Genomic DNA, 57671 nt, shown 5'->3' on the forward strand with positions numbered 1-57671 from the left:
TTCATTGATCTTGTAGCGTTCTTCAGCTGTTAGCGTACCCTTTTGAATGGACAGGTTGTAAATTTCGCCATAGTTGAACATGTTCTCCGGGATGGTCATTTTGATACCCAGTGCCGGATCGGGCACTTTATGAAGCGGGCGAGGTACGATGTGCTTGGGCTTGTCCGAAAGTAGCCGTTCGGTTACCGGTAAAGCGGGCTTATCGTCGGCTTGCAAGCGCATGCTGTCTTGTTGCGAGAGTCCTAGGGTGTCGTCGAAATAGCGTAACCAAGTTTTTTCGGCGATGCTTCGGATGCGTTCGCAATCGCGGGGATGCATCGATTCGCTACCCATATTGCTGTTGGCGAGAAAGGCAAAGTCGCTCATCAATTCGGCTTTTTCTTGTTCGAACTGTTGATTGGCTTCCTGGGCCTTCCCGCCGCTCAGCAGCGTTTCGAGTCGCCGGATGTTGGCGTCGCGCAATAATACTTCGAATCGCATGCGGATTTCATGTATGCGGTTATACAGCATGTCCAATTTGGTGGCTTTTTCAATCACATACTCGGGCGTGGTGACTTTGCCGCAATCATGCAGCCAGGCACCTACTCTAAATTCCAGCCATTGGTCTTCGGAGTCAAAATTAAAATGTGCCAGAGGGCCCTGGCTTTGCTTGCAGGCGGCTTCGGCCAGCATCATGGCCAATTCCGGTACCCGCACGCAATGGTGGCCTGTATGCGGGCTTTTGGTGTCGATGGCGGATGCTAAAACCTGAATGATGCTTTCTGTGGTGGCTTTTTGGCCTTCAATCAGTTGTATATTATCCAGTGCGACCGCGGATTGAGCTGCCAAGGCTTCTACCAGTTCGACAATGTCTTCGGGAAAGGGAATGACGGCTCCGGTTTCGGGGTCCAATGCATTGATAAACTGCAGAATCCCGATTACCTGGCCGTTGCGCGGGGCCATGGGTACGGTTAATAGCGAGACGGTCCGATAACCCGTTTTTGCATCAAAGGCTTGGGTACCGCTGCAGTCGAAGCGGGTTTCTTCGTAAGCATTATTGATAATGACGGTTTTATTATGGTTGGCCGCATAGGTTGAGGCATACCGATCGTTGATTGTTCCGGAGATGGGATCATACAGTTCAATTTCCTCAAATGGCAGCGCATCATCACGTGTGCGGATCGCGAAGCGTAACGATTTATTTTGGGTGACCAGAAAAATGGTGCCGCCGTCGCAATGCAGGAGTTTTTGGCCCTCGTGGAGGATGTGCGCCAGTAACCGGTCGCGGCTTTTTTCCTGCGACATCATTAAGCCGCTGTCGATCAGCGTGTTCAATTTAGCGGTTCTGATCCGGACTTGATGTTCAAGCTGATCCTGCGCGGCTAGATGGTCTTTGAAGCAGTGCCGAAAAGTCAGTGCGTTTCTGGTTTTTAACAGCACGTCATTGGTGGCCATGGGTTTTGTTATGAAGTCGGTAGCGCCCATCTCCAGGGCTGCGTTGCGTCTGTTTTCCGATGCCGGGTCGGCTAAAATCAGGATGGGTAGTTCGGGTAACAAAAAATGCTGTCGCACTAGCGGCAAAACTTTGTCAATATCCAGTCCTTCGGCATCAATGTCCAAAAACAATATGTCAAAATTACCCCTTAATAATTCTGGCATGATTTGGTCTGCGTCAGTCAGCAGGTAGGTGTCGCAGCGGCTGGTGCAGGCTTCAATGCCGCGCTGCAAATCCGGCCCGGCAATCCCATTACTAAACAGCAAGGCCAGATTGTGAGCTTGTGGTATGGCTATATTGGTTAGGGGTTCGGCGTTCACGATGGCTATTTGTGCTGGATCAGTAGGGTGATTAAGAGAGGGCCGAGCTTTTCAAACTACCTTGACACCGGTTTAACTAAAAGGTTTTGGATGTTTTCGCCCGTTATCCGCAATGTATGACTATTATTTAGTCTTGTCTAGTGATTGAGTTAAATTGTCGGCGACCTGAACCAATTAATTGCGAATAAGTATAGACGGTCGGGAATATTATTAATACAGAGCAATCCATGCCTTTGGGAGGGGAAATGATAAAGATATGTATCACAATGCTGGCATTGGCTTTAAGCCTATTGTCGGTGGATGTTTGGGCTGAGAGTGATGTGTTGGGATTTGTGAAAATTGTGGAAGGCGAAGCCAGCATCACGGCCGAGCAGGGCACCGTTCCTGCTCGGCCAGGGCTGCCGGTGTACATGGGGAATTTACTGAAAACGGCTGAGAATGGGCGATTGGGGGTGACTTTTAAAGACAATACGATCATGTCGTTGGGGCCCGATACCGAGCTTCGTATTGATGAATATCTGTTTGCGCCGGCCCAAAGCGAGTTGAAATTGGCGGCAAGTTTGCTTAAAGGCACCTTGCACTATATCTCCGGCGTGATTGCCAAGCTTAAGCCGGAAGCCGTATCGGTAAAAACGCCGGCCGGTATTATCGGCGTTAGAGGCACACGCTTTTTGGCTAAGGCGGAGGCGGAATAATGTTGAAAACTAAAAATAGTACACTCGCTTGTTCGCCTGCTCGGGCGATTTTACTGTTGCTTGCCTTGGGGTTAAGCGGCTGTTCTCAATCCTATGTGGTTTTGTTGGCGGAAGACGACGGCAGCCTCGGCAAGGTAGAGGTTACCACCCCGCAAGGAACCACCCTGTTGGAAAATAACCGGGATGCCGTGAATCTAGAGGGCGAAGCCGGGAAAACTTTTCTGGTCAGCGAACAGCAGATCAAGGAAGACTTCGGCGCCGCAATAGCGGCCAGTCCGGAAAAACCGCGGTCATTTTATTTGTACTTTGAAGGCGGCACGGCCACATTGACGGCGGAATCCATGGCCGATATTCCTGAAATCATTGCCGAGATCAAGCGGCGTCCGGCGGCTGATATTTCAATTATCGGCCATACCGACACGATAGGCGATGAACAAACCAATGCCAGTTTGAGTCTGGAAAGGGCTAAATCGGTAGCGGCGATATTTACGGAGGTTATGCCGGATGCCGGCAAAGTCACGGTGGATTCGCACGGGGAAAAGAATTTGTTGATAGCAACCCCGGATAATACCGATGAACCCAAAAACCGCCGGGTTGAGGTCACTGTCAGGTGATCAAGCTGGATCGGTAACCGGCAACACTGGTATTGCCGGTTACCGGTGTTTATTTAATTGACCTTGATCAATTCCACATCGAAGATCAACGCGGCGTTGGGGCCGATGTCACGGCCGGCGCCGCGTTCGCCATAGGCCAGCTTAGACGGTATGAAGAAGCGGTATTTCGCACCTTCTTTCATTAATTGCAGGCCTTCGGTCCAGCCGGCAATGACCCGGTTAAGCGGGAAGGTGGCCGGTGCGCCGCGTCCATAGGAGCTGTCGAACTCCTTGCCGTCTATGGTGGTGCCTTTGTAATGCACGGTGACATTGTCGGTGGCTTTGGGCGCTGCGCCCGTGCCTTCGGTGAAGACAAAATATTGCAGCCCGCTGGCGGTGGTCACGATGCCGGCATTTTGAGCGTTATCCGCCAGGAATTTTTCGCCGGCGGCTTTGTTTTCGGCGGGAGGGGTGGCATTGGCCATAGAGAACATAATAAATCCTGTAATAAATGCGATTAAAGTAGCTATGATGCGGTTTCTTAAAGATTTCAAGGGTTGCTCCTGGTAATAAATTATTATTCAACGGGGTTACAAGCCATAACCTGTTTCGCCGTATCAGGACATAGCTAGAGTTATTCCGAGCTGAGGGTTTGGTTACCGGCGATTAGTTACCGGAATAGTTTATCAGTTTTCGCTGTCCAGCTCTTGTCTGCAAGTGGCCAATTGTGCGTCGTATTGCCAGGCGCGCTGATGGACTTTTTGGGCGACATTCATCAACCAACGTTTGTTTTTATAATGTTGCCGGCGGTAACCGGTATGGCCTTCGTGGTAAGCCAGGTAAAGATGTTGTGCGTCGGTGTAAGGAATGCCCAATTTTTTGTTACTAATCGCACAGTACCAAGCCACGAAATCGCAGCTATCGGCGAAATCTTCCCGATCGGCCCAGCGGTTGCCTGTTTGGTGCTGATAGTCTGACCAAGTACCATCCTGGGCCTGCGGGTAGCCGAAGGCGCTGCTGGAGCGAAACCAGGGTATAAAGCCCAATAGCGTGGGCCGGGGCGGTTCGGCATCGGCGATAAAGCTGGATTCTTGAAAAATGATGGACATCTGCACCGCGATCGGCACTCCCCAGCGACGTGAAGCAGTCAGGCTGGCCTGGTACCAATCGTCTTTTTCCCGGAAAATCTGGCAAACGTTTTGTGTGTTTTTGGGGGGAGTGGTTGCACAGGCCGATAAAAGGACTAAGATTATGATCAATAATGAATTTAGTTTCATTCCATCCGTCCTCCTGGTTAACATAAACGTGAAGTGAATGACATGATAAATACGATACAGTTGGAAGAGAATAGGGCCTACCGTAAAAATCTTACCAGCAATGGCTTAATTTATCTCGGTTTTGAAGAGCATCCCATCAAGGTCATCAATCTGTCGTTGACGGGATTTCTGGCGGAATTAAGCGATAAACACGCCGAGCACCGGATAAAAGACATTTTTCATAGTTTACAAGTTTCGCCGCGCGTGGACATCTATTTGCCGAATATGCGGGTAGCTGGAGAAGCGGAAGTGGTGCGGGTCGAAGCGGTTGATGATGGGCTATTGATAGGCATTGAGTTTCGGGAGCTGTCGTACGACATCGACAATTTGCTTTACAACCGCCGAGCGTATCGTAAAAACATCAGCACGTTGGGAGAAATTGTCATCGACGGTAACAGCCATGTTTTTACCACCCAAAATGTGTCGGTAGACGGTTTGATGGTGCGTGTTGCCCGGGTACTTGACGTCGAAGTCGGCAGTCGCTCGGCTTTTAGCTTCAAAGAGTTGCAACTGGAGGGCGAAGCCGAAGTGATTTGGGTGGAATTGGATGAACACTCCAGTTTGCTGGGGCTGAAATATGTGCACCTCGAGCGGGAGATGTTTCCCGGCGTACCTCGTTTTGTTCGAGATCAGGCGTTATCCGCCTGACAGGCGTGCTCTGTTCCGGTTTAGCCACAAGTCACCCGCCAGCCCATGGGCCGCAGTCTGGTTGTCCGCCCGGCCTAATAATTTCAAAGCGACGGCTGTCGTGCCTATCACGGTCGCCTCGGCAAATTCATCTTCCCACTGGCCTTGCCACAAGCTTGCCAATTGTTGCGGATCCAGCTGGTCGGCTTTCATGTGGCGCCGGGCAAATAGCGCAGGCCAGAGCTCATCGATCAGTTCGCCGTTGCCGACGCTCTGCACCAGGCAGTCGACGTCAGGATTCCGTTCCGTTTCACCGCCTTCGCCTTTTAACACAGCCATATTGCGTTCGCCCAATAACAACGCAGCCTTTTGATGTACTTGCCGGTAGCTGGGGTGAAAAATACCTTGGATGCTGTGGCTGGCCTGCATCGGGTTCAGTAAGCGCACCAAAGTGTGTACCGGCGAGCGCAAGCCCATTACCGGACGCAGATTGACCATATCGTAGAGCATGGGGCAAATATGTTGCAGCGACAGATAGCTAAAGTTGCTTGTCGACAGTTGCTGTTCGGCTTCCGCCATAGAATGCGCCGCCGGTACGCCTAAAGTTTCCAAAACCTTTTCGGTATATAGCCTGCCCTGGGTATGGCCGCCGGCGCCGTGCATGAATACCTTGATGCCATTTTCCGCCAGTAAAAATGTTGACAGCAAAAACCAAGGCAAATGACGGCGTTTGCCTGCATAAGACGACCAATCTAAATCGACCGGTATCGAGGGGCTGTGCGGAAAACTTTCTTTCGCTGCCGACACAAAGCCCGCCAATTCTTCGCAAGTCTCTTCCTTGACGCGCATCAGCATTAAAAATGCGCCCAGCTGAATCGGCTGTACTTGGTCGGCCAGAATCATTTTCATGGCCCGATAGGCCTCATCTTGAGTGAGAGGCCGAGAGCCTTTTTTGCCCTTACCCAAAATTTTGATAAATTCGGCGAATGGATGTTCCGGTTCGGTTAGGCTCATGACAAGGACAGTGGGAAGTAGTGATCGATTAACAAAGCGGCAAATATCAGCATTAGATAAACTATCGAATAACCGAAGGTGCGCATGGCGGTTTTATTGTCTTTTTTTCGCATCATTTGCACGGCGTAATACAGAAATCCCAGTCCCAGCAGCACCGCGGAAATTAAATAAATCAACCCGCTCATGCCGGTCAGATAAGGCAGCAGGGTGGTGATCAGCAGCAAAATGGTATACAGCAGGATTTGCAGGCGGGTAAATTCCACCCCATGTGTAACCGGCAGCATTGGAATGGACACTTTGGCGTATTCCTCGCGGCGGGCAATGGCCAGCGCCCAAAAATGCGGGGGTGTCCAAACGAAAATGATTAATACCAGCAACAGGGCGTGGTGATGGATTTCCCCGGTAATGGCCGTCCAGCCCAGCAAAGGCGGTGCGGCGCCGGCAATGCCGCCGATGACGATGTTTTGCGGGGTCATTTTTTTTAAGTACACTGTGTAAATCACCGCATAACCAATCAGCGACAGAAAAGTCAAAAATGCGGTCAGGGCATTGACTTTAATAATCAGCACAGCCATGGCAATCGAACCGATGATACCGGCGAATAGTAGTACATTTTGCGAATTCAAGTCGCCGGTCGGCAAGGGGCGGTTTTTGGTGCGGGCCATTTGACCGTCGGCGATTTGGTCGATGAAATGATTGATGGCGGCCGCGGAAGAGGCTGCCAGGCCGATACCCAACGTGCCGTAAAAAAAATTGCCGAACGGCGGCCAGCCGGGAACAGCCAGCAACATACCCACGATGGCGGTAAACACGATTAACGCAACCACCCTGGGTTTACAGAGTTCCAGATAGTGCCGCCAGGATAATACGCTGCTTTTGTCTGTCATTCGGGTCCGAATAGTTTATATGCCATTAAAGCTATAGAATAACAGTGAACCTTTGAATATTGAAATCGTCACAGGCGCTCGTCTTTTCTATCAATGAGGGAGTTATGAAATTGGAATTGTTGAAACCCGGTATCGCAGCAGCGATGTTGCTTTACCCAGCTTGGCAGGCCTTTGCGGAAGACGGCAAAGTGCATGAACAAGTTTTGGATAATGGTCTGAAAATACTGGTAAAAGAAGACCATAGGGCACCCGTGGTGGTGTCGCAAGTGTGGTACAAGGTCGGCGGCAGTTACGAACCCGGCGGTATCACCGGCATTTCGCACATGCTGGAGCACATGATGTTCAAGGGCACTCAACAATATCCGGCCGGCGAATTTTCCCGCATCATCGCCGAAAATGGCGGCCAGGAAAACGCCTTTACCGGCAGCGATTACACCGCCTATTTTCAGACCCTGGAAAAATCGCGTCTGGAAATCAGCTTTAAGCTGGAAGCGGACCGGATGCGCAATCTGGATTTAAAAGCCGAAGAATTGGAAAAGGAGCTGCAAGTAGTCACGGAAGAACGTCGCATGCGTACCGAAGACAAACCCCGCGCCAAAGCCCAGGAACAATTCAATGCGGTCGCCTTTACCAATAGCCCGTATCAAAATCCGGTGATCGGCTGGCCGTCCGATATCGCCAATTACAAAGTCGAAGACCTTAAAGCCTGGTATCAAAAATGGTACGCCCCCAATAACACCACCTTGGTGGTGGTTGGCGATGTGGATGCTGGGCAAACCATCGAATTGGCCAAACAATATTTTGCCGGCTTAAAACCCAGTGATATCCAGCCTATCAAGCCGCAGGACGAAACGCCGCAGAAAGGCGCACGTAAACTCACTGTTAAAGCGCCGGCCAAATTGCCTTATCTGATGATGGGCTACAAAGTGCCGGTATTGAACACGGCCAAGCCGGAATCGGAAGCCTATGCGCTGGAAGTGCTGGCCGGCATTCTGGACGGCGGTAACGGAGCCCGTTTGTCGACACGCCTGATTCGCGGCCAGCAAATCGCTGTTTCCGCCGGAGCGGGTTACGACATGAACTCGCGTTTGGCGGATATGTTTTTGCTGGAAGCCACGCCGGCGGAAGGCAAAAGTGTGTTTGACCTGGAATACGCCTTGAAGGACGAGGTCTATAAACTGCAAAGCGAATTGGTGAGTAAAGAGGAATTGCAACGCATCAAGGCGCAAGTGTTGGCCAACGACATTTACCAAAAGGATTCAAATTTTAATCAAGCGCTGCAATTGGGCTTGCTGGAGACGGTAGGCATAGGCTGGCAAAAAGCCGATGAGTATGTGCGGAAAATTAACCAGGTCACGGCCGAGCAAGTGCGCGAAGTGGCGCGTAAGTATCTGATCGAGGACAGTCTGACCGTGGCTTATCTGGACCCGCAACCCATCACCGAAGCTCCCAAACCCGCAAAACTGACTGGAGGTCACCATGCGTTTTAATCTGATCGGCTTGTTTTTGCTGATATTAAGCCAGGCAAGCTGGGCAAATGTCGCCATTCAACATTGGCGGACCAGCCATGGAACCAGGGTCTATTTTGTGCAGACACCCAGTTTGCCGATGGTGGATATACGGGTGGCGTTCGACGGCGGCAGTGCCCGTGACGAGGCTCAATTCGGTTTGGCTGCCTTGACCTCGGCCATGCTGGATACCGGTGCCGGCGAGTGGAATGCCGACGATATTGCCAACCGTTTCGATTCGGTAGGGGCCGTTTTTTCCACGGGTGTCTCGGAAGACATGGCCTGGCTGTCTCTGCGCAGTCTGACGGAGAAAGCCTTGTTCGATAAGGCTTTTGGTACCTTTCAAGCGATTTTAAATACGCCGGCATTTAATGAAGACGATTTTCAACGCGAAAAGAATCGTACTTTGGCGGGCTTGAAGCATAGGGAGGAATCGCCCGGCGCCCTGGCCGGCATCGCTTTCAACAAAGCTTTGTACCACGATCATCCTTATGCGCATCCCGAAGAAGGTCTGGTGGAAACCGTAGCCGGTTTCGAAGTCGACGATTTGAAAGCGTTTTATAAAAAATATTACGTTTCGGCTAACGCCATGGTAGTGATTGTGGGCGATTTACAGAAGTCGCGGGCCGAGCAGATCGCGGAAAAATTAATTGCCGGCTTGCCCGTGGGCGAAAAACCCGCCCAAATTCCGCCGGTGGTAATACCCACCCAGGCCACCACCCAGCGCATAGCGTTTCCGTCCAGCCAAACCCATGTATTATCGGGCATGCCGGGCACGCATCGTAAAGATCCCGACTATTTTGCCTTGTATGTGGGCAATCATATTTTGGGCGGCGGTAGCTTGGTATCCAGATTGTTCGATGAGGTGCGGGAAAAGCGCGGATTGGCGTATAGCGCATCCAGCCAGTTCATGCCCTTATATCGAGAAGGTCCATTCGTCATGAGCTTGCAAACCCGCAACGATCAAACCGATCAAGCGATAAAAGTCATGGATGAAACGTTAAACGATTTCATCAAAAATGGTCCTACCGAAGCGGAGCTGGTAGCGGCCAAGAAAAACATCACCGGCGGCTTTGCCTTGCGTACCGATAACAATGCCAAATTGACCGATTACGTCACCATGATCGGCTTTTATCAGCAGCCTTTGGATTATCTGGACCAGTTTCCGGCCAAGGTGGATGCTGTCAGCGTTGCGGATATCAAGGATGCCTTCCAGCGCAGAATCAAGCCGGAATGGTTGCAAACCGTCACGGTCGGCGGCGCGGGTTCCCTACCCGCCGCCGCACTTCCACCCTCCCTGGCGGTCGGCGGCAAATAAAGCATGAGTAACAAGCTGCGCATTATCGGCGGCGAATGGCGTAGCCGGCTGATCGCCTTCGACGATGCGCCGGGGTTGCGGCCGACACCGGCGAGGATTAGGGAAACGCTGTTCAACTGGCTGCAAGCCGATGTCGCCAACAGCCGCTGCCTGGATTTATTTGCCGGCAGCGGCGCTTTGGGCTTCGAAGCGGCCTCTCGGGGCGCCAAGCAGGTGGTGCAGGTAGAAAATAACCCCCAAACCTGCCGGAAACTGAAAGAAAATTGCGCGGCATTGGCAACCGAGCGGATCGAGGTTGTGCAAGTCGATGTCTTGCAGTTTATGGAACTGGGAAACGCGGCCTTTGATTTGATTTTTCTGGATCCGCCGTTTGGGCAGGACTTGGTTAAGCCTATTTGCCGGCGATTGACCGAGGTAGGTTTGCTGGCGGAATTCGGAAAAATTTATATCGAAACCGAACGCAATTTGGCCCTGAATGATCTACCCGACCATTGGCAGTGCTTGAAGTACAAGCAGGCTGGAGAGGTGGCTTATAGTCTTTATCAAAGTCGATAAACTCTAAAAAGTGGCTGTTTGGCGGATTTTTGCCTGCTTTTATTGCTGGGATGCTTTAGAATCCGTCCTCCCAAAATAATACTATCGTCATGCAAATTACCGCAATTTATCCGGGGACATTCGACCCGATTACCAATGGCCATCTCGATCTGATTCATAGGGCCTCCATGCTCTATGAAAAAGTCATTGTGGCCGTGGCTGAAAGCCGCGGCAAGCAGCCGTTGTTTACGTTGCAGGAGCGCGTGGAGCTCATTGAAGGCGTGGTTAGCGAGTTTTCCAATATACAGGTGATAGGCTTTAATAATCTGTTAGTGGAATGCGCCAAGCAGCATCGAGCCAGCGTCATCCTGCGCGGCTTGCGGGCGGTCTCGGATTTTGAATACGAATTTCAAATGGCGGGCATGAATCGCAGATTGGCGCCGGATATCGAAACCGTTTTTTTAACGCCCGCCGAACAATATGAATTTATTTCATCCAGCATGATCCGAGAAATTGCCCGATTAAACGGCGATGTGTCGAGTTTTGTGTCGGATTCGGTTAAAGACCGGTTAACCAACAAATTTAAAACGGAGTAGCCCATGGCCCTGATTATTAGCGATGAATGCATCAATTGCGATGTGTGCGAACCGGAATGCCCAAATGGTGCCATTTCTCAAGGTGACGATATTTATGTGATTAATCCGTCGCTTTGCACCGAGTGTGTCGGGCATCACGACAAACCGCAGTGCATGGAAGTGTGCCCAGTCGATTGCATCAGTAAAGATCCTGTGCACGTTGAAGACCAAGCCGATTTATATCAAAAGTATTTGACGCTGATCGACTAGGCGGCGTCGATGCCGGGTGTTTTGATATACCCGGTATCAGTATGCTGGCAATGCGTTACAATTGCAGCGTTTTCATTCGACAACGTGTTCCCACCTGTTCTTCAATCCCAACCAGCGAGTCCGTCATGCCAGAGAATATTTCTAATAATGCCCTAATCCTTGCCCTGCTGTCTTTAAACGGTGAAATTGCAATTCAGAACGACTATCTGGAGTCCGGAGAAATTCCCGAGGAAGAAGTCGAAAACGAGCGGGAGGTGCTGGAAGATCTTGAGCAAGCCTTTATGGAATTTGTGGATGTTTACAAAGCCCGGGCCCGCAATGATCAGTCTTTACCCAGCCTGGAAGAATTGTTGGCGGGCGAAGAGTAAGCGTTAACGATAGGCTGGTACGACCTCGAATTCCCAGGCTTTCGAGGCGTCGAATCACAAATCGCTAGGCGCAGTTCCTATCAGTTTATGTAAGCCGGCCGTTGTCGGCTTTGTTTTTTGATCGGCTCAATTCCGATCCATTACTCATGCGCGATGAAATACAAAGACTTAAGAGACTTTATTCGGCAACTTGAAAAGCAAGGAGAACTGAAGCGTATCAGCGTGGAAGTGGATCCTTATCTGGAGATGACGGTGATTTGCGATCGGGTGCTGAAGCAAGGGGGGCCTGCCTTGTTGTTTGAAAATCCTAAAGGCTCCAATATTGCCGTGTTGGGCAATTTATTCGGCACGCCCAAACGGGTGGCCATGGGCATGGGGGCCAAGGACGTAGGCGAATTGCGCGGCATTGGCGAATTGCTGGCTTATCTGAAGGAGCCGGACCCTCCCAAAGGGTTCAAGGATGCCATGGACAAACTGCCGGCGTTCAAACAGGTGCTGAACATGGCGCCTAAAATGGTCAATTCGCCGCCTTGTCAGGAAGTCATCCGTATCGGCGATGAGGTCGATTTGAGTGTTTATCCGATTCAGACTTGCTGGCCGGAAGATGCTGCGCCGCTGATTACCTGGCCGCTGGTAATTACCAAGGGTCCCAATAAAGATCGACAAAATCTGGGCATTTACCGGCAACAAGTCATAGGCAAAAACAAACTCATCATGCGCTGGCTGGCGCATCGCGGCGGCGCGTTGGATTTCAGGGAATGGCAGGAAAAGTATCCGGGTAAACCGTTTCCGGTGGCAGTGGCGCTGGGCGCCGATCCGGCCACGATACTGGCTGCGGTGACGCCGGTGCCGGACGCCTTGTCCGAATACGCCTTTGCCGGTCTGTTACGCGGCAGCAAGACCGAAGTCGCCAAGTGTTTGAGTAACGATTTGCAGGTACCGGCCAGTGCGGAGATTGTACTGGAGGGCTTAATTTATCCCGGCGAAACCGCGCCGGAAGGCCCGTATGGCGATCACACCGGCTATTACAACGAGGTGGACGAGTTCCCGGTGTTCACGGTGGAACGCATCACCCAGCGGCAGGTACCGATTTACCACAGCACTTACACAGGCCGCCCGCCCGATGAACCGGCTATTTTAGGCGTGGCCCTGAACGAAGTGTTCGTGCCCATTCTGCAGAAACAGTTTCCGGAAATCGTCGACTTTTATTTGCCGCCTGAAGGCTGCTCCTACCGGATGGCCGTCATCAGCATGAAGAAACAATATGCCGGACACGCCAAGCGGGTGATGCTGGGTACCTGGTCGTATTTGCGGCAGTTTATGTACACCAAATTCGTCATCGTGGTGGACGATGACGTGGATGTGCGTAATTGGCAGGACGTGATCTGGGCCATTACCACCCGCATGGATCCGGCCCGGGATTTGACCATATTGGAAAATACCCCGATCGATTACCTGGATTTTGCGTCGCCGGTATCCGGATTAGGCTGCAAGGTCGGCTTCGATGCCACCAACAAATGGCCGGGCGAAACCAACCGCGAATGGGGCAGGCCCATTGTGATGCGGGACGATGTGCTGAAAAAAGTCGACGTCATGTGGGATACGCTTTTCAATTAACGGCATTCGTAAAGAAAGGATCGTCGGCTTGAGCGGGTCGTTTTATTCAATGGCGGCAATTTGAACTTTCTAGGTCAACTTGCGTAGCCTGGATGAAGCATAGCGCAATCCGGGATTTGATGACCTTCATTTTCCCGGATTCCATTTCATTGCATCCGGGCTACGCTGGCTGCAACGAAGAAAACGGGCTCGGATAAAATTAGCTCGCGTAGCCACGATTAGCGTGAGCGTAATCGTGGGAATGTTAAGCTTTTCTTGGCGGTGAGTATTTTTCCCTCGGTTACGCTTTGCTAACCGAGGCTACGAAGGCGTCTTATAAATACGTTAAACCAGTCTAGTAGGGTACGCACCGCGTACCTAGAGCTTTTAACGCCATGATGACCTTTAATGGTACGCGATGCGTACCCTACATCTGTTCCGGCACCATTCAAAAAGTTCTATAGCCAAGCGACTTTGCCTTTGCCGCCCCACAGCGCCGAAATTTTTCAGTATTCGGCGTTAAGCTTGCGCCGAGCCTGGTTCGGCTTGGTCTTCCAATTGCGTGAGCACTTCCTTGGATGCCAGCTCCAGTCCGCGTTTGAAATATTGGCAGGCTTTATCTTTGTCATCCTTCATAAACATTACTTCACCCAGCAGTTGGCAAACCCCTACCGACGCTTCCAGATTCAGGCTTTTCAATAAATATTGTTCGGCTTTTTCCATTTGACCGACTTTTTGCGCCAGCTTGCCCAGTGTTTTTAACAAGGTCGGGTCGTTTGGATACACTGCCAGCCATTGCTCGCCGGTTTGCAGCTGTCTGGGGAGGTTATCGGATTCGATATTGGAGTACAGTTCAAGTAAGGTGGCATCCCAGTGCTTGCCGAGTTGCTTGATGATACTTTCTTCTGTACGGCTACCGGCACCGGCTGCAATCATCGCGGCGAAATAAATGTTGGCTATGCCCGGCAGGGATTTAATATGGTCGGGTATCTGCTCCCAGCTGGCTTGAATGCTGGCTTCATCATTTTGTGCGGCGGCTTTTTTCAGCTGGCTGCTATAGGCTTTGGTTTGCAGCAGTTTTACTTCGGTTTCCATCAATACCTTGTTTTGCTGCAGCGAGGGTAATAGCTTGCTCAAGCCTTCCCAGTCGCCGATATGTTGGTAGGCCTGATGCATCATTTTTAATACCCGGCCATGGCCGGGGTTGATGGACTGCAGCTTGCTCAAGGTTTCAATGGCTTGCTCGAATTGCTGCTCGGACATGTGTAATTCAGCCTGGGTCAGGCCGACAGTCATATTGTTGTCCGACGATTGTTCGGCGGCTTTCTGCAAATATTCGTCGCGTTTATCCAGCGCGCCGCGAGATTGGGCCGCGCGGGCCGCGGTCAGATAATGCAGCAACGGCGCACCGCTGTTGGCGGCGTGTTTGATCAAGACTTTTTCGGCGCTTTCCCAATTGCCGTCCGCGGCATCGAACAGGCCGGCGATCAGGGCATCATGCGAGCGGTTGAATTTGATATTGCGGCGGCGTTTGGATATTTGTCCCGGCAGGCGCAATAAAACCCCGGCCAAGCGAAAAAAATTGTACAGCACAAAAAAACCGATCACTAGCGCGACGGTAAATACCGTCAACGAGGTTTCCAGCGACCAGTGTCCGAAGCCGATTAATACATAGCCGGGATCGTTGTATTGAGCCAGCCAAGTATGCAGGGCAAAGGCGACGGCTACCGCACAGAGGAGGGAAGCAATAAAATAAAGTAGGTTTCTCATATCGCCGTCCGCTTATTGCTGGCCGGTAGCCGGCTGTTCGTTGCCGGCCGGGGCGGGTGATGGAGTTGCGGGCGGGTCGGCAAGCACTGCTTTATCGGTTTCCAGCCGCAGTTTGCCGATGTCCTTGAGTAGTTTCAAGGAGCCGCTGACGTCGGGATATTGACTATGCAGTTGTACGCCGGACAGTTTATTCAGCTCAGCGACGAATTGTTCGGTTTGCAGATTTTCCGCAAAGTTTTTTTGCAACCATTCCTTGGCGTTTTCGATACTGCTGGTAAACAAGGTGTCGTTTTGCTGTACCAAGGCAATTTCAATCATTTCCAGGCGGACTTTCAATTGCTGCTTGATGAAATGGGCTTCCTCGGGAGACAAAACCGCGTTGACCGGATGTTCGGTATGCCGCAACACTACATAGCCTTCCAGTTGTTTGGCCACCTTGTCCAGAATCTCATGGCCGTGTTCGGAAAGGTCCTGCGGGGCGGCGGCTTTTTCAGGTTCCTTGCCGGCATGCGGCAGGAATACCGACAATTCCTCGACAGCGGACTGCAAATGTTGGATGCCGGCATAAATGCCGACGATGTCAGGCTCTTGCACATTATTCAGCAGCGCAATTTCTTTGGCGATTTGTTCGCGGACTTTAAAGACGGATGCATCGCCGCTTTCCCGTAAACGTTGGTCGGCGGCTTCCAGCGCCTCGCGGGTGGTGGAGACATCGCCCACCAAATGCAAACGCTGGTTCGCAACGCTCAATAAATATTCGGCATCGGCTAGCAGCCAGTCGCCTCGGGTCTTTCCCAGCTGACGCTGCAACACCACAATCGAGGTTTCCAATTCTTTGCGGGCTGTGTTCAGATGCTCTTCGTGCAGTTTGGAAAAGTCGGCCAGCGTTTGGGTAAAGTGGTTGTCCTTGCCGGTCATTTCGGCATTGAGGTTGGCTATTTGCGATTGTACGCCGGAAAGTTGTTGCTGCAGGCCGTTCAGTTCTTTGTCGATTTCGATCAGTTTAAGACTGTCCTGACTGTTTTCCGTATCCTGTGTGGCGCGTAGTTGCTGCATGAAGTAAAAACCGGCGGCAGCCAAGGCGATTACCAAAATTATGGCGGTGATTCCTATCCACAACCCGGCATGAGATTTTTTTACCACCACTGCAGGGGCTTGCTTTTCTTGTTGTTCAATTACTTCGGCCACTGTTTTCCCCGTTCAATAACGTCGTCAATGTCTCTAAAATTGCTGCATCCGTTGGTTGCAGGCTGACTGTAATCTGTTCAAAACCCAGTTCAAGCGCTAATTGCCTGATTCTGTCGCTCACCACCAGCAAAGGCTGTTTTCGCAGCAGATTCGCCGCTGCAGGGTCTAGCATTGCCAATAGATTTTGTAGCGCTTCGCCACTGGTAATGGTGATAGCGCTCAACTGTTGATTCCGCAACGACCGAATCAGTTCCTCGCTGTTAATATCCGGACGGCAACGACGATAGACTTCCAGATATGCCACTTCCGCGCCACGGCCACGTAAAGTTTGTTCCAACTTTTCCCGGCCGCCCACGCCTCGCACAATGAAGATGTGCTGGCCGGCAACCCGTTGCATGGCCTGTTGAGCTAACAGGCCTTCGCTGCTAAATTCCGTTTCCGGCACGCAAGCTACTTGCAGACCGGCTTTTTGCAAGGCGGCCGCGGTTGCATGACCGACCGCGGCAAATTTTACAGCCCGAGATTCCACCATTTTGCCACCGAACGCCTTGAGTGCAAAATCCACCGCATTACAGCTGGTAAAAATCAACCAATCACCTGCCAGGGCTTTTTCAATTAACCCGGCATCGATGCCGACCGGCTGAATCTCTATGGTTGGAAATCGTAAAGCCCGTCCATCCGCTTGAGTGATTAATCGACACAGTGCGTCGGCCTGGGCGGCGGGCCGCGTTACTAATACCGTCGCGCCGCGCAGGCCGGATGTCATTGATACAACTCGCGCAATATTTTATCCGCGCCTTGGGCCAATAATGCATCGGCAATAGCGATACCCAATCGTTCCGCTTCAGCCAGGGGGCTTTCCGCTTCGGCACGATACAACACGCTGCCGTCCGGATGGCCGACCAGTCCGCGCATAAACAGTTTATCGGCTCGTATTTCGGCAAAACCGGCAATCGGCACTTGGCAGCCGCCGTTCAAGCGGCCGTTCATGGCCCGTTCGGCGCTGACGCGTATGCTGGTGGCTTCGTCGTGCAATACCTTTAAATAATCATGAATGCCGGTATCGTTGATACGGCATTCGATGCCGATCGCGCCCTGGCCCATGGCCGGCAGACTTTCTTCCGGGCTTAAGCGGGCGGTAATACGTTCGCCCATCCCTAGTCGTTTCAAGCCGGCGGAGGCTAGGATAATCGCGTCGTACTCGCCGGCATCCAGCTTGGCCAGCCGGGTGTTGACGTTGCCGCGTAAGCTCAAAATTTCCGCTTGCGGATATCTGGCTTTGATTTGGCATTGACGGCGTAAGCTGGAGGTGCCGATGCGGGCATTGGCCGGTAAATCAGCCAAGCTGTGGTAGCGGTTGGAGACGAAGGCATCACTCGGGTCTTCTCTGTCCATGATGACGGCTAAATGCAGTCCGTTTGGAAATTCCACCGGTACGTCCTTCATGGAATGGACGGCAATATCCGCCGTGCCTTCCAGCATGCCTTGCTCTAGTTCCTTGACGAATAAGCCTTTGCCGCCGACTTTGGCCAACGGCGCATCCAATATCTTGTCGCCGCGGGTGACCATTTTTATCAGTTCGGTTTTTAAACCGGGGAATGCCTGTGCCAATCTTGCCGCGACATGTTCCGCCTGCCATAGCGCTAGCGGGCTTTGCCGGGTGGCGATACGAATTGTTTTATCTGCCAAAGTAGTTCCTGCCGATAGTGACGATGGGTAATCCGTGATTGAACATCGTCGCGATTTATAATTATGTAATGTGCCTATTGTAATCCGATTCGAAGCGGAAATTCTTCAGAACTTAATTCTATAAAATGTATGAGTGCCTGAACACTTAACCCATCGTTAGTCGGTGAAGCGGTTGGTTTCGGATTTGGTTAGGCGCGGATATCACTCAACCATCGGCAGGTTTATTTACACAGCGGAACCCGCAAAAGACTTTGATCCGCCATTGCGGGGCAGGCGGTTCGATGTTTCCAGGCAACCAGAAATTTCGGTAAGTGCTTGACCGTACTGTAAAGCTAATGCTATTTTTGTGACGCAGTCGAAACTTTTTAGTCGTTTGATTCCTTGAATTTTGGAGGGGAATATGAATTTTGCCGCCCGTCAGACTCCTGTTTTTCTATTCTGCCGATATTTGCAGCAAATGCTGACCCTGTCGTGTTTGGTAATACCTCTCGGCTTATTTTCCAACAATACTCAGGCCGTGGAATTCAGCTCCGGAGCATTAACTTTTGCTACAACAACGCCGCAAAGTATCTGGAGCGAAGGCGATGCATTTTTGTTCAACTACAATAAATTTATAGGTGTCGACACCGGCTCGCGAAGTTTGACGGTTAATCCCGGTAAATTTTCCCAGAACGGTTATAGCGTCGATCCTTATTTTTTGTTCTCGAATGATTTACGCACGGGCATCAACGTGGGGGCAAAAGTCGACGGCGGCTCGGTTAACGCCGCGCTAAACTATAGCGCCAGCTTTTCAGCCCCGGATACGATTGTTAAAGGTCAGCAATTTAACCTGCTCGGCAATGCCAATCTGTTGAACACTTCGACATTCAATACCCAAAGCCCCAATGCTTCGGCCTGGATCGACGGCGTCCTGGATTATTATTCCGGCGCTTACGCCCGTTTCGATGTGGTTCAGCCCAGTATATTAGCAGACCACGATTACCGGATGGGCAACAAAGGTTATACGGACAATAACACGACTAATGCCCCCTATAAAACCTTGGTGAATATCAATTACACACCGGAAATTGCCTCATTCAACCGCGACAATTCGGGTGTTTTCCGGGTCTTGGGTATCGACCAGGGCCTTGAGTACAATGTGGGTGCAACCACTATCAGCGTAGGGCCGGACTGGAGCGTAAACGCCAACGGTGTGGTAAGTGGCGGTGCGTTGCACGGTTCCGATACCGGTACCCTATTGACGGCTGAGATGGATGTTGATCAACTGATATTGGCCGGAAATCCCGCATTAGGTACTGGCGTGGGTTTCGATTGGGGGATTGTGGATTTCGACATGGGCTATGAATTGATCGACATTACTGCCGGTCTGCAAATGGGCCTGCAGCAAGACTTTTCATTACAATCGAATTTGATGGTGGATTTGATTTTTTCCGACTGGGTCGATCTGGAAGGTATTGGGCTAACCCAATCATTTTCGGGCCTGTTGAGCAATTTACCCGCCATTACCCTATTGTCCGATCTGGTCGAAGTCACGCCTACCTACTGGGTCGATGCCACATTGGCTAACGATTCGAAATTGGTTTTCGATGCCATATTCGGTGTGGATATGCTGGATTTTTACATTAGCGCCAATTACGATTTCGGGGTTGCCTCCGGCGGTTACGACAGGCCAAGTAATCCGGCCTATACGAATGATCAATCACTACCGCTGTTTGATATTGGGATTTTCAACAATCAATTCGCCTTGAACGGGTTTGAGAAAGTTCAGGGTAACACTTTCTCGCTGGCCGCCGTGCCGCTACCCACTGCGTTTTGGATGATGCTTAGCGGCTGCGCGGCAATGGCTGGGATATCGAAACGCCGACGGGTTTCATGAGCTTGCGGCAATAAGCCAGGTGGCGTGCGCCGAATGAGTCTGTGAAGCTTTCGACGCGAGCTAGCGAATTTCAAATTCCGAGAATACTTGGTCCGCGTCATGATCGGAGACCATGACTTCGCTCACTTTAGCCAACAACGGGCCTTTATGGCACCATGCCACCAGTTGCTGGAGGTCCGCGTGCTCGCCACGGGCGATGATTTCCACATCGCCGTTGGCAAGATTTCGCGCGTAGCCGTTTAAATTAAGTTTAACCGCCTGCTTTTGGGTATAGGCCCGAAAGTACACGCCCTGTACCCGGCCCTTGACGATGATATGCAAACATTCGCTCATCGGCTGATTCTCCAACAATAATGAATTTTTGGGTCGCGGGCGAAATCCTCGGGGATAGTCGCGGCGCTAATATCCTCGATATTCAGACCGGCCAACGATACAGCATCCATTTTAAAGCGGCGGAAATTAGTGGAAAAGTACAATATGCCGCCGGGTGCCAGTATGGCGGCGGCATTTTTTAACAGTTGTACGTGGTCGTTTTGCACATCGAAGGCGTCGTCCATTTTCTTGGAATTGGAAAACGTCGGCGGATCCAGAAAAATTAAATCGAACTGAGCGGCCGGTTTGGCGACGGCCTGTTCAGCCAGCCAGGTCAGGCAATTGGCGCGTACCAGCTTATGGTCGCCGCGTATGCCGTTTAAGTCGAAATTGCGCTTGGCCCAATCCAGATAGGTATTGGACATATCCACCGTGACGCTGGAAGCTGCGCCGCCCATGGCCGCGAGCACGCTGGCGCTGCCGGTATAGGCAAACAGATTCAAAAACCGCTTGCCCTGGGCTTGTTGTTGAATCAGCATGCGTATTGGCCGGTGATCCAGAAACAGGCCGGTATCCAGATAATCCTCGAAATTCACCCAGAATTTGCATCCGCCTTCTTCAATCACATGAAAGCGGCCTGAGTCGCCCTGTTTTTCGTATTGATCGGTGTTTTTTTGCTTGCGGCGGATTTTTAAGAATACCTGTTCTTTAGGAATCCCCAGCACTTTGGGTATTTCCACCATCGCCCCGGCCAGCCGTTGATTGGCTTTGGCGGGATCGATGGTTTTCGGCGACTCGTATTCCTGCACGTTGACCCAGGTTTGTTCGCCCTGATAGACATCCACCGCTACCGCATATTCGGGTAAATCGGCGTCATACACACGGTAGCAATGAATCTGGTTTTGCTTTACCCACTTGTTTAGCTTTTTCAGATTCTTGCGCAGGCGGTTGCCGAACATTTCGGCTTGAGTATCGACTTGTTCGGCTTGGGTGCGGCGGCCGATTTGTTCGATGCGCTCTTGCTGGGATTTGGCTTTCGGCTCGAAAAAGCTTTTTTCTTCGATGTTGAAGCGCAGCAATTTACACTCCAACGCGCCATTAAATAAGGTGATGGGTTTTTGCGAACGCAGGCCCAGTCTAAAGCCCAGCTCCGGATTGCTGATGATCATGGTCGCCTGCCAGCCGCCGAAGCGGCTTTTCAGCACCTCGCCAAACCGCCGATATAACTCAGCCGTTTCGGCCTCTTCGCCCAGCCGTTCGCCATAAGGCGGATTGCAGGCAATCAAGCCTTTCGGCCAGCTTTCCGCTGCCGCTGCATCGGCTATGTCACGTTTTTCAATATGAATTTTGCCTTGTAAACCGGCATTTTCCACGTGTTGCAAGGCGGTCGCCACGGTATGTCTGTCCTGATCGAAGCCGACTATGACAGGCAGGGTTTTTAAACCCATATCGCGGCGCTGGTTTGCGTCGGCCAGCAGGTTTTGCCACAGTTCGGCATCGTGCTTCTTCCAGCCCAGAAAGCCATAGTAATCCCTAAGCAAACCGGGGGCATAATCGGCGGCAATCATGGCGCCTTCCAAAAGCATGGTGCCGGAGCCGCACATCGGGTCCAATAAGGAACCGCCGGCAGCGGCGATTTTCGGCCAGCCGGTCCGCAATAAAATGGCAGCGGCCAGATTTTCCTTGATCGGCGCGGCAATACTGACATCCCGGTAGCCGCGTTTATGCAAGCTCTCGCCGGACAAATCCAGGCTCAGCTGGGCGGTTTCGTTATGCAGATAAACATTGATGCGAATACTGGGGCGCTCGGTATCGATATTGGGGCGCTTATCGAATTTGGCGCGCATCTGGTCGACGATGGCATCCTTGACTTTCAAGGCGCCGAAATGGGTATTGTTAATGGCCGGATTGTTTTTGCTGCTGAACGATACCGCCAGACTGTCGTCCGGTTCAAGATGTTCGAACCAATTAATGCGATTGACGCCGTCGTACAAATCCTGCTGGGATTTAACCTCGAAGCTGCCCAGCAACAGCAAAATCCGGTTGGCGGTGCGCGACCACAAACAGGCTTTATAGGCCATGGCCAGATCGCCCTGAAACGCCACGCCAGCCATTTTTTGCTGCACCTGCTGTCCGCCCAGGGCTTCGATTTCGGCGGCGAGTATCCCTTCCATGGCTTTGGGGGTGGTAGCGAACAGTTGATATTGGCTCATGAGGTCGACTGAAAATTAAGCGGTCGATAAGGATAACAATATCAGCCGGTTTGCGCGGAAATTTTGTGGTTGGAAGGTTTTGCCGATATACCGATTTGGAGGCGCAGGCTCAGGGTTCGGTAACTTTTGGTCAGATCAAACGACTATTTTTTGGAATACAAACTCAGGTTTGTGCTCCAGTACTCCCGAGTTAATGACGGTGACGACAAAAAAAGAAAGCCTTGTCTTAGCTTATATCCTTGCCGTTACCCCACTTGGCGTGCAATTTTTCATAATCGGCCACGGTGGTGACTAACGCCAGTTCATCGGCCGGTTCGATTTTGCTATCGTGATCCAGCGGTAAAAACTGGTTGTCCCGATAGCAGAAGATGACCCGGGTATTTTTGGGTAAATCCAAATCACCCACCAGTCCGGCTTCGTTTTCCGTGGCGATAAAGCTAAACAGCTTTACATTGCCGCGAAAAACGGCGGACAACTCCAAAATATCCCGGCCGGCGGCGATATTGGCCAGATAGCGGGCATGGGTCAGGGTGGGGATGATGGTGTCGGTTAAACCCAACCCGACGCAAATATGCTCGAACTCGGGATCCTCTACCCGGGTAATCACCCGTTTTACGCCCAGGGAGCGCGCCACCAGACTGGCGATAATGTTGGCTTCATCGCTTTTGGTCAGACAAAACAGCACATCTATGCTGGTGGGCTCGGTTTCCTTCAAAATAGCCGGTTTGCTGCCGTTGCCGTGCAGGAACACGCAGTCGATTTGCGGCATCAGTTTATCGATGACGGTTTTGTCGTCTTCGATGATGATGACTTCGTGACCGGCGCGTAGTAACTGTTGCGCCGTGGCGATGGCCAGCGAAGAGGCGCCGATAAAGACGATTTTCAAGTTTTACTCCCTATTTTGATCCAGGTGCGCGGATATAAGAATACCAGCATCGCCAAAAACTCCACCCGTCCCAATAACATATCGATGATCAAGACCACTTTCAGGCCGGTTTCCAGTTCGGTGCGGGTGATGCCGGACGACAAGCCGGTGGTCGAACAGGCCGATACCACTTCCAGCAAAGCATTCAGCGGATCATAGCCCATGACTAAAAAAGCGAACCAGGATAGCAGCACAGTGCCCATAAAAATCATGATCAGCATCAATACCCGTTCAATCTCGTCCGCTTCCAACTTGTCTCCGCACAGCCGGCGTTCCAGCACGGCATGCGCCGGCAGGGCGGTACGGACAATGAACAGTTGAATCAAGCGCAAGACGATCAAAAATCGTAGAATTTTGATGCCACCGGCGGTGGAGCCCATCGAACCGCCTATCATCATGGAGGTTATCAAGGTCAATTTGGCGCCGGCATTCATGGGGGTTATGTCGGCATCGGCAAAGCCGGTGGTGGTTTGGGCCGAAATTCCCATCACCACGGCTTGTTTCAGGCTGGTCCAGACATTGCCGACATCGGCATTGATACAAAAAAACAGCAAGCCAACCACGCATAAACTGATTACCGGTAGCGCCAGCGCTTCGGAGTCTGCGGCCAATTCTTTAAAGCCGTGTTTGACTACATGGTAGTACAGCGGAAGCGCCACGGCGCCCAACACGCCAGTGAAGGTCACCAAAACCTGTAACCACGCATTATCGATGGCGGCCAGGCTGTTATCGTAAATGGAAAAGCCGCCGGTGGATATGCCGCTCAAGGCATGGGTCACGGCGCTTAACGGGCTCAGGCCAGCCAACCACAGGCCCAAAATCGAAATGACGCTCAATATGGCGTATATAAACAGTAGCTTCAGCGCATGGCCGCGGGCGTTACCCAGTATGTCCCGGCTGTCGGTGATATCGCCCATGGCCAGCCGGCGCGCCGCCATGCCTCGATCCAGGAACAACAGGGCAATCGAAAACGCCACGACCCCCAAGCCGCCGTACCACTGCATCCAGGCCCGGCTAAACAACAGCGCGGCGGAATAGTGCTGCAGGCCGGTCAGGGTACTCAAGCCGGTGGTGGTGACGCCGGACACCGTCTCGAACAGGGCATCGATACCCGGTAGCCCTTCGCCGATAAATGGCAGCGCTTCCAGCAGGGCCGTAAACGCAAAGGACAGGCTGGTAATTACCATCACTTCATTGTCTCGAATTCCGTCCGGCACCCAAATGCGCGTCACCGGCAGGCAAATAAGTAGCAATGCCAAGGAGACCAAAACCTGGCCCACCATGAAATGCCAGTCGCCGCAAGCCCAGGACAGCAAGATCGGCGGCAGCCGCAACACGGCCACCACCAAGCCGATGCTGGCCAGATAACGCGCCAAAACCCGGTAACGCACCGGTTGGGCCAAAGCTCTGGAAACATCGGAAGAACTCATAAGGGTGGTTTGTCCCTGGGTAAATGATGGTGATTAATGTAGCATTTATTTTTTAGTGCGGCCTGTTGGACATTGGTCCGCGTGGACACAAAAAGGGTGCTCACCCGGCTAGACTGAGCAAGTTGGCGGAGCCTGTTGCCTAGAGCGTAGTAATCAGTGATGATATGCAGAAACAATTTCTTGTTTGCACTTAAAAAAGGAAATCGCAATGCATACAATGAAAACAAAAATATTTTTGTTGAGCTTTGTGTTTGGATTGATCTCAGGAAAACCAGTTTTCGCAGAAAGCTCATCGGAATATGCACAAATGGGTATGGCTGCCTGGAGTGCATTCAAATGCTCAGCTTTGGCAGAAAAGAGTAACAATCCACAGGATCAAGAGCGGTTATTTAAATATGGTTACGCTCAAGGACTCAAGTTCATTGATGCAATCCGTTCAGAAAAAGTTAAGAGAGAAGATTTATCGACGGGCGTACCAATGATGATGCTTCTTCTTTTGCAAGGACCAACACCTGATTTCATGCTTGGCAGGGTGTTTGAAGGTGCGCTCGATTCCGCCACTAATGATGTCTTTAAGACAGGTGACCAATTCAATTCTGACGAAATGCAGGAAATAATCGCAAAGAACAAGTTCTGGAAGCAAAATTGCCAATTAATCGGTAAATAACAATGAGAAAAATGCTAAAAATATGAACCAAGAGAAACGGGCCTACTTCATCACTGTTTTAAATTCTTAGGAGTTCGAATGCATAGATTCGATTCCTTAATTTCAGAATTGTACAGATTGTTTCCAGAGGATTGGTGGTTGAAGGAGTATCAGTCATTTAGCAATGCAGACTTTTTAAATGGTCTTCGGACTCAAATCTCTAGCTATGAAGATGCATTATGCAGTTTGAATGAAAACGCTTGGAGTATGTTCAAGTGAAAAGTTACGAAATTGTTTAAACAGAACAGTAGTAGGCGAGGGAAACATCAGTTTTTTAATCAATTGAATGAATCATTCGCTTATAAATATTTGAAAACTCGAGGCTGCAATAACATCATGTTTCTGCCCGAGAGAGGCAGTATAGGATTAAAAACTTCCGATTTGTCGTTCGAAGAAAATTCAGCTTATGGGCTTTGTGAGGTTAAAACCATAGGTGTTTCGGACGAGGAACTTGATCGGTATGAAAAAGGGGAAGTATTTTCAACAACTGTGTATCGAGAGCTTGGTGAAGGCTTTTTCAATAAGCTCGGTTCGCTGATTGAAAATGCCTTAGAAAAAATGCAAGAGCCGATCGAAAAAAAGTTGATATTTTTCGTCGTTCATTTCGATGACCACGCTTTGTATTTTTTTTCTACTTATGAAAAAGAGATTAAGCGTTTTGTCGGTTTGAAATACCCATCGATTGAAATCTATTTTCAAATGGCTTTAAATGTTGATAAGAGAATTCACTATATACCCCAAAAATTTAGCTGAACATAAGCATTATCTGTGCAGATTGAGGACAAAAGGTAGCTTTACGATCAGCTATTATTCTTATGCCGCTCGCCAAGCCATTGAAATTTACTATCGCGAAAACACCTTACGGCCTTTATAGCCTCTAATCGGCAAGTAATAGTTGGATTTGCTGGTGTATTTCCGGCAAGTCGGCATGAATGGTTTGCCAAATCAATTCGTAATCCACCTTGAAATAGCCGTGTGATACTCGGTTTCGCATTGCATACATGAGAGTCCAAGGTACGTCCGCATGGAACTCGGCATAGTCAGCGTGGTAACGTTCTATGTTGTGAGCGGCCTCGCCGATAATCTCGAAATTTCTAATGACAGCATCCTGGGTTTTTTCGTCTTCCAGAAAAGTGACTTCCGACATGTCGTCGACGTAGCGTTGAATCCGCCCGATGGCTTCCGCTATGTGTTCCAGATAATCCGGGATTCGCAATACGTCTTTTTTGCTCATAATGGTTGAGCTTCTTTTAAAACCTGATCGCGGAATTTATCGGGTAGTGCCCGTGGCGTCAGTACGTCAACGGTTATGTTTAACAGGTTTTTTAGATCTACTTGAATTTTGGCAATATCCATTAGTGTGGTTTCTCTGGTGGGGTCAACGAGTAGGTCCAAGTCGCTATCTTCCGTATCGTCACCATGAATGACCGAGCCGAACACGCGTATATTTTGTACCCTATGTCGGAGGGCAATCTCTTTAATGGTGTCGCGGTGTGCTTGCAGGGCTATTGAAGGTCGCATGGCAAAAGCTTATGGTAACGAGTGGCTTGAGTGTATCCGTATGCTGAAGTTTTAACAACACATAGGGTTAAGCGGCAATCAAACAGCGCAGTAGTCTAGGATTCCCAGATCCAGCACATTGAATGAAACCGCAAGGCTTAATCAGGCTAACGCTGCTGTTTCGCCAGTAGCCACGGATTACCGCCGATGGCCGTCAAATTACTGGTTACCGTTTGTTCAACCGCAAAACGCAACAAATAACGCGGACCGCCGGCTTTCGGGCCTGTGCCGGATTGGCCCATGCCGCCGAAGGGTTGCACGCCGACCACCGCGCCTATCATATTGCGGTTGCAATAGACGTTGCCGACCCGGGCCTGCTGCCGCACGGTTTGCATCGCGGCTTTGATACGGCTGTGCACGCCCAATGTCAGACCGTAGCCGCTGGCATTGATAGCTTCGATCACGCCGGTCAAGTCCGAGCCGGCATAGCGTACGACATGCAAAATCGGGCCGAATACCTCCTGTTCCAATTGCGACAGGCTGGCAATTTCGGCCAGGGTAGGCGGAAAATAGTGACCCTTCTCAAGCCCGGCGGGAATGGGCAATTGATATAGCAGTTTGGCGTTACTTTTTAAATAAGCGACGTGCGCGGTTAATTTGTCTAAAGCGGCCTGATCGATAACCGGGCCGACATCCGTGCTTAAATCCAACGGCGACCCCAATCGCAGCCACTGCATGGCGCCGATTAAGCGTTCAATGATGGCGTCGGCGGTTTCTTCCGGTAAAAACAGTACCCGGCAGGCCGAACAGCGCTGGCCGGCGCTGTTGAAAGCCGATTTCAACACATCGATAACCAATTGCTCGGCATGCGCCGAATTGTCGGCCAGCATCACGTTTTGGCCGCCGGTTTCGGCGATCAGCGCCGCAATGGCGCTGTTGCGATTGGCCAACTGTAAATTGATTTTACGCGCGGTGGCGCTGGAACCGGTAAAGGCCACCCCGGCCACTCGGTTGTCGCTCAGCAATTGCTTGCCCAATACCGGGCCCTCGCCCGGCAAAAAGTGCAACACCTCGCTAGGCACACCGGCCTGATGCAACAAGCGTACGCAGGCCATGCCGGTTAATGAGGTTTGCAAGGCCGGCTTGGCGATGACGGTATTGCCCGCCGCCAAGGCTGCAGCGATTTGACCGATAAAAATCGCAACCGGAAAATTCCACGGGCTGATGCAGACGAATACGCCGCGCCCGTATTGCCATAAGCAGTTTTCCTCGCCGGTCGGCCCCGGCAACTGTTGCGGTTGGCCGAACAATTCGATCGCGCCGGCGGCGTAATAGCGGCATAAATCCACCGCTTCCCTGATTTCCGCCAACGCGTCGCTTAAGGTGCGACCGCCTTCACGCACACACAGGGCGGCCAATTCCAGACGCTGCTGCTCCAGTAGTTCGGCCGCTTTCACTAAATAATTCGCACGGGTCTGTGCCGGGCAGAGCCGCCAGTCGGCAAAAGCCTGCGTGGCTTGATCTAAGGCTCGTTCGATTGCCTGGGGCGAACTGCAAGTCACTTGGCCGACCACGGCGGTGCGGTCGAAAGGGCTGCATACCGTAACAGTATCGCCGGAGTAGGTTTGTCCGCCCAGCAGCGGCGCCGCTTGCAAGGTTTTACCGTTAAGCTTGGCCAGCTCGGTTTGCCATTGTTGCAGCAATTGTAGGTCGGTTAAATTCAGGCCTGCGGAGTTTTGGCGTTGCGGAGCGAACAAGTCCGCCGGCAAGGCGATGGTCGGCGCCTCATCCTGCCGCAGCGTCTCGACAGGGTCGCGGCATAAGATTTCCGGGCTGACGGCCGGGTTTTCGATTTGGTGAATAAAGGAGGTATTAGCGCCGTTTTCCAACAGGCGCCTGACCAGATAAGGCAACAAATCCTTATAACTGCCGACCGGTGCGTAGACCCGACAGTTTAGCCGCGGATATGTTTCCAGCAATTGATCGTATAAAGGCTGGCCCATGCCGTGCAAACGTTGAAATTCGAAACCGGGGTGATTGTGGCCCAGCTGGCAAATCGCCGCCACGCTGTGAGCATTATGAGTGGCGAATTGCGGATAAAAGACCTCCCGTCGGGACAGAATTAATTTTGCGCAGGCCAGATAAGACACATCCGTAGCCGACTTGCGGGTAAATACCGGGTAATCGGACCAGCCGTTTTCCTGGGCGCGTTTGATTTCGGTATCCCAATAAGCACCTTTTACCAGCCGCACCGGTATGAGGCGATGCTGTTGGTTTGCCAACTCCGCCAACCAATCGATTACCGCCATGGCGCGTTTTTGATAGGCCTGCACCGCCAAGCCCAAGCCGTGCCAGCCGGCCAGAGCCGGGTGTTGGGCCAGCTCGGCGAATATCGTCAGACTCATTTCCAGTCGTTCGGCTTCTTCGGCATCGATGGTAACGCTGATATTGGCGTCCCGGGCCTGTTTGACCAGTAGCAATAATTTAGCGCCGATGGCGGGGACGGCATGGGCTGCCTGCAAGGCTTCGTAGCGCGGATACAGTGCGGACAATTTGATGGATATGCCGGGGTTGGCGAATAAATCCGCCCCGGCTACGCGTGCCAGAGTGGCTATGGCTTGCGAATAAGCATGAAAATAACGCTCGGCATCCGCCGTAGTCAGCGCGGCTTCGCCCAGCATGTCGAACGAATAGCGGTAGCCGGGTTGGGCGGCGGCCAGATCCAGTGCCCGATCTATCCGTTCCGCCAACACAAAATGCTGCGCCAAATACTGCATGGCTTGTTTGACGGCATTACGTATCAACGGCTCGCCCAGACGCGAAAGCAAGCCGGCAAATAGCGGTTGGTGGTGATCCAACGCCTGCAGGCGAATCCGCTGTTCGACTTTACCGCTGAGCAGCAAGGCGCTGCTGGCCAGATTGACCAGCAGCGAATCGCTGTGCAAGGCATGGCTTTGCCAGTCGGCATCGGCCAGTTTTTCCTGCAGGAAGCGGTTTTGAGTGGCCTGGTCGGGTATGCGCAACATGGCTTCCGCCATGCTCATCAACACGATACCTTCGGCGCTGTTGAGGCTGTATTCCTGCAAAAAAGCCTCGAAAGGCGACGCCTGAGTGTGCCGGCCGCGAACGCCGCTAATCAAGCCTTGGGCAAAATCCTTGGCCTCTTGCCGGCCATAATCGCCCAGCTGTTGGACCAGCTCGGGAACAAGCAGCGCTTCAGGCTGTAAATACGCCTGGTTTATTCGGTTACGCAACGAAGACAAAGCGGGTTGGTTCATGGCTGCTCCCCGGCATGGTTATGCAAAGCCGCGCGGAATTGCGATTGGAAAGTCTGTGGATGATGACATTTTAGCGGGAATTTCGTTGCATGGCGGCCGCGATCAAAAAACCGACCGAGGCCGACGCGTTAGCGAATCTCTCCGCCGGTATACCAATAGCCGAGCGCCATTAAACCCAGCAATACCAGCACCAGCAATAAGTTGACGAATGGCATGCCGCTTTGCTTGGCGGCGGCTTGAAACTGCTGCTTGAGCAGGGGGTTGGTGTCAATGTGGCGCTCTACCGCTTGTTTCGCGTCTTTCAAACCGCAATGATTATGCTCTCGGTAATGTTTGATGGCCTCTATCAACAGCCCATTTTTTAAGGCAAGCATGGCTGCAACCGGCATCTCGGTATGAGAGATGCCGGTTGGCGATGCGGCGTGACCGTGCCGCAGATAGGCGTCCACCATCTCCTTGGCTTCCTTAAGGCCCAGGCCGGTTTCTTCCCGGACTTGTTTAATGGCTTCAAGCAGATTGCCGGCGTTGGCCGCCGCCGCGGCTTGCTCGGAAATAGTCGGTTTGGATGATGACATACTATACCCCGGATGTATGTTGATATGGCCGGCAAGCTTCAGGCTGTTTAGAACCTGTGCGCTTGCCGGTATTTAAAAAAACCTAAAATAAGCCGTTATGCCGACTGCGCTCAGTAAACCCAGCACAAATAGCAGATTGTCGTTAAGGTCGAGTTTATTTTCTAGCACCGAATTGGCCGGATCGGACTCTTGATAGTAAACCGCCATCCGTTTGCCGATAGGGTGGCGATCGGCAGCGTGTTGCGCGCTGCTGCTATGGCCATTCAACGATAACAGTCCAAAGTTGAAACGGTCGTTTTGGTAATGTTTGGCCGTTATCGCATAGTCGTAACTTATATTGAGCCTGTCGCCACCGCGTCCGCCGGACGATAGGTAAGACGACGTAATAACGCCGGTTGTTTTGGGCCAGTCTTTCGCATTTAAGCCGGATACTATTTCCCGGATGTAGAACAAGGTTATTAGCGTAAACAGCAGCATAAAGATGAGCGTACCTCTGCGAGTTTCGGGTTTCCAGGCCGCGGAAACCAAGACTTTTGGCCGGTCGATAGCTTTTTCCTTGCTGGCAAACGGGTCGTTGGCTAGCTTATTTAAATATTTGCGGTAAACAATCCCGCAGGCTGGACATTCATAATCCGGGGCGTAGTCGGATTTCTGGCGGGTATAGTCGCATTTGGGGCAGGTCGTTGGCATGTTCAGAGTCCTGATCAGACTATAAAGTTAGCGTGTTCCAAAATTAGGGGCGAGTTACCTTTCGGTACTTTCAATTTGCCGACACATCTTAGTTTATAGTTGATAAGGTTTAACGCGCCGTTTTGTAATTTTGCCGCTCGGTCATGTTTATGCGCTTCGGTTCGGCCGCTATTTAAGCGTCACCAGCCTTTGCGGGAAGCGCTCGGGTGATTGATCTCGAATATGCAATCTTCGAACTTTTATGGCTCGGCGTATGAGTTTGCCGGTCTGCGCATCGACCGCTTCCCGGCCTGTTTTACAGAGCAAAAGTTATAGCATCCATTACAACATCTGAACACCCGCCCCGGACGAAACATAGAGTCTGGGCTCAAAACCCAGCAAAATTGGCGAGTAGATTATTTGGATTATTTGGGTTTATTGGCTTAATTCCGTGTAGACTGCTTTGAGTATAGGAAAACCCTGCTTGGCGCCCTGTTCAAGCCTAAATTTGTTAATACTGCAATGAGAAGCGGGGTAATCTTTGCGATTGCAAGTTACCTTTATCCGCACACATAAGGTTTACCCAAACTATGATTAGACGTTACCGATCACTTGATGATCTATGGTGTGAGTGGGGCGACGCCACCACAGCGATTATGGAACACATCCAACTGAAAGAGCCTTTGGATTCCAAATACCAATGGATTTTTAGCGATGCGGCTGTTGTCATTCATCATTCCGATAATTACGCCGTAACGGTCATTCACACGGCTCTTGATTCAACGATTAATCAAAAGGTATTGCTTTCGGTTCAAGCCCGCGTCTCGGAAAACGACGGCATTGCGGTATCGACTTTAAGAAGAACGGCTATGCCCTAAAAATATAGGGTAGCAGTTTGTTTTGGAGATCGGCTATGTTTACTGGATTTTATAAGATCGGCGTTTCGCTGCCCGGGCGCTGTTTGGTGACGGCTGTTAAATCCCGCTTTAATCCGGCTGACTAAGCGCCGGTTCGCTGTCGGCTCGCCATGAAGCGAAGTTTGAGCTTATCAACGCTGACCGTCATATTGGCGATAGCGATGCAAGCTTGTGCGGTATGGCACCCGTTGGTTGTGCCTTTAAAGCCCGATACGGTCGACTGCGAACGGTTTTTTCGGGACATGGACGACAAGGTGGAGGCGTTCACTGTGGCGGATGCGGGAACCGCGCGCATAGAGGGTTTTCCAGCCCTGCGCGCCAATCGTTTTTTAGCCTCGTTTGCCAACGCCGATTTAACGGAGCGCGCCTACGCCGCGTGGTTGGAGCGCTTGCGCAAACTGGATGAAACCGCGCGGCTGATCGAATGGCGCAATTTGCCGGATCGGGCAAAATCCGCCCTACCAGCCTTGGCGGAAACGGAGATAGTGGAGACGGTGTCCGGCTGCGGACGGATACTAACCCAGCCGCTAAAACACTCCTCGGGCCAACGCGCTCTGTTGTTTTCGAAAATACAGCCACCCGACGCGTATTCAACCTGGCAGCGGCTGTTCGGCCTGTATTTTCTGACCCGCTGGGCCATAGTCGATGGCGTCCGGCAATTACAGCAGGAAATACGCGAGCCTTTCCTTGAGACGGGACAACCACCGGTCGAGGGCCGCTTAATTAGCTATGCGCCGCCCGCCTCCGGGACTATGCCGACGGCCGAGGCGGCCAACATACTGCAACTGTCGGCGGCCAATCCCTTAGGCATTCCAGAGCCGTCCGCGAGCCAACTCGAGCAACTGTTTTCCGCCTATGCGCCGGCCTGGCTGGTCGATACGCGGGACGACAACGATCGTATCGCTACGGTTGAAATGGCCTCGGATGGCCAAGCTCTTATAGACACCCGGCAGCCGCGGGTTTATCGGCTGCCGTCCCATACCCGGGTTGGAAAGCAGGTTTTACTGCAGCTGAATTATGTGGTCTGGTTTCCGGCCCGCCCGCCTACGAGCCCACTGGATATTTACGCCGGGCGCTTCGATGGTTTGATTTGGCGAGTCACCTTAAGGATGGACGGCAGGCCGCTGGCTTACGACAGCATTCATCCTTGCGGTTGTTATTACCAGATTTTTCCGGGAGCGGGCATGCGTGTGAGGCAACCCCAGGACGGTTCGGAACCGATTTTGACGCCGACGCCGTTACTCGCCCATCAGCCCGGCGAACGGGTAGTGGTGAAAATCGCGGCCGGAAATCATTTTATCACCGGCATCGCCACCCAGCAGCCGACGGCGGATTCCGAACAATACGGCTGGCTGGATTACGACGCACTGCGCTCACTGCCCATCCCGAACGACGGATACCGCAGTTTGTTCGACGAGGATGGCCTGGTACCCGGCAGCGAACGCGCCGAACGGTTTCTGCTCTGGCCGATGGGCGTGCCTAGTTCCGGCGCCATGCGGCAATGGGGTACGCATGCCATTGCTTTTCTCGGCAAACGCCATTTCGACGACCCCCGGTTATTGGACAAACTGCTGCGGCCGCTTTGGGAATAAAGGGGTATTCTCGGAAGTAGCTGTTAAGGACTCGCTTTGTTCCTTACCTTACCCTGCTTCGCTTAAGCAAAAACATGCAGTGCGGCATACGCCATACCGGCCAGCCCCGCTAAACCCGCGCCCAGGATGACATAGGCCGCCCGGGTTATTTCGCGTATGGTTTTCTTGATTTCGCTACGGTCGTTGACATTGGGGAAATCCGCTTCCGGAACCGGCACGCCCAGAAACTCGCAAAGTGGACCCCAGCCCTGATCGGCGGAAAACACCAGCAGCCTATCGGCCGGCACGGCCGCCCGCACATCGGCGATGTGTTGGTGGTAGTGGGCGATGGCTTGACCTTTATCCGTCATCGTACCTTTATGCGCGCGTTGCCAAATCAGTTTGCGGGTCATGTCGCCGAATTTGCGTCCGAACGGGGTGGCGAATTTCAGCACTTTGAACTGCCACATGTTTTCCGTGAAATAAATCGTCTCCAGAGTGCTGTCATACCAGACCTCTGCGCCTTTGGGATGCAGGGTCAGCAGCACCTTGGCGAGGGGATAGGCGGCCAGTAGTTCCCGCCACACGCAACAGGCCGGGTTGTCAACCGCGGCGGTGTAGTTCGCAAACACCTGTTCCCAGTCATGCTGGGTACCGGCATCCGCATTTGCCACCTGGTGCCAAAAATCCAGATGGGCTGTATTGTCGGGATTTTTCAGCACTTCTATCATGTGGTAGCACGGAAAGCCCAACTGATTCAGTGCGGTGTACACCGACAATGTGCCGGTGCGCCCAAAGCCGGCACCGATAATGTTTAGAGCCATAATAAAAATATCCTATGAATAATTGAGAATCACCAAATCAGGCCCGGTTGCCTGCATCCTCTATCGGGCTATTCCGGCAATTGTTAGTAAGTTGCAGGTTCTACGGCCCAAACCGGCGCATAATAACCGCATTTGCCGCAACGGTGAAAAGACGAATAAGGCCGGTCGGCAACGCCGGCAACATGACCAGGTTTAATCGGTAAGAAATGAATGTAATCGGCAAGGTGTTGGTAATGTTTCGTCGCGGATGCAATGCCCGGAAAAACGCGGTTGCCAAATTGTGTTGGCTTTAAATTCAGTGGTAGGCCCTATTGCCGCGCTAGCGTTAACTGGCAATCAGCACGCAAATGTCAGGTAACGCTCCGCGCAACTTGACCTACCTGGCGTATGGTTATCCCCGGATTTTGCGACCCTTCAAATCACCGGGTTCAACCGCCAGATGCGGAAAACCGCGTGCCCGGTGGCGTGGGAGAGATGATGGGCGAAATCCCGCCACCGCCACCCGATCATGACTTGGGTTAGTTATCCCAAATTAAAGTGATTTTCAGAGGGTAAAACCCTAGCCCCATTTTGAGCCTGATCACAATCGTTAACATGGCCTAACAAAAGCTCTGGCAGCTGTTTCCATCCGCAGGTTGAATATTCCCTCATGAACCACAGCGAACAGTTAAAATAAGCCTTTATATCTTCATTGAGTCTGGCATTTTGACCCCCACAGCCGTTAACCCACAATCCATTGAACAGGCCGCCGCGTTGCTGCGGCAGGGCAAACTGGTGGCGATACCCACCGAAACCGTTTACGGCCTGGGCGCGGATGCGGCCAATCCGGAGGCCGTGGCGAAAATTTTTGCCGCCAAGGGCCGGCCGGCGGATCATCCTTTAATCGTGCATTTGGCTTACGCCTTGCAAATCAAGGATTGGGCCATCGATATTCCGGAGGCCGCCTGGCGGCTGGCCAGCGAGTTCTGGCCGGGGCCGTTGACCATGGTGTTGCGCAAAAAAGCCTCGGTGCCGTTGGCTGTCACCGGCGGGCAGGACACGGTGGCGTTGCGGGTACCAAATAACCCGGTGGCCTTGTGGTTGTTGCGGGTATTCGACGGCGGGATTGCCGCGCCGTCCGCCAACCGCTTCGGCCGCATCAGTCCCACGTTGGCGCAGCATGTGGCGGACGAGTTGGGCGATGCGGTCGACTGTATTCTGGATGGCGGACCGTGCAGTGTGGGGCTGGAGTCGACCATTATCGATTTGACCGACAGCCAGTCGACCATCCTGCGACCCGGCCGGATCAGTCGCAGCCAGCTGGAAGAGGTATTGCAAAGGCCGGTTGGCTTAAAATCCCAGCACAAAATCCGTGCGCCCGGCATGCTGGCGGCACATTATGCACCCGCTACGCCGGCCTATTTGTGCGAATCCGGTACGTTGTTGAATTTATTCGACGAGCAGTGCGGGCAGGGTAAGCAGGTGGGCGTGTTGGCGTTCAGTCCTGAATTGTCCGCATTGCCCTGCGAGCATTTGCTGCATTTGCCCGCCAAGGCGGAAGCTTATGAAGCGGCTCTGTATAGCGCCTTGCGGAAGTTGGACAGTTTCGGTCTGGACAGTATTTTGGTGGAACAGCCGCCGGCCATGGAAGAATGGGCGGCAGTGAACGACAGGCTAGGCAAAGCCACGCTATGACGGACGAGGATTGGATGTGGCATGCTCTGCGTTTGGCGCAACGAGCCGAACAGCAGGGCGAAGTGCCGGTGGGCGCGGTGTTGGTGCGAGATGAGCGCTGTATCGCCGAAGGCTGGAATCAACCGATTCAGCTGCACGACCCCACCGCGCATGCCGAAATGCAGGCTTTGCGAAACGCAGGGCAGGCCATAAAAAACTACCGCTTAAGCGACAGCACTTTATATGTAACTTTGGAGCCTTGCGTGATGTGCATGGGCGCCATCGCGCATGCCAGGGTCAAGCGCCTGGTATTCGGGGCATACGATCCGAAACGCGGTGCGGTCTGCCATGCCTTGCAACTCAGCGATGCACCGTTTTTGAATCATAAAATCGACTGGCTGGGCGGGGTGTTACAAGCCAATTGCGCCGAACTGTTGACGGATTTTTTTAAGGTCCGGCGATAGGTAAAGCCGCGTTGTTACTGGCCTGACGGCGTCAGCTCGATGAATGTTCTCGGATAGTTCGCGTTAACAAAATTGTTACCGGCAGAATTTTTGCGTTATCATCTGCCCCACTTTAGCATCTGCTTATCGAATATCGGTAAGCGGTAGTCTAATCCGATGTGTATCGAGGTTTCGAATACACGTGTTCTAATTCAACAGCGGCTTAATTTAGCTTTTTAAACAGTCATGCAGCCAAATCGTACCAGCAAATCGTCCGACTCAGGCTTCGGCCCGAGCAAGCTGCTGCTGTCTTTTTGTATACAGCCCTTGCTGCTGCTGGCGTTTTTAAGCAAACAATTTTTCAATTTTGACCTCATCGGCTTGAGTCACGGCTTCACTCATCCACTGATGGGCTGGGACCATTTGCTGACTATGCTGGCGGTCGGAATCTGGGCGGCGCAACTGCGTGGCAAAGCGATCTGGGTGCTGCCGCTGGCTTTTGTCGGCGTGATGAGTTTGGGCGGGCTGGCCGGCGCGGCCGGCTTATCGATTCCCAGTGTGGAGGGTATCATCCTGTTGTCCTGCGCGGTTTTTAGCCTGTTGATTACCCATAAGGTCCGCTTCAACGCCAATATCAATGTGATGATCGTGGCCTTTTTTGCCTTTTTCCACGGCTTTGCGCACGGCCAGGAAATTTCCACCTCGGCCAGTTTAATTTCTTATACCGTGGGTTTTATGTTGGCCACGCTGCTGTTGCATGGTGCCGGCATTTTGGTGGCCAAATTGGCGATTTTCAGCATCACCTGTTTGCTGACGGCATTGTTTTCCAGTTCGGCCATCGCTGAAACCACCGATTCAAATGTTGAAGACAGCAAAAAAGTCCTATCGCGTCATTCGCGGCAGACGGCGCCGGCTTGGTTCGGCAGCGGACAAGCAGCTGAAATTGATGCTTATTTTACGTTCGGCAAAGAACGAATGCGCGCGGCAAACTGTTCCGTGCAGGGTGCCGGGGAAGGCGGGTGCGCCGACCTTACGGTAAGGCCGATCTCTGAAATGCCGCCGGACTTTGTCAAGGCTGCGCCGGAACACCGGAGTGGCAAGCTAAGCACGTTCAACGGCGAAGCAGTCTATTCACCGGGAAAACCCGCTGCAGCCGACGTGTGCAGTGACCGGCGGGATCCGGGATTATACCCGGCCGATAATCCGCCTCTTGGCCCGGATTTCAAACGCTGTTTCCCGGATATTAACCATACCCCCGGAACACACTTGCTAAGCAACGGTGTCGGCCTGACTTCACCGCCGCTTGTGATTGTTTCGCTCCCGCAAGTATTTCCCCTTCTCGGCAATTCCCCGATTTCACGCATTGAAGCGTTTTATCTTCAATCGATCTTAGCCACTATCAGTATCCGCAACAACCAAGTCAGTGTTGGTTTTCAGTATCGCTCGCCCGATTTAGCGCGTAGCCTGGTAGCTTCGCGTCCAGCCATTCCCGGACCGTTTAATTGTTTCACGAATCTTGTTCCGCAAGACAGCGCATCAGGCCATAGCAGGCGGGTGTCGATGCTCGGCTTGGCCCTTTACGGGCCGCAACTCACCGACTACCGATTCGAGTCGTCGGCTTGAACCGCTATAAATCAAACACAGACAGACCAGCAAACTACACGTTAAGACGATTACATTGAAAAGCAGGAGAGACAATGACAGCTTTATACAGACGCAAAAAATTCTTATTCAAACCGTTAACGATAGGCCTGGGCATGGCTTTAGGCTTTAGTTTTTCGCTAGCTCGGGCGCATACCATGCCCGAAGAGCTGGAAACCATTGAAGTAGAGGAAGATGGACGCGGTAAGGATTTGATCGGGATTGCCGAAACCGCCTCGCAAGGCGAGGTGAGCCAGAAGCAATTCGAATACCGGCCGTTATCCCGCAATGGCGAATTGCTCGAGGTGGTGCCGGGGGCTGTCGCTACCCAGCACAGCGGCTCGGGCAAGGCCAACCAGTATTTTCTGCGCGGTTTCAATCTGGATCACGGTACCGACTTTACCACCTATGTCGACGGCATCCCGATGAACATGACCACGCATGCGCATGGTCAGGGGTATATGGATTTGAACAGCGTGATTCCCGAGCTGGTGAAAAAAATCGAATACGGTAAAGGCCCATACTATGCGGAGGTTGGGGACTTTTCGGCAGCCGGTTACGCCAAGATGCTTACCATGGATAAGCTGGATCAGGCGATTGCCAAATTCACGGCCGGCTCATACGACTATTACCGCACCTTGTTTGCCAATTCGGATAAAGTCGGCGACGGCAATTTGTTGTATGCCGGCGAATTCAATCTGTATAACGGGGTTTGGCAAGTGCCGGAAGATTCCAAGAAATTCAATGGCATGTTGAAGTACACCTTGGATCAACATGATTGGGGGATGACCATCAACGGTAAGGCATATTCCAATAGTTGGACGGCGACCAACCAAATCCCGCAAGCGGCGGTTGATAGCGGTGCGCTGGGGCTGTACGGCTCCATGGACCCGAGCGACGGCGGCACCAGCAATCGTTACAGCTTATCGAGTAATTTTTGGCAATACGGCAAAAACTGGAAAAACGACGCCAATATCTATGCGCTGTATACGGATTTGAATTTGTATTCCAATTTCAGCGGTTTCACCAGCGGTGCGCAGGGCGACCAGATTTTGCAAACCGAACGCCGGGTGCAGACGGGCGGCAATTTCGAACATACCCGCTATAACAAAATACTGGGTTTTGAAATGGATAACAGCGTCGGTCTGCAATTCCGGCATGACGAAATCATGGGGCTGGGCCTTTACCATACCCGGCAGAGGCAAATTCTGGAAACCGTCAGCAACGCCGATGTGGGCGTCACTACCGTCGGCATTTATGCCAAAAATCACACGCATTGGCATGACAAGGTGCGGACTATCGCCGGTTTGCGCGGTGATTTCATCAATAACGACGTTACCGTTCTCAACACCGGCAGCGGTCTAGCCAGTACCAACACCGCCAACTCCGGCAGTCGCGGCAAGGCCATGATCAGCCCCAAGCTGAGTTTGGTGATAGGTCCTTGGTACGACACCGAATATTTCTTCAATATCGGTTATGGCTATCATTCCAACGACGCACGAGGCACCACTCTGCAGCTTAATCCAGTCGATGGTTCGGCTGCGGTTGACGACCAAGGCAACTCGAACGCCAGAATCCGTCCGGCCGCATGGTCGCGCGGCGGCGAAGCGGGGATACGTACTAACTATATCCCCGGCCTGAACAGTACCTTTGCTTTATGGTGGCTGGAATCCAGCGAGGAATTGGTGTTCGTCGGCGATGAAGGCACCACCGAAGTCAACGGCAAATCCCATCGCTACGGTATCGAATTGACCAATTACTATAAGCCGACCGACTGGTTGACTCTGGATGCCGACTACGCCTTGAGCACGGCGCGCTTTGCGGAAATACCCGCTGGCGCCACCGACAACTTTGTGCCCAATTCGGTAGGTCGGGTGGTTAGCGCCGGCGCCACGCTGGTAGCGCCGAACGGTTTGTTCGGTACCCTGAGATTTCGTCATTTCGGCGCGGTGCCGCTGGATGAGTCCGGTACCTTTTGGGCCGGCGATACCAACATCGTCAACTTGGGAGCGGGTTATAAGCAGAAGCAATACAAATTCGAAATCGATATTTTCAACATCCTGGGCTCGCAAAGCAACGATATTGCCTATGCCTACGGTTCTGCCTATCCCAACGGGGCGGCCGCCGCTACCGGTATTTTGAAACACCCGGTGGAACCTCGCATGGTGCGCGGCACGATTACCATTAATTTCTAGGGATAAGCGCATGGGATGTTTTAGTGCCGGTTATGGCAGAGGGCTGGTTGCGCTGGTTTTACTGTTGCAAGCCGCTTGGGTTTGGGCTCACGCGCCTGGACTTAGTTCGCTGGATGTGGCCTTAAAATCGGATCTGATCGAGGTCAGAGTGACGTTTGCCTTGCAGGACATCGAGGCTTTTTCGCCGATGGACAGCGATTTGGATGCGGAGGTATCCGATAGCGAACGCGAAGCCGCCAAACCCGGCATCGCCCAGTTGTTGGCCGGGCAGCTGCGCATTGCGGTGGACGGAGACGATGTGACCCCGGTCGAACCGGGGCAAGTCAGTTTCGACGGCCAGAACAATGCCCATGTCCAATTTCGGTACCCTGCGGTACCGAAACAGCAGTTGTTGGTGCAATCGACCTTTTTGGCATTATTACCCGATGGCCATCAGCAATACCTGATCGTCAGGGATGCCAACGGCAAAGCGCTGGCTGAAAAAATGCTGGTCAAGCAGGACGACCGGTTGAGTCTCCCATTTGCCGGTGCGGCGGACGGGCGGAGGCCGGCGTCGACGCATGCCGTGTTGAATACCGTCAGCGATTTTTTTAAACTGGGCATAGAGCACATCGTTACTGGTTACGACCATTTGTTGTTTTTGTTGGCTTTATTGGTGGTAACCCATAGTTTTTGGCCGGCTTTAAAAATTATTACCTTTTTTACGCTTGCTCATTCGCTGACCCTGGCGCTAGCCGGGTTGAATTTGGTCGATTTACCCAGCAGTTTTGTGGAGCCTTTCATTGCCGCCACTATTATTTACGTCGGGGTTGAAAACCTTATTCGCGGCGATCATCCCAAAGGCCGGCATTGGCTGACTTTCGGGTTTGGCTTGATCCACGGTTTCGGCTTTGCCGGGGCGTTGCGGGAGATGGAAATTACCTCGGGCGACACCGGTATTCTGTTACCGCTAGTGTCATTTAATTTGGGCATAGAAAGCGGACAAATCGCGGTCGCCGCCGTGGTGCTACCCATGATCTGGTGGTTGAATAATAAGGTAGCGATAGCCGGGAAATTCTTGAAGGGCTGTTCGATAGCAGTCAGTTTGATGGGGACGTATTGGTTGCTGGAAAGAACCGTTTTGTAATCGATACCGCAAACACGGTATTTCGGCGCCATAACCCCCACTCCCGCGGGAGTGGGTGAGGAGAATTTACATCCGACATTTGAAATTCGGGCAGTATAACTAGCAAAATAAAACACCTGAAAAAGCCATGTAAGGTTTCCGCGTGCAGTGCGACCAAAATCAGGTAGTCATAAATTGGCTGACTTAATCGCAATTTCAAGCTCGGGTGAAGCACATGAATCGTTATCTATTAAATCGTCTTTCCGCTATATTTTGGATAGTGTTGATATTCAGTTTATTCGCCAAAAAAGCGGCGGCCGATGAGTTCCCCGTCGATTTTAACGATATCGGCGGTTTTATGTCGCCGGCGGCCGTTATACCGACCATGCCCGGGTTCGTTAATTGAGCAAGGTTTTCGAGACAGCGCAATGAACCGTTCAATAGGCTAAATGTCTGAAGGGGCGGTAGGGATAGACGCCAAATCACTTGGCGGATCATTTTAGGAGGAAGACATCATGAAAAATTTGCTATTTGTGCTGTTTGCGATTGCGCTATCCGGCTGCGCCAGCCATATCCCTTTAGCGATCAGAAAACCGCCCGAACCCAATCCCATGATTGCAGATGTATTGGCGCAAGCCGATCTGCAACAGCAGCCGGTGCGTTGGGGCGGAACTATCTTGTCTGTCGTTAATCATCCAAACGACACCGAGATCGAGATACTGGCCAAGAAGCTGGGCCGATATGGAAAACCGGTCGACGGCGACGATACCCAAGGGCGGTTTCTGGCCCGGGTGGACGGCTTTCTCGATCCGGCCATTTATGCGCATGGCCGTCTGCTGACCGTCTACGGCATCATCGATTCCTTGGTGAGCCGCAATGTTGGCGAAAAACCTTACCGGTATCCGTTGATGAAAGTGCAAAGCCAGTATTTATGGCCGCGCGAGCAGGAAAATGATTATCCGGGTTATTATCCGTATGGTTACTATGGTGCCTATGGCTTTTACCCCTACGGTTATCGGTTTGGCTTGGGTTACAGACGCTGGTAAACCAGCAGCGTGTTCAGTCGGGGTTTGCTGGATAAGCGCGGTAAAAATCTCAGACGGCAGCCAGTGCGCCGCCGCAGCTGCTGCCTTGGCCGGCAGTGCAGCCGTAACAATGCGCGGCGGTGGCGATTGGAGCACCTTTCAGCTGCGACGGGTTGAACTGGCTGATATGGGGCCGGGGGTGGTTCGCGGCAGCCAACGGCATGGTAAGCATCTGGTTGAAATCACAGTCATAGATATAGCCTTGCCAGTCGATACTGATGGTATTCAGGCACATCAGGTTGTCGAGATTCTCGGCGCGAAAGTGTTGTTTCAATAAATTCAGATAACTATCGAAACGGCCCTGGCTGACCAGCATGCTGCCGAAGCGTTGGATAGGCATGTTGGCGATGGCAAACAGCTGGTTGAAAACGATACCGTATTCTCGCCACAAATGCTGTTTGTAAGCCAGCTCCAGTTGATGCTGGTCGGGCGGCAGCACCGCATCTTGCGGGTTGAAGACCAAATTAAGCCGCAAGCTGCTGTCCGTCTGGCCGTAACCCAGCCGGTTAAGACGCTGTAATGCCGCCAAGCTGTCCTTGAATACGCCTTTGCCGCGCTGCTTGTCGACATTTTCTTGCAGATAACAAGGTAGGGACGCGACGATTTCCACTTGCTGATCGGCTAGAAACTCTGCTAAATCTTCATAACTCGGTTCTTCCAGGATGGTAAGGTTGCAACGGTCGATAACCTTGATGCCGGCTTCGCGGGCAGTACGCACCAGATACATAAACTCCGGATGCATTTCCGGTGCGCCACCGGTCAAGTCCAGCGTATGAATTTGAGCGGCTTCGGCCAATGCCAGAATCCGGTCCATGGTTTCGCGGCTCATCAGCTCGGTACGTTTCGGGCCGGCGTTGACATGACAATGCACGCAACTCAGGTTGCACAGATAGCCGAGGTTAAGCTGTAAAACTTCCAGCGGCTTGCGGAAAATGGCCGGAAAGTCATTAAGGGCCAGTAGCGGTTTGGTGTCGTGCATGTTTAATCCTTGGAGAACCAGATGTCGCCGTAAACAGCCGAAACCGAACCGTTGCTGTTGTCGGTGTCGGTCATGATGGCCACGGCATCGATGCGGCGAACATCTTCGCCAAACAATTGTTTAAAGTCGGCCCGCACATTGCGCTTCTCGGTCTGCCAGCTATTCAACGGCGCTTCCGGGCCACGCAAGGCTAGCATCATTGCATGGTCGCCGGCAAACGCATTCGGCCAAATGCGGTCCTTGGCGCTATTACTGGACCATACGTAATTGATGGCTTTGGTTTGCCAAAAGGCCAGGCCGCCTTTTACCAGCACGTAGACCCGCGCGGCGTAATCGTCGCCGGCCTTGCTTTGTTCATCCAGGCCGGGCAACCGATTGGCTATTCGCCAGGACCAGTTCAATATCGGTGTCTGCTCCAGGTCGATGGCTTGTTCCTTGAATAAGCCCGAACCCGAGGCATGACTATCCGCAACTAAAACCGTCACGCCGTCCAGCTTTTGTAGGTGGTAGCGGGTTTCGCCCTTGAAGCTTTTCCGTTCCCAACCGGTTAGGTGATTTTGGCTGAATTCTCCCAGTCTGACATTAGAGTCTGCTACTGCAGCAGGGAGCGTGAAAGCCGACAATACTAGCCAAGCGAATTTTTTTATCATGAAGGGGTTTAGTCGGTGGATAGGCGTGTTTTCAAGTAGTTGTCGAGACTCAAACGGCCCGCGCCGCTAAACAGCAGGGTCGACAACATTAATATATACATCAAGGGTAGTTTGTAATTGCCGTATCCGTGATCGGAAATGGCGTAACCTTTCCATAACTCGTTCAAACTCTGCCAATCGGCCGGCCAGTGTACGGCTGCTATAGCGACCACGCTCAAGACGATTAGTGCCGCGCTGAAAAAGCGAGTCATAAAACCCAGCAGCAGGGCCAAGGGGGCGATGATCTCCAGGCCGGTCGCCAGCGTCCAGCTAAAGTCGGCCGGTAACATATTAAACGGAAACGGAAAGTTTAACTCGGTGAACCAATTTTCACCCTGCAGTTTTTCCAGACCGGCCTCGCCGAATTCGTAAGCCAGCAGCAGGCGTAAAAACGTCGGCGCCAATGTTGGTGCGTGCCGGTCCAGCCAATGACTTAATTGCCGCGGCAGTGCGCGGATCCGGGCAATGCCGGCGCTAATTTCGCAGCTGATGCAGGACGAGCCGGGAGATGTTTGGGTTTGGTTCATAAGTGTGCTCCAGAAACATGGGCCGGACGCGTATCGACTATTGCGCCACGATGGTGTAGTTCCAGCAAGGCGTGCATGCCGAACTGCATGAATTGAGTGGAGGCGGCTGCATCCAGCCCGCTGCCAAGGTTGTCCAAGGCTTGTCGACCGGTATAGCCGTTACAAAGTAGGCGCACCAGCCGGGCTGTGGCCGGATTGAGTGCTACGAATTGGACCTGGTCGTTGCTATCCCGAAACCCTAATATATGGGTGGGGCCGGCCGGCGGTGTCTTAGGCTGAAACGTCGGGCTGATGTCTTGTACCGGCCAGCGGTAATGCAGTAACTGCTTGACCGGGGTAAACAGTGGTACATCGTGAAACAGTTGATGGTCTGTCAGCGCTTTGACAGGCACTGAAGCCGCTTCGGCAATCGACAGTTGTAATTCTAGCCATTCAAAATGAGCCAGTTCGGCAAGAAAAGGCTTGTCGCCGGCTTGTTGGCGTTCCAGATGCAGATACTGTAAAAATTCGTCGGGTATTTGCCGGTAATACGGCGAACCACAGCGGTGTTCGGCGATGAAATCCAACAGCAAAGCACGCCATTCCTCGCCTGGCAGAATGCGATGGATAACCGGAAAGCAGGCCGACAGGCTTTCGTCGAATTTGTTATAAAGCAGTTCGACATAGACCGCCAGGCGTTCGGCGGCAAATCCTGGCGGTACCTTCGCTGCTTGCGGCCGGCGTAAGTAATCCAAAAAAAGCCGTTGTTGTGTTTGCAAGGCTGTCATGCTGATGCCTCGAGATGTTGATTGGCCTCCCAGCGGCCTCCATGTAACTTTTGTAGCGTGGCAATGCGTTCCACTTCGGGCAGCAATTCCACTAATGGCGGAATATTGCTGTCGCGCTCTACCAGGGTCGGAAAGGTACCGAAAAGCCGGTAGGCTTCGTCCAGCAATGTCCAGACGGCTTCAATGGTGTTTTGACCATGGGTATCGATGATGAGCCCGGACGGATCAAGGTCGTGGCCGGCAACGTGGCCATACACAATGCGCTCGCCCGGCAAGCCGCGTAAAAAAGCCAGTGGATCGTAGCCGTGATTGACGCTATTCACGTAAATGTTGTTGACATCCAGGTGCAGGTAGCAATCGGCTTCGGTCAACACGGCATTGATGAAACTCAATTCATCCATCTCCGCTTGTGGCGGTTGTAGATAGTATGAGGCGTTCTCCAACGCGATGGGCCGTTCCAAAATCTGTTGGGTTTGACGAATTCGCTCGGCCACATGTTTGACCGCTTGCTCGGTAAACGGAATGGGGTATAAGTCGTAAAAATGCCCTTCGTCACTGCAGAAACTCAAGTGCTCGGTATATAAAGCGAATTGATGTTGATCGAGAAAACGTTTTAATTCGCCTAAAAATACCACGTCGAGCGGGGCCGGGCCGCCCAGCGACAGGGCCAGGCCGTGCGCCACAAAACGGTGGCGTTCGGTCAGCCTGCGAAATTGTTTGCCCAAATGGCCGCCAACGCCCACCCAATTTTCCGGCGATACTTCAAAAAAGTCTATGCTGTCCGCTATCTCGGCTTGTAACGCGGGTAAAAGTGCCCGGCGCAAGCCCAAGCCGGCGCCGGACAGCCCGAAAGGATGGGATGGGTTCATCGGCGGCGGCTCCGATTTTTATTGTGCTGCTTTACCGCTGCAACCAGCTTCAGGCATTTTACCGCTGCAGCCGCCTTCGGGCATTTTTGCGCTGCAACCGCCTTCCGCGCCTTTCATATCCTTCATGTCTTTCATTTTGTTGGCGCCGCATTTACCTTCGCCGCATTTGCCTTCACGCGCCTTGCCGCTGCAACCGGCTTCGCCGGCTTTTTCATCGGCTGCTGCTAGTTGTTGGATTGGGTTGATGCTGGACATCTCAAATGGATTTTCGCCAGCTTGAATGGAAGGGGCCGTGGCCAATAATCCGGAAGCAATTGCACCGCCCAAAGCCAGAGTCAGATTTTTTTTATTCATGGTGTCGTCTCCAAAGAGTAGTAAGTGTTTATCAGGAAAGACCACAGTGTCTTCCTGATCACTCAGTCGGAGATCGATATGATTCCTTACAAAATTTTATTCGGGCGATACAAAATGAGATGGGTCGGCCTAACTGAGTCCGAGTACTAAGGTGTGATCCAGCTGCTGACCGGATGGAAGGGCTGGTCAGGGTCATTATCGAGTTGCACGATATAGGCGCCTTTGGAGGCAAAGCGTTGTCCGGGGCCGAGACTCAGCCTAGGAAAGGTGCCGGGATTAAGTAGATTTTCGGCTTCGGTTTCTATGTATTCCAGCAGGTAATCCCTGGAAAAGTGGTCGACGACGTGTTCTAAGCCGAACTGTAGTAAATTCAGCGCGTAATAGGTGTTGAATTGCAAGCGGGGATTATCGATAGGCAGTTGTTGGGTGTTCATCCAGGCTCTGACTCTAAAAGCATGCGGATGATAGGCTGACGGCAGTTCGTAAGGGTAGCTGAAATACAGCTTACTGGCAATTTCGGCGCGGAATTGATTTCCGGCGTCCAGAGTAGCCGCCGGTAGCAACAGACGTTCGCTATGTTGTGCCATTAAGGGAATCTCGGCGGCGATAGCGTGATCGAATTTCCCCGGCCAAATTACCGCGTTAATGGGCTCGGCTTGTTGTTGAGTGAGTGTTTGCCATTGATCGCGAAGTTGCTGGACAGTTTCGAAAGGCATGTCTATGACGACATGCTGCTTGTCGCCAGCCAGACTTTGCGCCAGTGCCATGGCCGGTTGGTTACCTCGGGCATCGTTTGCATGAATATTGACGATCAGCCGCGAATCAAGCGTTTTTTGATGGCGCAGAAATCTACCGATGGCTTTGGCTTCCAGAATCAGTCCCTGATTAAAATACATCGAATAATGATTGTCTTTCCCGGTCGGCGGCAGATCGGTAAATGGGAAGAGGCAAGGGATACGGTTGTTTTCGCAAAAATCGTGTATCGGCGTCCAGTCGCCCTCCGCCATGCCGCCGATAAAGGCGAAGACTGGCTGTTGTTGGTAGCGCTTTGCCAGCTCGTCGGCCCATTGCTTGGGATCGGCGGGTAACTCCCAGACCTCGTGTTGCCAGAGTCGGAAGGCCTTGGCGAATTCAGAGCGATAACCCGGCGAAAAATTAGGGTGGGCGAGGTTGCCCTCCGTTTCCAGGTTCAGCCATGCCACAAATTTGGCAATGGTGGCCAACATGGCGTCCTTATTTTTATTGCTGACTTGGGGGCCAACCACGGTCGCCAGCCGGATCACGCGGTCATCGACACCAGGGTCATTGTGATTGGAAAGCTGGTGTAAATAAGTAATAAGTGCAGCCATTTCGGTATCTGTTAGCTGATAACGCGGCATCAAGGAACTCAGCTTTCTACCGGAAGGGTCAATGCCACTCCGAATAGCCGCGGCCAACGATTCATCGCTATAAGCCGGACGCTGATAAGCCGAGCGCATTCTGGCCCAGAACATTTTTCCCTGGCTTTCTTTGAATAATTTGTTGAACAGATCGGCGCGATCGAAGGTACGTGGATTGAATAAAATATTGCCGGTGACGGGTAATACATAATTGCCGCCTTCACTGGAGCCAAAGCCGCTACGACGATGGCATTGCGCGCAATTGAATTGGGGGTCTTTGAAAGCGATGTCGTTTTGCGCCACACCTTGCAGCGCATCGCCGTTGCCGGTTATACCGCGTTCATATATTTGCGCACCCAGCATGGCATCCGGGGCTAAAAACTGCCGGTAATGCTGGCTCAGCCAATAGCCGCCCAAGGCTAGACACACTAGAAGTAAAGTTAGTCCGGTTCTTTTGACGATTGGTGGTAGCGGTTTGTCAGCCATAGGGTATTGCTCTGTTTTGATGTTGGTTGAAAGTGGAGGTCCTTGACCAGCAAGCGGTTAGTCAGGCATGGCCAACATCTGCTTATATTCTGCTATAAGATCTTGCTTGCCCAGCAGGCCGTTGATGCGCCGCCATGCCGAATCCGGGCCGGGGCGCATGAACGTTAGCGCTAAATGGAACATTTTATTATTACCCGCATAGCTGGCATCGAAGGCTTTCAATACATTTTTGATGTCATTGGGAGTACCGGTCAAAAAATGCCAATTACCGTCTGCTTTGAAGCGCTTGGCGTAGGCGTGCAGTTGTTCCGGGGTGTCCTGCTCAGGGTCTATGGAAATGGAAATGAACCGCTGCTTGCCGTTGGACAATTGATCGAGATCGGCTTGTGCGCTTGCTAATGAGGCGCTCAAAATAGGACAAATCGTTGAACAGGTGACAAATACAAACTGCAGTACCACGGGGCCTTCGGCATTTAGTAATTGCTGTAATGAGATGTCATCGCCGTTGGCATTGATCAAGCTCACGTCGGGTAGTTGGTAATTGATTGTGCTGACTTGGTATTTGCGAGCCGGAGAACTGGAAACCGTCGCCGAGGGTTCCGAACCTGAAGCTGTTGGTCGAGGTTCGCTGAGCAGCCAGGTTTGCGCGATATCATCCGAAAATACGCGCAGGCCAACCCCCAGCCATAAACATGCACCAGCCAGCCATTTGGTCGATAGTTTCACCTTCACCTCGGTAATAATTGAAATGACAAAATCAAATGAACTTTAAATGAAAAAGGGTAAACAGTACTGAGTACTGCTTACCCTGGGCTTTAAATGTTGCTTGCGCGAACTAGCCTATCAATGGACGGACCACACGGCAACTTCATGGTGTAAAGGATCGAACTGATACCAGCGCAGGCGGCGGGATGGTTCGAAGTTCATTTGCATGACTACATTATGCTCGCCGATCACGTCACCGCCGTTAACCTTGGTTGCGGGTGGGGTCATGATCAAGCCGGGTCGGTTGTCTGTCGGCATGCCGGCATTCACCCACCAATGGGCGCGGCCGAAGGTAAACCAATGTCCGGCGCCGCCGATCACTTCCGTCGATTGGAAGGTGTTTTCCCAGCCGCGTCTGCCGCCGAAATCGACATTGAAATAGGCGTGATCGAAATAATCGCCATTCAACAGTTTGATTTTTACGGTTTTGCCGCGAGTGTTCCAATATGGATAGGTTGCTTGGCTTTCGTCCAGGATGCCTTTCATCTCGCCGTAAATGGTGTTATTGAGGAAGGCTAAGGTCCAGTCGCTATCCGGATCGGCTTTGACGCCATCAGGTAATTTTGTGCGGTTATGCCATTGCTCGAAAGCCCGGTTCAGTTCCTTGATCTGTTTTTTGTTCGCCTTGCCTCTAGCCTGGATTTCCCGCAGGGTATTCCACATCCGTTTGGCGGGCGCCAAGTCGCCGATTTTGGCGATTGCAGCCAGTTTGCTGGCTTCGTCAGCTCTCGGGTTTTGGCCGAATACCGAGGTTTCCCATTCAGGCAGCGACTTGGGGCCTACGCGTTTTCTGGCATTTTCGATAACTTGCACTCTAGGCGGATGCTGGCGCCAGCCCCAGTGGTACGACAGGTTGTAGTATTTGCCCTGCGCCATCCGCATCATATATTCGGTGCGGGTACCGTCTTCCATGGGGAAAAAGGTTTGGTCCATCAATACGTTGGGCATAGGCGGCATGCCGGGAGGGCTTAAGGCCGGATCATCGAAATACATCACCATGGGTGCGAAGTCTTCGTGGCCGCGATTCAAGGTATCTACTTTGTAATGTATGGTCCAAGGCACATCCAATACGTCGCTAGGGTCGATCATATTGGTATCGCCTTCGATATGGCTATCGAACCAGATTTGATGCACTTCGACCATTCCGCCTATCTTGTTGCCCGCGTTATCGAAGATGGGTTGTACGCGCTTGATTTTATTCGGCCCGTTATAGTGCAATAAAGGTATGCCACTGTAATTGCGGTTCGGCACGGGGTTGCCTTCCAGAATATCGAGACCCAGCTGAACAGCCGCTTTAAAAGACATTTTGTCGTTATGACGATCATGGTCTTCATAACGACCGTAATGGTCTTCATAATATTCGCGGTCACTTTTGCTGATTTGCTTGAGGGCCACCATCAAATCATCCGTCGGCGAGGTCTTGTCGATGGGGGTGATGACCGGATCGGGATGCAAATTGTATGGATGCTCGGGGGTGGAGGGTAGGGTGTTGAGGATTTCAACGCCGTTACCGTCGCAGACGTTTTTGTAAACGGTCGGCAAATGGTTGCTGCCCGGCGGTTCAGCGAACGGGTCTTGAGCGGCAAAGATGGTGTTTTCGGGGGTGATGATGGTTGTGGTTTTACCGTCAGCGGAAACCGATTCCTGCGCTTGCGGCGGTCTGGGCTGCGGCATGACGCAGTCGGCAGCAGCATGAGCCGCGCCCACGCCCGACAAGGCGACGGTCACGGCGATGGCCAGGCGGCTATGATTTAGTGTGTGTTTTAACATGATTCAACTCCATTCCTTAACTTGGCTTCGACTTGGCCGAAGTGAGATTAAACATCGCGGTTGCTATTGATGTCCTTGTCGGGACGGGTCAAAGCGATGGGGCCCGCGCGCTTCATCTCGTCGCGTGCAATTTTGCCGGGTTGCAACCAGCTCACGCGGCTAAGTGCCATGTCTGGGTCGGCATCGACAGCGAATGCACCCCAGATACCCACGCCGCCATTGCCGTAATGCACCATGCGGGTATTGATGCCGGTGTGATGGTGATGACGGGTCAAGTGTTTGGCAAAGCGATCGCTGATAGCTTGTGAATCGCCACTGGTGGGGCGAAGCAATAGCCAGCCGGCTGGCAGGTCATGCTCTTGAGCATATTTTGCAAGCCTTTCAACGCTATCGGCTTCCGGTTTGGTGGTAATCGAATAAATGTTCACTTCCTTGCCCAACTTGTCACCCAGGCGATCCGCAACTTGCGCCATATGTTTTAGCGTAGGGAAAAGTTGTTGTGTGTCTAGGGACATAAACTGCACCATAACCACCTTGTTACTGATCAACTCGCTGTGGAATTGGTAGACCCGTCCTGCGTGCGATGTTACAGGGACATTGGGAAATTGGTTGCCGCCGCGTCCTTGGGTGGGCGGTGGTAAAAATGCCTGCAATAACAGGTTTCTGAGTTCCAGCCTGGAAATAGAGTTGGCTGTGTACCGGGATTTTTCAGTATTCATAATGACCTCGGATAAATCAAATTCGGTTAGTTTTAAAAGGCGGCATTAATCGCCTTGACCAGGTTCGACAATATCCCAGCGGATCATCATGGCATGGTCTTCGTGGACCACGTTGTGACAATGCATGACGTGTTTGCCGAGAAAATCGCGCCAGCGACCGAAAAACTTCACTTCTTCGTTAGGTCCGAGCATGATCACGTCCTTACGAGCATGATTGACATCATCACGGTCTATCGGTTTGCCGTTGACTTCCAAAATTTGGAACTCCTCGAAATGGCTATGGATAGGATGCATCCAGGAGCTGCCGGCATTCCGGAAAGTCCATATTTCCGCGCTACCCTGTTCGATTTTGGCATCCGAGCGGTTGGGATCCATTAACTTGCCGTTGATGGTCCACAAGCCGTTGTCGTAATCGAATACGAACAGGCGCTCTCTGCGAACTTCCGACATATTGATAGGCGGCAATTCGCGCATCTTTGCGGGGATACGGCTGCGATCCGGACCTTTAGCAGGCACTACATCGAATCGCATGATTAAGTCGTCGTCTTCCAGTTCCCGGCCGGTCCAGCCGGCGCCGTCTTCACGGCTTTCCATGCGGTTAGCCAGATACAGTGATTCACCTGGGCGGTATTTGGAAAAGTCGATGACGATGTCGTGGCGTAAAGCGGGGCCTATACGCATGGTTTTTGACTCGATAGGTCTCGGTAACAAATTGCCGTCTGTGGAAAGGATGATAAATTCCTGGTCGCTGCTGCGTCCGCCGTGCTTGCCTTTCTTGCCATGGTGGCCATCGTGGTCGTGATGGCCGTTATCAGGCTTGGTCAGATACAACTGATAAATGCGAGATGGTCCACCGTTTAGTACCCGGAAGCGGTATTTCCGTGCTTCCACTTTAAAATGAGGCTGAATCACCCGGTTGACGGTAAAGCGATCACCGAGTAAACCATGGGTCGTGTATAGCGCGCTGGGCAGGTCGTCGCCATTAGGTTCCGGGTTGAAGAAATCCCAAACCGGTTGGCCATTTTGATCGAACATAACGTCGTGCAGAATCAGCGGTACGTCATATTTACCGCTCGGCAAGCGGTAGGTGCCGGGTTTGGTTTCGTCGTTGGCATCCATTTCGTCGAATAGCAGATAAAATCCGCTCAGGCCGGCATAAACGTTGGTGGCGGTAAAGTCCAATCTATGATCGTGATACCACAGGGTCGACATGATTTCCCGCTTATCGTGACCGGCTGGGAAATTGGCGTAATGATGATCCCAAAATTCGCCAGGATTGAAATAATCTTGTGGAATACCGTCGCTCTCGGACGCTGTGTGCGCATTGTGCAAGTGAATGGTCGGGCTAGGCATCGCAAAACGAATATTGGCGGCTCCAAGCGGAGGCAGGTTATTGATGCGGCGCAGGAAAACCGGTTCGCCATATTTGGCGTGGAACGTCATGCCGGGAGTGATGCCTTTGGGCATATGCGGGTCGCGAAATCCCCAAGCCCAAGAGCCCTGGTTGTAAGGAAAGTCGCTATGGTATTGCCACAAAAACTCTTCTATATAATGAACGTAATATTTTTGCGGGTGAAATTCGTTATAACGTTGATGACGCTGCGGATCGGGTGCGCTGCCGCCGCCTTGCGGAGTGTTAAGGAAAGCCGGATTGATGTTTTTGGAGATCGGCATTACGTTTAAGGGATCTTTAAACGGGGTAACCGGTGGGCTGGGTGCTGCGGTGATACTAGGAACGAATCCATCGGGAAACACCAAATCGGCATTTGCCTTTTTAGGCGCCAGCAGCCCATAACTGGTGCCTGCTGCGCCGTATTTTAGAATATCGCGTCGAGTTGCCATTACTTCATCCTCTTAAAGTTAACAAACCAAGCTTTGCCGTAATCGGAAAGCATTTTTGCAAGTTGTGTCGGCGGCATTGAGTGGCTGAAATTTTTTTAAGCCGTGTTTTTATAAAGCCAGATTAAGATTAAATTAAGAAGAGGGGCGTTGTATTGAGGAAAAGGTACAGTAGCTAAGGGAATCTTTTTGGGTTATTTGACCCAAAACTATGTTATTTAACTGGTTTTTTTGTTGGGCTATTTGCCGTTTTTTGGGCGGAAATCTGCTTTGATAAGCAACAAGGGAACAAGCTATATATACCTGAATTTATTGGTATATATTTGATAGTAGTTGGTTGTTTTTTGGGTTTATGAGGGGTGTTTTCCGGCGCGCGGTTTTGATTGGACTGATGTCCTGGTTTTGTTCTAGTTTGTTTGGGAGGCAAATCTTGCCAGCTCCAGGCGATCGCTAACTTCTAGTTTGCCGTAAATCGAGTAAATGTGATTACGTACCGTTTTTTCGCTGATTGCCAGGGTTTTAGCAATCGAATTGGTATTGAGTCCCTTAACCACGAGTTCGACAATCTGCAGTTCGCGCTTGGATAAGACGTCAAGTTTGTTGTTGGTGTTGTCAATGGTGTTGGTGTAAGGCTGAGCCAACGGTGTTCTATCCGCTGTGTCGACAATAGACTTTAGCAGTGTACGTTCAAACCACAATTCGCCGGCTAATACTCGGTCGATGGCTTTTAGCAAGATCTCAAAATTGCGAGCCTTCAAAAAAATTCCGGAAACACCCGAGCAAATAAATTTTACTAAATCTTCCGTGCAGCAAGACGATGCAATCAATAGAATGCAGGCATTTTGACGTTTTGATAGTAGCTGTTCTATGAAGAAAAGATTGGCTTCCGGGTTTAGGCATGGGGCAGCCAGAATGATATCGGGCTCAAGGTTGATGATCATCGACATGGCTTGATCGCAAAAGTCTCCTTGGCCAATGACCTCAAGATGTGCCTGCATATCTAATAACCTGACCAGGATGTCTCGATAGAAAATCTGGTCATCAAGCACCATGACGGTTCGGGTGGATGGGACTGTAGCGATAGGAGTTTGCATAGGTTGGTGATCAAAAAATGAGAATAAACCTGTTGTTAGTCGGTGTTGTAGGCTATTCCTTACATCGGTTCGAAAAATAATTGCGATATTCGGCGGTTGCGTTCATTGCGCGGTTGCTCACGGTGTACATCAAGGCGTTAAGAATTCGGTTTTGGGCGAGATAATGAAGCGGTTAAAGTGTAAGGTCGGAGTGAAAATTTTTTCGGATATCGGGTCATATGTTAAACGCCATTTGATTCCCTTAATAAGTGCCATGTAAAAAGGCTTAAGTGACCATTATAGGCAGTGGTCGGCTGCGTTTGAACGTTTTTGATGGCCGAGAACTTATATCGGCAGAGTGAGGTTAAGCGTTTGTGTTAGATAGTGCGGCTGACTGACACATTAAAACGGACTTTAAAAACAGCGGTAGGATCGTGTTTCAGCACTCTCTCACTGCCGGGTGGAAAGTCATTATTTGCCTACTTACCCACTGTTATTAGTTCTGGTTTCGTTGGACTGAACGCCAATATTTTGTTCGCCCGGTAAGTTGGATCGGTTGGCGTGCCTGCAGAGCCTTTAATTTAAGGCGACCGAAATGAATCGCCGACAAAGTAAATAATTATGGCTGTTGCCGCCGCGATGGTATTTACGTCTAAGGTTTTGGCGAATGCCGGAGCGCCACTCATAAAAGGGCACGGCCATAATATACACCACGTTATGTTGTAAAGAATAAAACCTTGCTGAACGTAACCATTCAGTTCACTGATTGTGGCGGGGTTGTGTTTAAAATCAGTACCCATATCGGCGCTGATGTCATCAACTATGCTTATCAAATTTCGGCACCTCAATACCCTCTCCCGCTGGAGGGAGGGGAGTATTCGCAACAGAAATTGGACGTGTGATGATAAAAACCGGCTGTTGGCGCCCGCCTCATTTTTGCCGATTTTTACTGGCAGGGTGCTTGAAAAAATCTTGCGGGAAAAGGGCTGCGCTCCGGGCGGGTTGGCAGACAAAGCTTACGACCAATCCAAAACCATTCATTACCCGACTGCCGTGGTTGCCGGCTCCCGATCGAACATGTTCAGTGTTGCGGTTGTTCGATGTGCATGGCGCTCCGACAACTAGCGGGCGAGACGAGTTATCAGCGGTAGTTGGTGTTTGTTAGCCGATAAAAAAGCCGGGTAATGCCCGGCTTTCATTGGGTTACCACGGTTGTTAAGCTTAGGTTTTAATAAAAACCATTGCCCAGCCATGCGCCCGCGGCTGCCCCCACACCTGCCGCTAACGGATCGCCACGACCCATTTCGTAACCCATTGCGCTCCCGACCATACCGCCCACCAAGCCTTGCGGGGAGCGTTGGTCGTAACGGTAATAGTTGACAGGCGGCGGAGGTGGTGCGTAGTAACGCGGGCGAATCGGAACATATTCAACCACCCGTTCCGGCACATAGATGTACTTTTGCCGGTAGCGATGGTGATGGCCGTGCCGATGATGATCGTGGTGGTGACCATGATGATGGCGGCCGCCCCCGTGTGGGTCGGCCATGACGGGCAAAGAAAACAGGATTCCAAGTACCGTAAAAATCGCTAATCTGATCATAAATACTCCTAATATGCTAACTGATTCAGGCGCGACTAATTTTGGGTGGATTCGCTTAAAAAAGGCTTAATAAATCCTTTAATTATGCAGCGTTTAATAAGGAAAAAGTAATGCGGCTTTTATCCTCTTTTAGCATTATGGTAAGCATTCTTGATGGCTTGAGCCAATTCGTGCACGGCCATGGCATAGTGGGTGCTCTGGTTGTATCGGGTTATGACGTAAAAGTTGGGGTAGCCGATGCGGTACTCGTCGTTACTATTGTGCCGCAGCCATAATAGCCGCAACGGCGCGTCACAGTGACAGTTGGTATTCAGCGACAAGCCGGAATCCGTTAAGGATTTTAACGAATATAAATGATCCAGGCCGGGTTCCAGGTTGCTGGCGGCGGCTGGTTTACCGCGTACGGACGAAACTACCGGCTGCCCTGGTTGCCAGCCATGTTGAGCAAAATAGTTGGCAACGCTGCCGATGCTGTCTACAGGATCCCACAAGTCGCGATGCCCGTCGCCGTTAAAGTCCACGGCCCATTCCAAAAAACTGCTGGGCATAAATTGTCCAAGGCCCATTGCGCCGGCAAAGGAACCGATCGGTTTGGCGGGGTCGATATGCTCGCTACGCGCCATTACCAAAAAATTTTCTAATTCGCCGCGAAAATATTCGCCGCGCCGCCGGTAATCGAACGCTAGAGTCGTCAGCGCATCAATGACGCGGTGGCTGCCGACATAACTGCCAAAGGTGGTTTCGACAGCCATGATGCCGAGAATATATTCGGCGGGTACCCCATATTGTCGGCTGGCACGCTGCAATGCATGTTGGTGTTTGTGCCAAAAACTAACTCCGCTGTTGATGTGCCTAGGATCCAGAAATTTCGCCCGGTAACGGGACCAGCTGCCTTTACTGGGTTGAGCCTTTAAACTGCGATCGGATTTGGCTAGATAATCCAAAGTCCATTGTTTGCGCTTAGCCTTCGAAAACAGACCGGTGAGATAGTCACGGTCAAAACCGTGTTTTTGCACCATGAAATCAATGAAACGATTCACGGCTTGATAGCCGGCGTAATCGCCCGATACAGACGCTGCCTTATAACCGCCCACGCTGACCAGTGGACGCAAGTCTGGCGTTGCCGATCTGGACTGTTGTGGAGGGTTTTGCTGAGTTGGCGAGTGAGTATTCTTGTCGGTAGCTTGCGATTTTT

Annotated in this window: 55 protein-coding genes (2 of these 55 running past the window's edge); 22 read left to right on the plus strand and 33 right to left on the minus strand. The window is 51.9% G+C overall.

The window, feature by feature from the left end; genetic code table 11:
* A protein-coding gene (locus M0R33_RS09230) for an HD domain-containing phosphohydrolase (protein ID WP_292568075.1) crosses the window boundary here: on the minus strand, positions 1-1794 show its 5' portion. It extends 396 nt beyond the left edge of the window; the window shows 1794 of its 2190 coding nt (coding positions 1-1794); the start codon lies at positions 1792-1794; its stop codon lies off the left edge, out of view.
* A 245-nt stretch (positions 1795-2039) separates the two neighbouring features.
* Here M0R33_RS09230 and M0R33_RS09235 point away from each other — a divergent pair, with 245 nt between their 5' ends.
* A complete protein-coding gene (locus tag M0R33_RS09235) occupies positions 2040-2489 on the plus strand; it encodes a FecR domain-containing protein (protein ID WP_292568077.1) in 450 nt (149 codons plus the stop codon).
* Positions 2489-3103, plus strand: coding sequence for an OmpA family protein (locus M0R33_RS09240; RefSeq protein ID WP_292568079.1), 615 nt, complete (start codon positions 2489-2491; stop codon positions 3101-3103). Before M0R33_RS09235 ends, M0R33_RS09240 begins: the two co-directional genes overlap by 1 nt.
* 53 nt (positions 3104-3156) lie before the next feature.
* On the opposite strand, the gene M0R33_RS09245 is transcribed toward M0R33_RS09240, so the two are convergent.
* Together M0R33_RS09245 and M0R33_RS09250 are read right to left on the minus strand one after the other, a co-directional pair.
* Positions 3157-3636: an FKBP-type peptidyl-prolyl cis-trans isomerase gene (locus tag M0R33_RS09245; RefSeq protein WP_292568081.1), complete on the minus strand. Its 480-nt coding sequence runs from the start codon at positions 3634-3636 to the stop codon at positions 3157-3159.
* Positions 3637-3768: 132 nt separating this feature from the next.
* On the minus strand, positions 3769-4359 hold the full coding sequence (locus M0R33_RS09250; protein ID WP_292568083.1) for a hypothetical protein: 591 nt from the start codon (positions 4357-4359) through the stop codon (positions 3769-3771).
* Between the two features lie 42 nt (positions 4360-4401).
* On the opposite strand from M0R33_RS09250, the gene M0R33_RS09255 reads away from it, so the two are divergent.
* Positions 4402-5046, plus strand: a complete 645-nt coding sequence (locus tag M0R33_RS09255; RefSeq protein WP_292568084.1) for a PilZ domain-containing protein — start codon at positions 4402-4404, stop codon at positions 5044-5046.
* Here the strand turns inward: M0R33_RS09255 and M0R33_RS09260 are convergent.
* Together M0R33_RS09260 and cyoE are read right to left on the minus strand one after the other, a co-directional pair.
* The gene (locus M0R33_RS09260; RefSeq protein ID WP_292568086.1) at positions 5035-6039 is read right to left on the minus strand and encodes a glycosyl transferase family protein; all 1005 of its coding nucleotides are present in this window, start codon (positions 6037-6039) and stop codon (positions 5035-5037) included. The genes M0R33_RS09255 and M0R33_RS09260 overlap by 12 nt on opposite strands.
* The gene (gene cyoE / locus M0R33_RS09265; RefSeq protein WP_292568088.1) at positions 6036-6926 is read right to left on the minus strand and encodes a heme o synthase; all 891 of its coding nucleotides are present in this window, start codon (positions 6924-6926) and stop codon (positions 6036-6038) included. Before cyoE ends, M0R33_RS09260 begins: the two co-directional genes overlap by 4 nt.
* A 104-nt stretch (positions 6927-7030) precedes the next feature.
* Between cyoE and M0R33_RS09270 the strand changes: the two genes are divergently transcribed.
* The 7 genes from M0R33_RS09270 (at position 7031) to ubiD (ending at position 13116) form a co-directional block, all read left to right on the plus strand.
* Positions 7031-8416 carry a pitrilysin family protein gene (locus M0R33_RS09270; protein ID WP_292568090.1) on the plus strand — a complete coding sequence of 462 codons (1386 nt, stop codon included), beginning with the start codon at positions 7031-7033 and terminating at the stop codon, positions 8414-8416.
* Positions 8406-9752 (plus strand): pitrilysin family protein, encoded by a 1347-nt coding sequence (locus tag M0R33_RS09275; protein ID WP_292568092.1) that lies wholly within the window; start codon positions 8406-8408, stop codon positions 9750-9752. Before M0R33_RS09270 ends, M0R33_RS09275 begins: the two co-directional genes overlap by 11 nt.
* Before the next feature lie 3 nt (positions 9753-9755).
* A complete protein-coding gene (rsmD, locus tag M0R33_RS09280) occupies positions 9756-10307 on the plus strand; it encodes a 16S rRNA (guanine(966)-N(2))-methyltransferase RsmD (protein ID WP_292568094.1) in 552 nt (183 codons plus the stop codon).
* Positions 10308-10396: 89 nt separating this feature from the next.
* The gene (gene coaD, locus M0R33_RS09285; RefSeq protein WP_292568096.1) at positions 10397-10882 is read left to right on the plus strand and encodes a pantetheine-phosphate adenylyltransferase; all 486 of its coding nucleotides are present in this window, start codon (positions 10397-10399) and stop codon (positions 10880-10882) included.
* 3 nt (positions 10883-10885) lie between these two features.
* Entirely contained in the window at positions 10886-11131 is a 246-nt protein-coding gene (locus M0R33_RS09290) for a YfhL family 4Fe-4S dicluster ferredoxin (protein WP_292568098.1), read from the plus strand.
* 125 nt (positions 11132-11256) lie between these two features.
* Positions 11257-11499, plus strand: a complete 243-nt coding sequence (locus M0R33_RS09295) for a hypothetical protein (RefSeq protein ID WP_256616255.1) — start codon at positions 11257-11259, stop codon at positions 11497-11499.
* Positions 11500-11652: 153 nt separating this feature from the next.
* Positions 11653-13116, plus strand: coding sequence for a 4-hydroxy-3-polyprenylbenzoate decarboxylase (gene ubiD, locus M0R33_RS09300; RefSeq protein WP_292568102.1), 1464 nt, complete (start codon positions 11653-11655; stop codon positions 13114-13116).
* A 498-nt stretch (positions 13117-13614) separates the two neighbouring features.
* Here the strand turns inward: ubiD and M0R33_RS09305 are convergent, their stop codons facing one another.
* The 4 genes from M0R33_RS09305 to hemC are packed head-to-tail and all read right to left on the minus strand — an operon-like array spanning position 13615 to position 17742.
* A complete protein-coding gene (locus M0R33_RS09305; RefSeq protein ID WP_292568104.1) occupies positions 13615-14865 on the minus strand; it encodes a heme biosynthesis HemY N-terminal domain-containing protein in 1251 nt (416 codons plus the stop codon).
* A gap of 12 nt (positions 14866-14877) precedes the next feature.
* Entirely contained in the window at positions 14878-16053 is a 1176-nt protein-coding gene (locus M0R33_RS09310; RefSeq protein WP_292568105.1) for a uroporphyrinogen-III C-methyltransferase, read from the minus strand.
* Entirely contained in the window at positions 16037-16819 is a 783-nt protein-coding gene (locus M0R33_RS09315; RefSeq protein WP_292568107.1) for a uroporphyrinogen-III synthase, read from the minus strand. The genes M0R33_RS09310 and M0R33_RS09315 overlap by 17 nt, the downstream gene beginning before the upstream one ends.
* A complete protein-coding gene (hemC, locus tag M0R33_RS09320; RefSeq protein ID WP_292568109.1) occupies positions 16816-17742 on the minus strand; it encodes a hydroxymethylbilane synthase in 927 nt (308 codons plus the stop codon). The genes M0R33_RS09315 and hemC overlap by 4 nt, the downstream gene beginning before the upstream one ends.
* Positions 17743-18142: 400 nt before the next feature.
* Between hemC and M0R33_RS09325 the strand changes: the two genes are divergently transcribed.
* Positions 18143-19618, plus strand: coding sequence for a VPLPA-CTERM sorting domain-containing protein (locus M0R33_RS09325; protein WP_292568111.1), 1476 nt, complete (start codon positions 18143-18145; stop codon positions 19616-19618).
* A gap of 60 nt (positions 19619-19678) precedes the next feature.
* Here M0R33_RS09325 and yccX read toward each other — a convergent pair whose 3' ends face one another.
* From yccX to M0R33_RS09345, 4 genes are all read right to left on the minus strand, one after another.
* Positions 19679-19951, minus strand: coding sequence for an acylphosphatase (yccX, locus tag M0R33_RS09330; protein WP_292568113.1), 273 nt, complete (start codon positions 19949-19951; stop codon positions 19679-19681).
* Positions 19948-22143, minus strand: coding sequence for a bifunctional 23S rRNA (guanine(2069)-N(7))-methyltransferase RlmK/23S rRNA (guanine(2445)-N(2))-methyltransferase RlmL (rlmKL, locus tag M0R33_RS09335; RefSeq protein WP_292568115.1), 2196 nt, complete (start codon positions 22141-22143; stop codon positions 19948-19950). Before rlmKL ends, yccX begins: the two co-directional genes overlap by 4 nt.
* A gap of 226 nt (positions 22144-22369) precedes the next feature.
* Positions 22370-23029, minus strand: coding sequence for a TrkA family potassium uptake protein (locus M0R33_RS09340; protein WP_292568116.1), 660 nt, complete (start codon positions 23027-23029; stop codon positions 22370-22372).
* Positions 23026-24498, minus strand: coding sequence for a potassium transporter TrkG (locus M0R33_RS09345; RefSeq protein ID WP_292568118.1), 1473 nt, complete (start codon positions 24496-24498; stop codon positions 23026-23028). The genes M0R33_RS09340 and M0R33_RS09345 overlap by 4 nt, the downstream gene beginning before the upstream one ends.
* A 208-nt stretch (positions 24499-24706) precedes the next feature.
* On the opposite strand from M0R33_RS09345, the gene M0R33_RS09350 reads away from it, so the two are divergent.
* Positions 24707-25165 (plus strand): hypothetical protein, encoded by a 459-nt coding sequence (locus tag M0R33_RS09350; RefSeq protein ID WP_292568120.1) that lies wholly within the window; start codon positions 24707-24709, stop codon positions 25163-25165.
* 375 nt (positions 25166-25540) lie between these two features.
* Positions 25541-25957, plus strand: a complete 417-nt coding sequence (locus M0R33_RS09355; protein WP_292568122.1) for a hypothetical protein — start codon at positions 25541-25543, stop codon at positions 25955-25957.
* Positions 25958-26081: 124 nt separating this feature from the next.
* Here the strand turns inward: M0R33_RS09355 and M0R33_RS09360 are convergent, their stop codons facing one another.
* The 5 genes from M0R33_RS09360 to M0R33_RS09380 form a co-directional block, all read right to left on the minus strand.
* Entirely contained in the window at positions 26082-26438 is a 357-nt protein-coding gene (locus M0R33_RS09360; RefSeq protein ID WP_292568124.1) for a DUF86 domain-containing protein, read from the minus strand.
* Positions 26435-26725, minus strand: a complete 291-nt coding sequence (locus M0R33_RS09365; RefSeq protein WP_292568126.1) for a nucleotidyltransferase family protein — start codon at positions 26723-26725, stop codon at positions 26435-26437. The genes M0R33_RS09360 and M0R33_RS09365 overlap by 4 nt, the downstream gene beginning before the upstream one ends.
* A 146-nt stretch (positions 26726-26871) precedes the next feature.
* Complete coding sequence (gene putA, locus M0R33_RS09370; protein WP_292568128.1) at positions 26872-29982, minus strand: bifunctional proline dehydrogenase/L-glutamate gamma-semialdehyde dehydrogenase PutA; 3111 nt, start codon at positions 29980-29982, stop codon at positions 26872-26874.
* Between the two features lie 128 nt (positions 29983-30110).
* On the minus strand, positions 30111-30557 hold the full coding sequence (locus M0R33_RS09375) for a ribosomal protein L7/L12 (protein ID WP_292568129.1): 447 nt from the start codon (positions 30555-30557) through the stop codon (positions 30111-30113).
* Positions 30558-30629: 72 nt separating this feature from the next.
* Positions 30630-31247, minus strand: a complete 618-nt coding sequence (locus M0R33_RS09380) for a DUF3592 domain-containing protein (RefSeq protein WP_292568130.1) — start codon at positions 31245-31247, stop codon at positions 30630-30632.
* A 569-nt stretch (positions 31248-31816) separates the two neighbouring features.
* Here M0R33_RS09380 and M0R33_RS09385 point away from each other — a divergent pair.
* On the plus strand, positions 31817-32104 hold the full coding sequence (locus M0R33_RS09385; RefSeq protein WP_292568131.1) for a hypothetical protein: 288 nt from the start codon (positions 31817-31819) through the stop codon (positions 32102-32104).
* 161 nt (positions 32105-32265) lie between these two features.
* The gene (locus M0R33_RS09390) at positions 32266-33735 is read left to right on the plus strand and encodes a hypothetical protein (RefSeq protein WP_292568132.1); all 1470 of its coding nucleotides are present in this window, start codon (positions 32266-32268) and stop codon (positions 33733-33735) included.
* Positions 33736-33797: 62 nt separating this feature from the next.
* On the opposite strand, the gene M0R33_RS09395 is transcribed toward M0R33_RS09390, so the two are convergent.
* A complete protein-coding gene (locus tag M0R33_RS09395; protein ID WP_292568133.1) occupies positions 33798-34538 on the minus strand; it encodes a sulfotransferase family protein in 741 nt (246 codons plus the stop codon).
* 705 nt (positions 34539-35243) lie between these two features.
* Between M0R33_RS09395 and M0R33_RS09400 the strand changes: the two genes are divergently transcribed.
* The 7 genes from M0R33_RS09400 (at position 35244) to M0R33_RS09430 (ending at position 42621) form a co-directional block, all read left to right on the plus strand.
* A complete protein-coding gene (locus tag M0R33_RS09400) occupies positions 35244-36212 on the plus strand; it encodes an L-threonylcarbamoyladenylate synthase (protein WP_292568134.1) in 969 nt (322 codons plus the stop codon).
* Entirely contained in the window at positions 36209-36655 is a 447-nt protein-coding gene (gene tadA, locus M0R33_RS09405) for a tRNA adenosine(34) deaminase TadA (protein ID WP_292568135.1), read from the plus strand. Before M0R33_RS09400 ends, tadA begins: the two co-directional genes overlap by 4 nt.
* Positions 36656-36880: 225 nt before the next feature.
* Entirely contained in the window at positions 36881-38257 is a 1377-nt protein-coding gene (locus M0R33_RS09410) for a HupE/UreJ family protein (RefSeq protein WP_292568136.1), read from the plus strand.
* 74 nt (positions 38258-38331) lie between these two features.
* Positions 38332-40470, plus strand: a complete 2139-nt coding sequence (locus M0R33_RS09415) for a TonB-dependent receptor plug domain-containing protein (protein WP_292568137.1) — start codon at positions 38332-38334, stop codon at positions 40468-40470.
* Positions 40471-40480: 10 nt separating this feature from the next.
* Positions 40481-41596 (plus strand): HupE/UreJ family protein, encoded by a 1116-nt coding sequence (locus M0R33_RS09420; protein WP_292568138.1) that lies wholly within the window; start codon positions 40481-40483, stop codon positions 41594-41596.
* 214 nt (positions 41597-41810) lie between these two features.
* A complete protein-coding gene (locus M0R33_RS09425; protein ID WP_292568139.1) occupies positions 41811-41981 on the plus strand; it encodes a hypothetical protein in 171 nt (56 codons plus the stop codon).
* 109 nt (positions 41982-42090) lie between these two features.
* Positions 42091-42621 carry a Slp family lipoprotein gene (locus tag M0R33_RS09430; protein WP_292568140.1) on the plus strand — a complete coding sequence of 177 codons (531 nt, stop codon included), beginning with the start codon at positions 42091-42093 and terminating at the stop codon, positions 42619-42621.
* Between the two features lie 49 nt (positions 42622-42670).
* Here the strand turns inward: M0R33_RS09430 and arsS are convergent, their stop codons facing one another.
* The 14 genes from arsS to mltB form a co-directional block, all read right to left on the minus strand.
* Positions 42671-43639 (minus strand): arsenosugar biosynthesis radical SAM (seleno)protein ArsS, encoded by a 969-nt coding sequence (gene arsS, locus M0R33_RS09435; RefSeq protein ID WP_292568141.1) that lies wholly within the window; start codon positions 43637-43639, stop codon positions 42671-42673.
* Between the two features lie 2 nt (positions 43640-43641).
* On the minus strand, positions 43642-44289 hold the full coding sequence (locus tag M0R33_RS09440; protein ID WP_292568142.1) for a DUF3047 domain-containing protein: 648 nt from the start codon (positions 44287-44289) through the stop codon (positions 43642-43644).
* An 8-nt stretch (positions 44290-44297) separates the two neighbouring features.
* Positions 44298-44855: a DoxX family protein gene (locus M0R33_RS09445; protein WP_292568143.1), complete on the minus strand. Its 558-nt coding sequence runs from the start codon at positions 44853-44855 to the stop codon at positions 44298-44300.
* Positions 44852-45622 carry a putative DNA-binding domain-containing protein gene (locus M0R33_RS09450; RefSeq protein ID WP_292568144.1) on the minus strand — a complete coding sequence of 257 codons (771 nt, stop codon included), beginning with the start codon at positions 45620-45622 and terminating at the stop codon, positions 44852-44854. The genes M0R33_RS09445 and M0R33_RS09450 overlap by 4 nt, the downstream gene beginning before the upstream one ends.
* A complete protein-coding gene (locus M0R33_RS09455; protein WP_292568145.1) occupies positions 45619-46491 on the minus strand; it encodes a DUF692 domain-containing protein in 873 nt (290 codons plus the stop codon). The genes M0R33_RS09450 and M0R33_RS09455 overlap by 4 nt, the downstream gene beginning before the upstream one ends.
* Positions 46492-46509: 18 nt before the next feature.
* A complete protein-coding gene (locus tag M0R33_RS09460; RefSeq protein ID WP_292568146.1) occupies positions 46510-46845 on the minus strand; it encodes a hypothetical protein in 336 nt (111 codons plus the stop codon).
* A gap of 146 nt (positions 46846-46991) precedes the next feature.
* Positions 46992-48710 carry a c-type cytochrome gene (locus M0R33_RS09465; RefSeq protein ID WP_292568147.1) on the minus strand — a complete coding sequence of 573 codons (1719 nt, stop codon included), beginning with the start codon at positions 48708-48710 and terminating at the stop codon, positions 46992-46994.
* A gap of 57 nt (positions 48711-48767) precedes the next feature.
* On the minus strand, positions 48768-49436 hold the full coding sequence (locus M0R33_RS09470) for an SCO family protein (protein WP_292568148.1): 669 nt from the start codon (positions 49434-49436) through the stop codon (positions 48768-48770).
* 117 nt (positions 49437-49553) lie between these two features.
* Positions 49554-51245, minus strand: a complete 1692-nt coding sequence (locus M0R33_RS09475) for a hypothetical protein (protein ID WP_292568149.1) — start codon at positions 51243-51245, stop codon at positions 49554-49556.
* Positions 51246-51292: 47 nt separating this feature from the next.
* Positions 51293-51964, minus strand: a complete 672-nt coding sequence (locus tag M0R33_RS09480) for an SCO family protein (protein ID WP_292568151.1) — start codon at positions 51962-51964, stop codon at positions 51293-51295.
* A gap of 45 nt (positions 51965-52009) precedes the next feature.
* Positions 52010-53806 carry a multicopper oxidase domain-containing protein gene (locus M0R33_RS09485; RefSeq protein ID WP_292568153.1) on the minus strand — a complete coding sequence of 599 codons (1797 nt, stop codon included), beginning with the start codon at positions 53804-53806 and terminating at the stop codon, positions 52010-52012.
* A 404-nt stretch (positions 53807-54210) separates the two neighbouring features.
* Positions 54211-54897: a response regulator transcription factor gene (locus M0R33_RS09490; protein ID WP_292568155.1), complete on the minus strand. Its 687-nt coding sequence runs from the start codon at positions 54895-54897 to the stop codon at positions 54211-54213.
* 1207 nt (positions 54898-56104) lie between these two features.
* Positions 56105-56476 carry a hypothetical protein gene (locus M0R33_RS09495; protein ID WP_292568157.1) on the minus strand — a complete coding sequence of 124 codons (372 nt, stop codon included), beginning with the start codon at positions 56474-56476 and terminating at the stop codon, positions 56105-56107.
* Between the two features lie 119 nt (positions 56477-56595).
* Positions 56596-57671, minus strand: the 3' portion of a protein-coding gene (gene mltB, locus M0R33_RS09500) for a lytic murein transglycosylase B (protein WP_292568159.1). Its footprint extends 82 nt past the window's final position; 1076 of the gene's 1158 nt are visible here — the last part of the coding sequence; the start codon falls outside the window, past its right edge — the gene reads right to left on this strand; the stop codon is at positions 56596-56598.

Origin of the sequence: Methylomonas sp., from assembly GCF_023228165.1 — a bacterium.
In the GTDB taxonomy this organism is placed as follows: domain Bacteria; phylum Pseudomonadota; class Gammaproteobacteria; order Methylococcales; family Methylomonadaceae; genus Methylomonas.

Bases quoted from the DNA above. Each gene is read 5' to 3' on its own strand.
- M0R33_RS09290 (WP_292568098.1), top strand. From the start codon at position 10,886: ATGGCCCTGATTATTAGCGATGAATGCATCAATTGCGATGTGTGCGAA.
- yccX (WP_292568113.1), bottom strand. From the start codon at position 19,951: ATGAGCGAATGTTTGCATATCATCGTCAAGGGCCGGGTACAGGGCGTG.
- M0R33_RS09460 (WP_292568146.1), bottom strand. From the start codon at position 46,845: ATGAATAAAAAAAATCTGACTCTGGCTTTGGGCGGTGCAATTGCTTCC.
- M0R33_RS09315 (WP_292568107.1), bottom strand. From the start codon at position 16,819: ATGACATCCGGCCTGCGCGGCGCGACGGTATTAGTAACGCGGCCCGCC.
- M0R33_RS09325 (WP_292568111.1), top strand. From the start codon at position 18,143: ATGAATTTTGCCGCCCGTCAGACTCCTGTTTTTCTATTCTGCCGATAT.
- M0R33_RS09350 (WP_292568120.1), top strand. From the start codon at position 24,707: ATGCATACAATGAAAACAAAAATATTTTTGTTGAGCTTTGTGTTTGGA.
- M0R33_RS09425 (WP_292568139.1), top strand. From the start codon at position 41,811: ATGAATCGTTATCTATTAAATCGTCTTTCCGCTATATTTTGGATAGTG.
- M0R33_RS09270 (WP_292568090.1), top strand. From the start codon at position 7,031: ATGAAATTGGAATTGTTGAAACCCGGTATCGCAGCAGCGATGTTGCTT.
- M0R33_RS09240 (WP_292568079.1), top strand. From the start codon at position 2,489: ATGTTGAAAACTAAAAATAGTACACTCGCTTGTTCGCCTGCTCGGGCG.
- cyoE (WP_292568088.1), bottom strand. From the start codon at position 6,926: ATGACAGACAAAAGCAGCGTATTATCCTGGCGGCACTATCTGGAACTC.
- M0R33_RS09420 (WP_292568138.1), top strand. From the start codon at position 40,481: ATGGGATGTTTTAGTGCCGGTTATGGCAGAGGGCTGGTTGCGCTGGTT.
- M0R33_RS09455 (WP_292568145.1), bottom strand. From the start codon at position 46,491: ATGAACCCATCCCATCCTTTCGGGCTGTCCGGCGCCGGCTTGGGCTTG.
- M0R33_RS09360 (WP_292568124.1), bottom strand. From the start codon at position 26,438: ATGAGCAAAAAAGACGTATTGCGAATCCCGGATTATCTGGAACACATA.
- rlmKL (WP_292568115.1), bottom strand. From the start codon at position 22,143: ATGAGCCAATATCAACTGTTCGCTACCACCCCCAAAGCCATGGAAGGG.
- M0R33_RS09250 (WP_292568083.1), bottom strand. From the start codon at position 4,359: ATGAAACTAAATTCATTATTGATCATAATCTTAGTCCTTTTATCGGCC.
- M0R33_RS09475 (WP_292568149.1), bottom strand. From the start codon at position 51,245: ATGTTAAAACACACACTAAATCATAGCCGCCTGGCCATCGCCGTGACC.
- coaD (WP_292568096.1), top strand. From the start codon at position 10,397: ATGCAAATTACCGCAATTTATCCGGGGACATTCGACCCGATTACCAAT.
- M0R33_RS09305 (WP_292568104.1), bottom strand. From the start codon at position 14,865: ATGAGAAACCTACTTTATTTTATTGCTTCCCTCCTCTGTGCGGTAGCC.
- M0R33_RS09255 (WP_292568084.1), top strand. From the start codon at position 4,402: ATGATAAATACGATACAGTTGGAAGAGAATAGGGCCTACCGTAAAAAT.
- M0R33_RS09395 (WP_292568133.1), bottom strand. From the start codon at position 34,538: ATGGCTCTAAACATTATCGGTGCCGGCTTTGGGCGCACCGGCACATTG.
- ubiD (WP_292568102.1), top strand. From the start codon at position 11,653: ATGAAATACAAAGACTTAAGAGACTTTATTCGGCAACTTGAAAAGCAA.
- M0R33_RS09365 (WP_292568126.1), bottom strand. From the start codon at position 26,725: ATGCGACCTTCAATAGCCCTGCAAGCACACCGCGACACCATTAAAGAG.
- M0R33_RS09375 (WP_292568129.1), bottom strand. From the start codon at position 30,557: ATGTCATCATCCAAACCGACTATTTCCGAGCAAGCCGCGGCGGCGGCC.
- M0R33_RS09295 (WP_256616255.1), top strand. From the start codon at position 11,257: ATGCCAGAGAATATTTCTAATAATGCCCTAATCCTTGCCCTGCTGTCT.
- M0R33_RS09485 (WP_292568153.1), bottom strand. From the start codon at position 53,806: ATGGCAACTCGACGCGATATTCTAAAATACGGCGCAGCAGGCACCAGT.
- M0R33_RS09355 (WP_292568122.1), top strand. From the start codon at position 25,541: ATGTTTCTGCCCGAGAGAGGCAGTATAGGATTAAAAACTTCCGATTTG.
- M0R33_RS09275 (WP_292568092.1), top strand. From the start codon at position 8,406: ATGCGTTTTAATCTGATCGGCTTGTTTTTGCTGATATTAAGCCAGGCA.
- M0R33_RS09490 (WP_292568155.1), bottom strand. From the start codon at position 54,897: ATGCAAACTCCTATCGCTACAGTCCCATCCACCCGAACCGTCATGGTG.
- M0R33_RS09495 (WP_292568157.1), bottom strand. From the start codon at position 56,476: ATGATCAGATTAGCGATTTTTACGGTACTTGGAATCCTGTTTTCTTTG.
- M0R33_RS09415 (WP_292568137.1), top strand. From the start codon at position 38,332: ATGACAGCTTTATACAGACGCAAAAAATTCTTATTCAAACCGTTAACG.
- M0R33_RS09260 (WP_292568086.1), bottom strand. From the start codon at position 6,039: ATGAGCCTAACCGAACCGGAACATCCATTCGCCGAATTTATCAAAATT.
- M0R33_RS09440 (WP_292568142.1), bottom strand. From the start codon at position 44,289: ATGATAAAAAAATTCGCTTGGCTAGTATTGTCGGCTTTCACGCTCCCT.
- M0R33_RS09385 (WP_292568131.1), top strand. From the start codon at position 31,817: ATGATTAGACGTTACCGATCACTTGATGATCTATGGTGTGAGTGGGGC.
- M0R33_RS09480 (WP_292568151.1), bottom strand. From the start codon at position 51,964: ATGAATACTGAAAAATCCCGGTACACAGCCAACTCTATTTCCAGGCTG.
- arsS (WP_292568141.1), bottom strand. From the start codon at position 43,639: ATGCACGACACCAAACCGCTACTGGCCCTTAATGACTTTCCGGCCATT.
- tadA (WP_292568135.1), top strand. From the start codon at position 36,209: ATGACGGACGAGGATTGGATGTGGCATGCTCTGCGTTTGGCGCAACGA.
- M0R33_RS09430 (WP_292568140.1), top strand. From the start codon at position 42,091: ATGAAAAATTTGCTATTTGTGCTGTTTGCGATTGCGCTATCCGGCTGC.
- putA (WP_292568128.1), bottom strand. From the start codon at position 29,982: ATGAACCAACCCGCTTTGTCTTCGTTGCGTAACCGAATAAACCAGGCG.
- M0R33_RS09450 (WP_292568144.1), bottom strand. From the start codon at position 45,622: ATGACAGCCTTGCAAACACAACAACGGCTTTTTTTGGATTACTTACGC.
- M0R33_RS09445 (WP_292568143.1), bottom strand. From the start codon at position 44,855: ATGAACCAAACCCAAACATCTCCCGGCTCGTCCTGCATCAGCTGCGAA.
- M0R33_RS09345 (WP_292568118.1), bottom strand. From the start codon at position 24,498: ATGAGTTCTTCCGATGTTTCCAGAGCTTTGGCCCAACCGGTGCGTTAC.
- M0R33_RS09235 (WP_292568077.1), top strand. From the start codon at position 2,040: ATGATAAAGATATGTATCACAATGCTGGCATTGGCTTTAAGCCTATTG.
- M0R33_RS09410 (WP_292568136.1), top strand. From the start codon at position 36,881: ATGCAGCCAAATCGTACCAGCAAATCGTCCGACTCAGGCTTCGGCCCG.
- M0R33_RS09465 (WP_292568147.1), bottom strand. From the start codon at position 48,710: ATGGCTGACAAACCGCTACCACCAATCGTCAAAAGAACCGGACTAACT.
- M0R33_RS09380 (WP_292568130.1), bottom strand. From the start codon at position 31,247: ATGCCAACGACCTGCCCCAAATGCGACTATACCCGCCAGAAATCCGAC.
- rsmD (WP_292568094.1), top strand. From the start codon at position 9,756: ATGAGTAACAAGCTGCGCATTATCGGCGGCGAATGGCGTAGCCGGCTG.